Raw genomic sequence first — 57,671 nt, 5'->3', positions numbered from 1 at the left:
TGCGGCCAGGGGACGTATCCGGGTCCATCTCACAGCCCACCCCGACGCCCTGGTCAGCGGAGCATCCCTCGCTCCGCGGTCGGTCCAGGCCCTCATCACCACACTCGCCGCGGCCGGTGCCGCTGAGGTACGGGCACCGGCCTGTCTGCGGTGCGGCCGCGTCCGGCCGTTACGGCGGGCAGTGCCCGGAGGCAGGGTCTGCCTCGGCTGCGAGGGCATCCTGGCCGCACAGTCCGACATCGGGCACTGCAACGCCTGCGGAGAGATCCGCCCCCGCCCGAGCCACAAGACCTGCGCGGCCTGCCGCCGGGATCAGCTCTCAACCGGCCGGACCTGCTCTGCCTGCGGGAACCGATCGTTCATGGACCCGTGCGCCAACTGCCGGCCGCGGCCGACAGCGCCGTGCGCGCTGTGTGGGGCCAGCGCGCCGGTGTGTGCCCGCTGGCCACTCGGCCCGGTCTGCAAGCCCTGCTACCGCGACGCCCGCCGCCGACCCGCCTCATGCCCGGGATGCGACCGGCGCCGCGTGCTGATCGCTCGCGCGCAAGGCCGCCGGGTCTGCGGGCCCTGCGACGGGCATGCAGATCACTACGCCTGCCCGCGCTGTGCCGAGCCCCGTTCCTACCAGGTCAAGGGGGTCTGCGACCGGTGCGCGGTGCACGACCGCCTTGCCGCGCTGTTCTCCACCGTCCCGATCCACGGCTCGGGCCCGTACGCGCAGATGCGGGCAGCTCTGGCCGACTGCCCTGAACCCGGCACCGTCCTGAGCTGGCTGCGCAACTCCCACTCCGCCCGCCTGCTCGCCGACCTGGTGGCAACGGGCCGGCCGCTCACCCACATCGACCTCGACACCACCGCGGGAGACGGCCGGGCCGCCTCCCGAACCGTGGACTACCTGCGCGGCCTCCTCGTCGCCTACCAGGTGCTGCCCGAGCGGGACGAGGTGTCCGCCCGGATCGAACGCCACCTGGACCGGGTTGTAGCTCGGCACCCCGAGCACGCCCTTCTGCTCCGCTCCTACGTGCGCTGGTCACTTCTGCCGCGGGCCCGCCGCCATCACCGGCTGCGCGGTGGCGGATTCCTCTACCGGGTCCGCTCGGCCTATGCCCGGATCAACCGGGCCAGTGAGTTCCTGACCGCGATGACCGCGCGCGGGCGGCTCCTGCGGGAGGTGACCCAGCATGACGTGGATGCATGGCTCGCGGTCAACCCCGGCACCCGATTCATTGTTCGAGACTTCGTCGTCTGGGCTACCCGCCGGGGCCACACCCGTGCCCTCGACGTCCCCCACTGGCCCAAGAAGGACCCGGTCGGCCTGGACGGGGACTCGCAGTGGGAGCTCCTCCACCAGTGCCTCACTGACACCGACCTGCCCCTCGACGTACGCGGAGCCGGAGCGATCCTCCTCCTCTTCGGCCAGCACCTGACCCGGATCGCAGCCCTGACCACCTGCGCCGTTACCACTGTCGGCGAGGGCGCCTTCCTGACCCTCGACCGCACACCCATCCCCCTGCCCGCATCCCTGGCCGACCTGCTGACCGGCCTCTCGAACATGCCGGCGCCCACCAACTGGGCGGCGAACTCCTCCCACGACTGGCTGTTCCCCGGAGGCCGCCCCGGGCAGCACCTCTCCGCGACCGTGCTCGGCCGCCGCCTGGCCGCCCACCACATCCCCAACCGGCCCGCCCGCGCCACCGCCCTCGTCGCCCTCGCCCAGGACCTACCCCCAGCGGTTCTCGGCCCCATGCTCGGTCTCCACCCCGTCACAGCCGCCCACTGGCGACGACGTGCCGCAACCGACTGGACCGCCTATCTCGAAGCCCGCCTGACCCCGCCACCCTGACCACACCGGTCTTGATGCGCCTCAGCCGGCCGGTCCGCAGGACGGACCAACTGTCGCTTCGCCGACGATTCCGGCAGCGCAATCGGGTGCCCCGGGGTCCCAGTAGGAACGGAAGACCGGCGTGCCGGACCCGGACAGGGCTGCCGGACACCGGCGGCCCGATCCGCTGCCATGAGCACCGTCTGCGGGTCCGGTGTCTACCGCTGCAGAAAGGCAAGAGCCTTGGCTTCCTGCGACCGGATGGTGTCAGCGGCTGTGTGGCGCGACCAGGCCGGTTTCGTAGGCGAGGACCACGAGTTGGGCGCGGTCGCGGGCCTGGAGTTTGGTCATGGCCCGATTGATGTGGGTTTTCGCGGTCATGGGGCTGATCACCATGTGGTCCGCGATCTCGTCGTTGGACAGGCCTTGGGCGACCAGCACGACGGCCTCGCGCTCGCGGTTGGTCAGCTCCGTCAACATGGTGTCGGCACCGGTATGGAGGGGCTGGGTGACGTACCGGTCGATCAGCTTGCGGGTGATCGAAGGGGCGAGCAGGGCGTCGCCGCGCGCGGCGACGCGCACGGCGTGGAGGAAGTCTTCCGGAACGATGTCCTTGACGAGGAATCCGGCGGCGCCGGCGCGCAGGGCGTTGAAGACGTATTCGTCGAAGCCGTAGTTGGTCAGGATGACGACGTGCATCCCGGCCAGGGCCGGGTCGGCGGCGATGCGCCTGGTCGCCTCGATGCCGTCGAGGACCGGCATCTGGATGTCGATGAGCGCGATGTCGGGTACGTGTTCCTTGGCGAGCGCCAGGCCTTCCTGGCCGTCGCCGGCTTCGGCCACCACCTCGATGTCATCTTCGAGGTCGAGGAGGGCGCGGAATCCGCTGCGGATGAGTGGCTGGTCGTCGACCAGCAGGACACGAATCATGACATCTGCTCCACGGGGAGTTCAGCCTGGACGGTGAAGCCGCCCTCGCTGCGCGGCTCCGCGAGCAGGCGGCCGCCGAGAGCGGTGACCCGTTCGCGCATCCCGAGGAGTCCAACGCCCGGCAGCGGGACGTTGTCCGGTGTGGCCTTGCCGTCGTCGTCGATGCGTACCGCGAGGGCATCCGGGCGGTAGTCGATCCGGGCTGACGCGGTGGCGGCGTCGGCGTGCCGGGCGATGTTGGTCAGGGACTCCTGGACGATGCGGTAGACGGTCCGTTCCACCGCGGCTGGCACACCGCGTGGTTGTCCTTCGATCGTCAGTGTCGCGTCCAGGCCGATCGCCCGAGCACGTTCGACCAGTTCCGGGACGTCGTGGAGCCCGCGCGGTGGCGTCGTGCTGTCGTCACGCAGTGCCTCCAAGGTGGCCCGTAGCTCCCGGTTCGCCTCGCGACCGGCCTCGCGGATCGCCAAGAGGGCTTCCGGCACCGGTTCGCCGCGCTTGTGGGCCACATGGACGGCGACTTCGGCCTGCACCTTGATGACCGAGATCTGGTGAGTGAGCGAATCGTGCAGCTCCCGCGCGATGTGCAGCCGCTCCTCGTCGGCACGACGCCGCGCCGTCTCCTCCCGAGTGCGCTCGGCCTCGTCCGCCCGCTGCTCGGCCTGCCGCACCGCCTCCCCTGCGGCGAAGGCTGCGATAAGCCAAGCGAGTTCCAGGGTGCCGCGGGCCTGCACCGATACCTCGCCCGCGGGCCCGTCGCGCAGGGCCAGCGCCGTGAGCTGGAGAGTCACCAGCAGGGTCACCGACGCCGTCACCGCGAGGGTGCGGTGCCCGGCCCGCACCGCGCCGTACACCGCGACCAGGTACGCGACGGAGAGGACGTCGAACCCAGCCGCCTGGTAACCGATCGCGCACAGCCCGGTGACGGCCAGGACGACGACCGGAGCCCGGCGGCGCGCGGCCAGCGCAAGGCCGCCGACCGCCAGCAGCGCGCGGCCGAGCAGATCGGTTGCTGTGCCCGGGTGCTCCCCGGACCATCCGGTGCCCAGCATGAGCGCCGCCACGCCCACGGCGATCGCCCAGTCCCCGACAGCAGCCGGCACTTCGAACCGTCGTTTCCCCATGGGCGCACCTTAGCCAGAGGGCTGTGCGGGCGAGTCCCACTCGCGGAGGAACGGCCCTCTACCGCGCCCGCGGTACATACGCGGCTCCTGCCGCGTTCGCGGTAGCCGTGTACGCCGTCGGCGGCAGCGCAAAATGCATCCGTCTGCGGGACGACCGGCGGGGGGACCGGCGGACAGGATTCGGACGGCTTCCAGCAACAGAAGTCGTACGAGAAGTACGAGGAGAAGGAGCACTTCATGTCCGTCCGTTACGTGCTTGCCGCACCGGTGGCCGCGCACGCCTCGGTCCAGCCGATCGCCGCCGATGCCTATGAGCTGACCGCCGGGCGGCTCGTAGGCACCGTGGCGGCGCTGGTGGCGCTGGCTGGCGTGGTTATCGGCGCATTGGCCCTGGCCCGTTCCGCCGGCCGAATCGGCAACGGCAACGGGAAGAGGGGGGCCTTCGTGGCTTTGGTGACGGGGCTGTTCGGCGTGGTCATCGGCGCGGTGAATCTGGGCGTCGCCGACGGCGGTCCCGGCACCGGCAACGGGGTGATCGGTGGCGCCCTGGCCCTGGCGCTGGGGCTGATCGCCGTGGTCCTCAGCCGACTGGCCCTGGTCCGCTCTCGCCGCGCGGGACGACCGGCTGACCGCCCTGTCCACTTGCGCGCGGCCGAGTGAGGAAGGGACAGGGACTCGAGGAGACGATGATGGCAACTGAAACCGCACGCGTGGGCGGGGCTCTGGCGGGGCTGGGCCGTTTCTGTTTCCGGCGCCGCCGCCTGGTCCTGATGGCCTGGATCGTCGGTGTGATCGCCGTGGCGTTCGTCGGCTTCGGCTACGGCGCCGCCCCCGACAACGACTTCTCCGGAGGAGACTCGCAGTCGGCCAGGGCGCAGAAGCTGATGGCGAAACACTTCCCCAAGGAGCAAGGGGACAGGCTGACCCTTGCGATCAAGGCTGACAAGGGAATCGACGATCCTGCCGCCCGGCAGAAGATCGAGAAGACCATCGCCGATCTCGCCGACTCACCTGTCACCGGACCGGTGATCTCGCCCTACCAGGACAAGAACCTGGTGACGCAGGATCGCCGTATCGCCCGCGTGACCATCCCGCTGAGCCACAAGGAGGTGGACAAGACCGAGGTCAAACCCTTGGTGGACACCGTCAAAGACGCCTCCGACGACAGCGTCACGCTTGCGCTGGGCGGATACATGGCGGAAAAGGCCGAGACACCCCCGCAGGGTCCGGCCGAAAGCGTGGGCCTCCTGGCCGCAGCAGTGATCCTGTTCATCGCCTTCGGGTCACTGGTGGCCATGGGCTTGCCGATCGTGACCGCCCTCCTGGCCATCGTGGCCGGCCTCGCGCTGATGAAGCTGGTGGGCCACCTGGTTCCCGCGCCGAATTTCGCTCTGACCTTCGGCGCGATGATCGGGCTCGGCGTCGGCATCGACTACGCACTGTTCATCGTCACCCGCTACAAGGACAGCCTCCGGGACGGCGATGACCCCGAGAGCGCCACGGTCAACGCCATCACCACCGCTGGCCACGCGGTGCTGTTCGCTGGCACGACCGTGGTGATCGCGCTGATGGGCCTGGCCGTCATGGGACAGCGGCTGATGACCGGGGTGGCCGTCGCCACATCGATCACCGTGCTGGTCACGATGATCGCCGCGGTGACGCTACTGCCCGCGTTCCTGGGCTTCACCGGATACAAGATCGACTCGCTGCGCCTGCCCCGGCGCGCATCCCGCCGCAGCCAGGAGGCCGGTGCGCCGTCCCGGGAGCGCCGCACCCTCGCCGAGCGCTGGGCCGGCGTGGTGCAACACAGGCCGCTGGTCTCCGCGCTCCTCGCCGGCGGGATCCTGCTGCTGCTGGCCGCCCCCACCCTGTCGATGCGGCTGAGCCAGCCCGACGCCAGCGTCCAGCCCCGCGACCGCAGCAGCTACATCTCGTACAAGATCCTCTCCGAGGGCTTCGGCCCGGGCTACGGGGCACCCCTGGTCTTCGCCGCCGAGGTCGGCTCCAAGAACGCCGATCTCCGCCCCGTCGTCGAAGCGGTCGCCAGAACCGAAGGCATCGCCCACGCCACGCCACCCCGGGTCAGCCAGGACGGGCAGGCCGTCACCTTCACCGCCTTCCCCACGACCGGGTTCCAGGACGAGGCAACCGCGAACCTGGTGCACAAGCTCCGCGACGACGTGCTGCCCCGGACAGCCGGCGGCGAACAGGTCCTCGTCGGCGGACCGAACGCCAGCACCATCGACGTCGCCGAGGAATCCGGCTCGCGCCTGCCCCTGATGATCGCGGTCGTCATCGCGACGTCCATGGTGCTGCTGATCGCGCTGGTCCGGTCGGTCACGATCGCCCTGCAGGCCGCCGTGATGAACCTGCTGTCGATCGGCGCCGCCTACGGAGTGCTGGTGGCCGTCGTGCAGTGGGGATGGCTCGGCACGGCCCTCGGGTTCCCCGCCGCCATGCCGGTCACGACCTGGGTCCCCATGATGATGTTCCCGGTCCTGTTCGGCCTGTCGATGGACTACCAGGTATTCCTGATCTCGCGGGTCCGCGAGGAGTACGAACGAACCGGCGACACCCGAGAGGCCGTCGCGCGAGGGCTGGCGCGGACCGCCAAGGTAATCACAGCCGCGGCCGCCATCATGATCGCCGTCTTCACCACCTCCCTCCTCGGCCCCGACGTCGCCGTCAAGCAAGGAGGCCTGGGCATGGCCGTCGCCGTACTCATCGACGCCACCATCGTCCGGATGATCTTCGTCCCCGCAGTGATGGAACTGTGCGGCAAGGCCAACTGGTGGATGCCCGGACGCCGCACACCGAAGGCGGTCTCGACCACACCGGCCGAAGTCGGCCAAGAGGCGAGGGTCTGATCAGAAAGCCGACACACGAAGGCCGTAGTGACCGGTGGAACTGGCCTGACCGGCTGCTCCCGCCGCACCCGTTGACCACAGCGGATCCGTGTTCTGCCGTGGTCACGTCCTGTGGGTGGTCACGGCGCGACGTGCCGCGTACGCGGCGGCGCCGGCGGCCAGTACCGCGGCGCCGGAGATCACCGACGAGGCCGGGAGGGCGAAGGCGAGGACGAGGCAGCCGGCCAGCCCGACGATGGGGATGATCCGCGCCGGTCGGCCCTCGTCCGGGGCGAGGGTCCAGGCGGAGGCGTTGGCGATGGCGTAGTAGGCGAGCACCCCGAAGGAGGAGAAACCGATCGCCCCACGCACGTCTGCGGTCGCGGCGAGCACGGCCACGACGGCGCCGACCACGAGTTCGGCGCGGTGCGGCACCTGGAACTTCGGGTGGACGGCGGCCAAAGCGTGCGGGAGGTGGTGGTCGCGGGCCATCGCCAGGGTCGTGCGCGAGACCCCGAGGATCAAGGCGAGGAGCGAGCCGAGCGCCGCCACCGCGGCGCCCACCCGCACGACCGGCGCCAGCCAGTCCGCACCTGCGGCCCGTACCGCATCCGACAGCGGGGCGGTGGCGTCCGCCAGCCCCTGCGGGCCCAGCACGAGCAGGACGGCGACAGCCACGGCCGCGTAGACGGCGAGTGCGATGCCGAGGGCGAGCGGGATGGCCCGAGGGATGGTGCGGGCGGGGTCGCGGACCTCCTCCCCGAGCGTGGCGATGCGGGCATAGCCGGCGAAGGCGAAGAACAGCAGGCCCGCCGCTTGGAGCACCCCGCCGAAGGTCGCGTCGTCACCGATGTTCAGCCGGGCCGTGTCCGCGTCGCCGGAGGTGGCCGCGGCGACCACCACCGCGGCCAGCACGGCCAGGACCACGGCAACGATGACGCGGGTGAGCCAGGCGGACTTCTGCACCCCGGCGTAGTTGACGGCGGTCAGCGCCACCACGGCGGCGACCGCGACGGCGTGCGCCTGACCGGGCCACACGTACGAGCCGACGGTCAGCGCCATGGCCGCACAGGAGGCGGTCTTGCCGACCACGAACGCCCATCCGGCGAGGTAGCCCCAGAACTCGCCCAGCCGCTCCCGCCCGTAGACGTACGTACCGCCGGAGGCGGGGTACCGGGCGGCCAGCCGCGCCGAGGACATCGCGTTGCAGTACGCCACCACCGCCGCCAGCGCCAGGCCGAGCATCAGCCCCGACCCGGCCGCACCGGCCGCCGGAGCCAGCGCCGCGAAGATCCCCGCCCCGATCATCGACCCCAGGCCGATCACCACGGCGTCGAACACACCCAGGTGCCGCATCAATTCGCCTGTTCCCGAAGACCCCGCCACCGCGCCCATCACTTGCTCCCCAACCACACTCCGGCAGACGTACCGGCGCACCGTATAGGAACAAGGTGACCGGACGGGGACCGCATCCGGATGGGAAGACGCGGCAAGTGCTACCCGGCTCTTGAGGAGTAGCGCAGCCTGCAATCTCCAACCGGCGCGCCCGCGCCACCGCCCTCGTCGCCCTCGCCCGGGACCTACCCCCAGCGGTCCTCGGTCTGCTTGGCCTCCACCCCCTGACAGCCGCCCACTGGCGACGGCATGCCGCCACCAACTGGCCAACCTTTCTCGAAGCCCGCCGCGCTCCCACCCTGACCACACCGGTCTTAAGCCGGCTCAGACGGCACCGCATCGGCGCCGCGGGAGGCATAAGGCGGCACTCCTGCCGGTCTGTGACCCACGCCACACAAAGTTCCTGTCAGGAATCGGGGTGCTGTTCCGCTCAGGTCATCGAGAGCCAAGCGAACTGACAGGAGCATCACATGAAGCACAGCATCGTCGTCCTCGGCGCCGGCTATGCCGGGGCCTACGTGGCCGGGACCCTGGCCCGCCGGCTGACCCCTGCGGACGCCGAGATCACGGTGGTCAACGCCGAGCCGGACTTCGTCCAGAGGCTGCGGCTGCACCAGCTCGCGGCCGGCCAGGAGATCGAGGCCCCGAGGCTCGCCGACGTCTTCGGGGGCACGGGGATACGGCTGCGCGTGGCCCGTGTCACCGCTGTCGACCCCGAGCGCCAGGTCGTCGCCGTGGCCGACGCCGACGGCGGCGACGACCTCGGCTACGACACGCTTCTCTACGCGCTCGGCAGCCACGTCGCCGACCTCGGCGTCCCCGGCGTCGCCGAGCACGCCTTCCACGTCACCAGCCGTCCGGCGGCACTTCGCCTGCGCGACCGTCTGGACAGCCTGAGCAGCCGGGACGAAGGCGGGAGCGTCCTGGTCGTCGGCGACGGGCTGACCGGCATCGAGACCGCCACCGAGATCGCCGAGTCCCGGCCCGGCCTTTCGGTGACGCTGGTCGCCCGCGGCGAGCTGGGCGCCCCGCTCTCCGCAGGGGCCCGCGGCCACCTGCGCCGGGCCTGCGACCGGCTGGGCATCACCGTCCTGGAGCACACCAGCGTCGAAGCCGTGGAAGCCGAGCGGGTGCTGTGCGCCGACGGCACCGTCCTGGCGTCCGACGCGACCGTGTGGACGGCCGGGTTCGCGGTCAACCCCATCGCCGCCGCAGCCGGGCTGCAGGTCACCGACGACGGCCGGATCGTCGTCGACCGCACCATGCGCTCGCTCTCGCACCCGAACGTCTACGCCGCCGGCGACAGCGTCTACACCATCGGCGACAACGGCCGGCCGCTGCCGATGTCCTGTGCTTCGGCAGGCTTCACCGGCATGCAGGCCATGAAGGCCATGAAGGCCATCGTGGGGAGCCTGACCGGTGGCAAGACAGCGAACGTCAAGCTGAGCTACCCGGGCAACCACATCAGCCTCGGCCGACGGGACGGGATCCTGCAGATAGTCGACGAACAAGCGCAGGCCAAGCCGAAGTACGTGGGTGGCCGGAAGGCGGCGCGGATCAAGGCGGGCATCGTCAGGATGTCGCTGTGGACCACCTCGCACCCGACCTTCGGCCTGCCCAAGCGCAAGCTCCACCTGGCCGCCGCGCCGAACGGGGTCCCCGCAAAGGTGGCAGCGTAGCCCGCATAGGGTAATCCCCGTGGACAGCACCGCCATTGACCGCTTCGACACCAGTCGGTTCGAGGCCAGCCGCAACCGGCTGGCCTCGCTGGCGTACCGGCTGCTGGGCTCCGCCGCCGACGCCGAAGACGCCGTACAGGACACGTTCTTGCACTGGCAGGCCGCCGACCGGCAGCGGATCAAGGTCCCGGAAGCATGGCTGACCAAGGTCGCCACCAACCTGTGCCTCGACAAGCTCCGCTCGGCACAGGCCCGCCGCGAACGCACCGCAGGCGCCTGGCTGCCCGAACCCCTCCTCGACGGCGACCCGATGCTCGGCCCGGCCGACACCTACGAGCAGCGCGAAACCGTCTCCCTGGCCGTGCTCACTCTCATGGAACGCCTGTCACCCGCCGAGCGGGCCGTCTACGTCCTGCGCGAAGCCTTCTCCTACAGCCATGCCGAGATCGCCGAAATCCTCGACGTCACCGAGTCCGCGAGCCAGCAGCACCTCCACCGGGCCCGGCACCGCATCACCACAGCGCGCCGCGGAGGCGGCGAACTCGACCCGCAATCCGCCCGCAAGATCGTCGAAGAGTTCCTCGCCGCCGCCTCCTCGGGACGCACCGAACGGCTGGTGGCGCTGCTCACCGACGGCGCGACCGCGATCTCCGACGGCGCCGGCCTGACCCAGAAGCTGCTGCGGTACGACACTCCGGAGCGCATCGCCGCCATCGCACGGGCCGGCTTCAAGTCCACGCCCGCGAAGCAGCGACTCGCCGGAGGGGTCTCCGAGGTCCACTTCGCGCTCGTCAACGGCGCCCCCGCCATCCTCTTCGTGCCCGACGGCAAGGTCGTCGGCGCCGTCACGTTCGACGTCACAGACGGCAAGATCGCCACCGTACGCGGCATCGCCGCCCCCACCCGCCTCGTCCGCCTCACCGAAGCCTGGCGGCAGCACGAACCGGGAGCCCCGCTCATCACCGAGTGGTGACGCGAGGCCTGGGCCACTTCATCACGCGCACCGGGTTCGAGCGGCTTGCCAACGAGTGTGGGCGGAATAGCGCACGGTGTGAATGACGCTCCCCGCCAGCTGAGCAGACGCCCTGGACAGCGGCCCGGCGGGAGGCGTACGCGAACGACCAGAACAGCCCAGACACCCTGATCGCGGTCTCCGCCGCCTCCAACAGGTCCAAGGCCGACAAGGACCCGGCGGAATGGCTGCCCTCGGACGGCTCGTACCACTGCACGTACGCCGCCACTTGGGTCGGTACGAAGCTGCGCTGGGACCTGGCCGTCGACGAGAACGAGCGCCAGGCACTTCTCGGACTCGCCGAGGACTGCCCAACCACCACCGTGGTCTACGAACCTGCCCCGTAACCTCCCTCGCCCGGCCCGCAGTCCAACTGGCCGTTGCGGCACTACAAGCTCGCTCGCCGCCGCGTCAACGTCCTCTGGGCCCTCCTGCGCGACGGACGGAGCTACGAGCCAGCTCCGCCGGCAAGGGCTGCCGCATAGGAAGGGGCACGACACGCTGCGCGCGGCCAGGTGGTCTGACCGACCCCGTCAAACCAGGCAAAACTCGTTACCTTCCGGGTCTGCCATCACCACGTGATCCGGCCTGCCCTGCAACTCCTCCTCGCGGACCACGGTCGCGCCCGCAGCGGTCAACCGCTCCACCGCCTCGACCACGCGGGGCCAGCGCACCTCCCACGGGGTTTCACGGCCGCCACCAACTTGCACGTCGATATGCAGCCGGTTCTTCGCCACCTTCGGCTCCGGCACCTTCAGGAAGGACAAGGTGGGGCCCACTCCGTCCGGATCTGAGAGGTACGCCCCGTCATCCCACTCGTCCTCCGGAACCTCATGATGCGAGAACCACTCCTCCCAGCTCGCGAACCCTGCGGGCGCGGGTTTCTCCTCGTAGCCCAACGTCAGCGCCCAGAACGCGGCCAGCTTCGCCGGGTACGCGCAGTCGATCGTCAAGCTCCACTTGGTCCCCATGAGCCCTCCCCAGTCGGATGAACGGACTGTACCGCGCACCTCCGACACCTCCTGCCCGCTGCCTCAAGCGTGCGCCGCGGCTTGACGAACGGCATTAGGAATCGATGACACGGGACAGCCAGGTGCACCCGGACGGAGGACGGTCTGCAGCTCGCCAAGAAATTCGAACAGCTGCTCTAATTAGTGGATGACGTCCCTCCACTTCCCCGACGACCTGCTCGATCTCCAGGCCGCATGGCTGCGCACCTACGCCGACCTGTCCCGCCAGCCCGCAAATGCCAGCACCACCGCACTTCGCCGCCGGATCATCACCCTCTCCTGCAGCATCGCCGCGCACCCTTTCTGGGCCGTTCCGGATCGCTCCGCGGCCGCCCGCGTCGAGCTCCGACGCCGCGCCCGAACCCGTACCTGGGTGACAGCGGCGTGAGCACCGAACCGGGCGGGCCGCCATCGGCCGTCGGGTTCCCGGACGACCTGGTCGCCCTCCAGCAGCAGTGGACGCGCATCTTCAACCAGCTGGCCAGCGGCCCCGCAGCCGGCAGCCATGAGATGCGCATGCAGCTGCTCCGCCTCAGCCTCCGCCTGGACTCCCACCCGCACTGGGCGAGCACCGAGGCCGGGTGGAGCCGGAGGGCCCGCAGCAAGCTCCAGCGCCATGCGAGTTCGGCCCCGGGCGGTGAGGAGCAGCTGGTCACGCTGTGCGTCGACGGCCGCATCATTGCCGTGCCACCGGGCGAAGCCGCATCCCGGCGGCGACGCAGATGAACAGCCCGGCACCGGCTGCACCGGCCCATCACCCTCGTCCGCCGGACGGCCAGCGCCTTCAGGTACGGCTCTATGAACGCCAGGAACTCGCCGACCACCGGATCTTCAAGATCGGCATGCCTGTCTCTGCCCCCACCCCGGTGGCACGAGGACCGGCCTGACGACGCGGTTCAGGTGTGGATTCGGCCGTTGATGCCGTCGTGCAGGTCGGCCTGCTCGTCGTCGAACCAGTAGTCGCCCGCGGCGAGGTAGCGGAAGGAATGACTGCTGTGGGAAGGCAGGGAGACATGAGCGGCCCGGGTGCCGTCCCCGCGGGGCTTCAGAGGGTGAGCTGCGGGGTTCCACTGGTTGAAGTCCCCGACCACACTCACCGGCCCGGCCGGGGTCTCCTCCGGGAGGACGAAGGTGACCTGAGTGCGGCTCTTAAGCTGGTTGCGTTCGAGCATGGGGGTCTCCAACTGTTCGGACGGGGCCCGGGCATCGTGGCCTGTGCGGGGGCCGGCTGTGCGTGACGCGCTCGAGGGCGGTATGCCGGTCACCCGCCCGGAGCGTCTGCATGCGCAGGCCTGACCGGTGCCGGGCCACGGCGTACGTGGCGGGGCCCGGCCGGGTGGCTACTTCGACCGGCCGGGCCCCGCACGCGTGGACCTCTCGCCCTGTCACCGTGACACGGGCCTGCCCGTACCGCCGGATGGTGTAGGCCGGTCGGGGGAAAACGTGCTCACGGTGGGACGAGCCGCAGATGCTGCGTGCTCGCCGGCCGCCTCCCGGCTAGGGCCTGTTGTGAAAGTGCTGGTCACAGCCATTCGTTGATGGCTGCGACCAGCACGGTCGCTTCGTAGCGGACGGCGAGTTTGTCGTATCGAGTCGCCACGGCTCGGTGGCGCTTGAGGCGGTTGATCCCGCACTCGACCGCGTGCCGCTGTTTGTAGTCGTCCCGGTCGAACTTCGGCGGCCGCCCGCCTCCTGAACCACGCCCCAGCCGGTTGCGGACCCGGTCTGCGGGCACGGGGATCGTGGCCTTGATTCCGCGTCTGCGCAGGTAGGCGCGGTTGCTGCGAGAGTCGTAGGCCTTGTCGGCCCGCACACGGTCCGGACGTTTGCGCGGCCTGCCGAGCCCGAGCCTGGGCACCCGAATCGCTTCCAGGACCGGCTCGAACTGCGGAGAGTCGCCCCGCTGCCCGGCGGTGATCACCACCGACAAGGGCTTCTGCCCTTGCTCGACGGCGAGGTGGATTTTGCTGGTCAGGCCACCCCGGGACCGTCCGAGGCCGTGGTCGGCCGGCTCGACGAAGACGCCGCCGGGCGGTTCCTTTTGGAGATCCCCCTTTTCGCCGCCCCGGCGGCGTGCTGGTGGGCCCGGCAGACGGTGGAGTCGACGTTGACCTCCCAGCTGATCAGGCCCTTGGCGTCCGCCTCGGCCTGGAGCCGGGTGAGGATCTGGGCCCAGGTGCCGTCCCGCTGCCAGCGCCGGGACAGGTCGTAGACCCGGTCCCAGGGCCCGTAGCGTTCCGGCACATCACGCCACGGGGCGCCGGTCCGGGTCCGCCACCGTATGCCGTCTATCAGCTGACGGCGCGTCCACACCTGCGGCCGACCCGGCTTGATGCCCTGCGGCAGCAACGGCTCAAGCCGGGCCCACTGGCCGTTCGTCAGATCTCCACGTCCCACAAGACGTGATCATGAACAAACAAGATCCACTTTCGCAACAGACCCTAGACGTCTGCGCTGGCCAGGCCCCGGAGAGGGGTACGGGAGCCATCACGCCGGCCGGGGCTGTTACGGCTTCGCGGATCCGCTCGGCGGCCCGGCGTGCCCGGTACGCCTTCTGTCGGCAGGCGGCCGGTCGTAGACGGCGTCCCGGCGGTGACCGTGGCCCAGGGCAAACCGGACCGGCTTCTCGTCGTTGGTCAGGTTCCCGTTCATCGGGGTGAGCGCCCGACGGCGAGCCGACCCGGTGCGTGGGCGCGGGGCCGGCTCCTGGTATCAGTGCGGCGTGACCTTGCCTGCTGGCTGATCACTTCGCCTGGGAGAGCGAGACCGCGTCGGGGCCGGCGGGGAATCGCAGCTGGCCGGTCGTGTCGTGCACGGCTCGCCACACTGTCTCGGCGACGTCGCTCTCCTTGGTGAACAGCTCCTGGCCCGTGAACTCGCCCATGGCCTTCTTCGCCCATGGTGCGTAGGGCGCCGGGACCAGCTCGTCCAGCGGGGCGCCCTTCGTCGCGTTGGCCGCGAAGTTCGTCGTCAGGCAGGCGCCCGGCTCGACCGTCTTCGCCCGCACACCGAACGGCGCGAGCTCGAGCGCGAGGGATGCGGTGAACCCCTCGATGGCCATCTTGCTCGCCTTGTAGACGGCCGAGAGCGGCATGTGCCCCAGCACCACGCTCGAGGTCACGTTGACCACCACGCCGGAGCCACGCTCGCGGAACTGGGGCAGCACCGCCTGCGTCATCGCCATCACGCCGAACGTGTTGGTCTCGAAGACCTCCCGTACTCGGGCCATGGGGGTGCCCTCGAACACGCTGATCGAGGGCACGCCCGCGTTGTTGACCAGGACATCGATGGGGCCCTCGGCCTCGAACGCGGCGGTGATGCTCTCGGGCCTGGTCACGTCGAGCTCGATGACGCGGAGCCGGTCCGACTCAGGAAGGACGCCTGGACGCGGCGTCCGCATCGTGGCGATGACGTTCCACCCCTGCGAGTGGAAGTAGAGGGCGGTCTCCCGCCCGTACCCGGATGAGGTACCAGTGATCAGAACTGTCTTCATGTTGTGCCCCTTTGCGATGTGGTGGGATCCATACGGGTGGGCAGGCATTTTCCTGCTCCACGGGAGAACCGGTGATCCCATTGAATCGTTCTGACCTGCGGAGATAGTAGAACTATCCTCGCTACTCCTTGCACGATCCTCCAGTAAAGCCCACCCACCTCAGGGCAGGAGACCTGCCGGCGCACGCACGGCCTGACGCAGGCGGGCGGCGTCCTGGCTGGGGGGCGCGCCGAACTGGCGGCGGTACTCCCGGCTGAACTGCGACGGGTTGTCGTAGCCGACGCGGTGGCCGACTCCGGTGACGTCTCCGGGGTGGGTGGCGAGCAGCAGCCGGGCCTCCTGGAGCCGGATCTGCTTCTGGAACTGGATGGGGCTCATCGCGGTCACCGCTTGGAAGTTGCGGTAGAAGGCGGAGACGCCCATGCCGGACTGCCGCGCCACGTCCTCGACCCGGAAGGGCTGCGCGTAGTGCTCGCGGATCCAGCGCACGGCCCGCGAGATGTGGCTGAGGCTGCTGTCGGCCAGGCCGAGCTGGCGAACCGTCGCACCCTGCTCACCGGTGATCAGACGCCACAGGATCTCGCGCTTGACCAGCGGGGCCAGTACGGCCCGGTCGCGGGGCTCGTCGAGCAGGCGCAGCAGCCGGACCACCGCGTCCAGCAGCGCGGCCGGAGCGTCACTGACGGCGATCCCCGACGGCGCGCCCCCGCTGCTCCGGGGGGCGTCTCCGGGCCCGGCCTCAAGCAGCAGCTCGGCAACGGCGGACGGTTCCAGGACGAGACCGAACCCCAGCGCCGGCTGCTCGGGGTCGGCCTGGGTGAACTGCCCTGTGACAGGCAGATCGACGGATGCAACCAGGTACTGCCCGGGCCCGTACTCGAACACCCTCTCACCCAGGGCGAGGCGTTTGGCGCCCTGCGCGATGACCGCCAGGAGCGTGCCGGACATCGAAGGCGCCGGCGGATCAGGGCGGTCGACCTTCGAGATGAGGACGCCGTCGACGGCGGTGGTCCAGTCGGGCCGCGCATGGCGGGCCAGCAGGGTGCGGAGTTCTTCGAGGTACATACGTCCATTGCAGCACCATTCCGCGGCGCGGTTCCCAAAGTCGCGAGGATCGTGCAAGTTCAAACGAGTATCGGTCTAACATTTTCGCAGGTCAGCCCGCTTGAATGGAATCATCACACTCCATCACCGAAGAGGATGAGAGAGAATCCATGATTGCCAACTACGGCTTCAGCGCCACCCTGACCGCCAGGCCCGGTATGGGCGACCAACTCGTCGACCTGCTGCTGACCGGACTGAACGAGGGCAGCCCCGGCGCGAGCGAATACTGCCTCGTCTACCTCGTCTCCCGCTCCGCGTCCGACCCCGACGTCGTCCACGTCGCCGAAGGCTGGACCAGCCAGGAGGACCACCACCGCGTCTTCGCCGGCAGGACCGCCCAGGCCGTCGTGGCGCAGATCGGCCCGCTGCTCGCCAAGGACTCCGAGTACACCGACTTCGTTCCGGTCCGCGGCAAATCCGCCCTCTGACCCGCCGAACCCCACACCCCACACCCCACACCCCAGCCTCTGCCGCCTCAGTGCCCGCCGAGGTGGCCCCCGTCCTCGCCCGACCGTCCCGCCACCACCCACGAGAGGCAACGACCATGACCACAGCACGCCCCTCCCTCGACCCCGAACTGCATGAACTCCTGGCCGACATGACGCTGATGTCCCAGCTCAGCCCGGAAGTGCTGGCGCAGGTACGCCCCTTCTCCTCGATGCCCGTCGAACTCCTCCTCGAAGGTCGTGCTATCGACCGGCGCGAGGTCACCGTTGCGAGTCCGGACGGCACCCCGATCCCCTTGTCCGTCTTCAGCCCCGCGAACAGCGGTCGCACCGCTGCCGCACCCTGCGTCTACTGGATGCACGGCGGCGGGATGGTCATGGGCGACCGCTTCTCACAGATCGACATCCCGCTGGAGTGGCTCGACGAGTTCGGCGCTGTCGTGGTCTCCGTCGACTACCGGCTCGCGCCCGAGTCCACCGGCACCATCCCGGTCGACGACTGCTACCAGGGACTGCTCTGGATCGCCGACCACGCCGCCGAACTGGGCATCGACCCCGCCCGGATCATCGTCGCAGGCGCCAGCGCGGGCGGCGGCCTCGCCGCCGGCGTCACCCTGCTGGCCCGCGACCTCGGCACCCCGCCGATCGCCGCCCAAGTCCTGATCGGCCCCATGCTCGACCACCGCAACACCACCACCTCCAGCTTCCAGTACTCGAACGGGCCCGGCGTCTGGACCCGCGAGATGAACGGATTCGGATGGCGCTGCCTCCTCGGCGACCTCACCGACGACGAGGTACCCGCATACGTCTCACCCGCCCTGGCCGACGACCTCGCGGGCCTGCCGACCACCTACATCGACACCGGCTCCGCCGAAGTCTTCCGCGACGAGGACACCAACTACGCCACCCGCATCTGGGCGGCCGGCGGCCAGGCCGAACTCCACGTCTGGGCAGGCGGCTTCCACGGATTCGACGCCCTGTACCCGCAGGCACACATCTCGGCCACAGCCCGCCGAACCCGCACCGACTGGCTCGCCCGGCTCCCGTCCACGAACCCCGCCGCATAGGTGAAGTCGACGAGTTTCGGTCGTACGCTTCAGCCTTGGCCAAGACCTCAGCGTCTGCTGTTTCCGGGCGCGAGCAGGCTGGTGACCTCGGCGATCGCCTCCGCCGAGGGGTGGAAGTAGCGCCGTACGTTCTCCGGCTGCTTGTGCCGGGACTTCGACATCAGCATGGGCAGGCTGGCCCCGGCCTCGCCGAGGTGGGTGAGACCAGAATGGCGGTATTCGTGCAGGTCCCAGCCTGTGCCCGGCACCCCGCCGACTGCGGTGTGGGCGTCGAGCAGGGCGCGGGCCCGGCCGAACGACAGCCGGACCAGCCCGGTGTCCGGGCACACGTCACGCGGCGCGAGGAGCTTGCTGGGACCCGGCTTGCGGTGGGTGACGAACACCGGCCCGCGCGTGCGGCCCTTGATCAGCCGGGGCACCGCGGCGGCGGGTACGCGGCTTCGAGCCCTTGGCTTTCAGCGGGGCCCTGCGGGCGGAAAGGTCCAGCTCCTCGATGTTGACGCCGAGGATCTCCTCCGCCCGCGCGACGGTCTCGTACAGCATCCGCCACAGCGTCTTCTCCCGCAGGTGGACCTCGCGCCGGGCGATCAGCCGGTCCACGGCCGTCTTCGAGCGGGCCGGGGTCTCCGAGTCCGGCGGGGGCATCCGCTTCACCCAGGCCGGGACTGCCGGGCCGTCGTATCCGCGCTCGACACACCAGCCCAGCCACGACAGCACCGCCGCCCGCCGGGCGTTCCACGTGTTGACCGCGGCCTCGCCCCACAGTTGTTCGAGGGCGCCGACGACCCGTCAGCCGCTCACCAGCAGCGATCCGGGCTTAGTACTGCAACGGTCTTTGCCGTCACGGTTGGGCAGGTGGGTCGTTGGGCTGGTCATGCACCGCTTCTCCAGGTCGGAGCCGCGTGAGACGGCCCTTGCCTATATGCGGGGCCTGATCGCTCCGCTGGAGCGGAAGAACGGCTGGACGCTGGCGGAGGAGGCCGGGCCGGCAGGTCCGGACAGGGTCCAGCGGCTGCTGAACCGGATCGATTGGGACGCGGACGAGGTTCTCAACGACGTGCGGGAGTACGTCGTTGAGAACCTCGGCGATCCGGATGCGGTGCTGATCGTGGATGACACCGGGTTCCTGAAGAAGGGCGACCGGTCGGCCGGTGTCCAGCGGCAGTACTCCGGCACGGCCGGCCGGACGGAGAACTGCCAGGTCGGAGTCTTTCTGGCCTATGCGGCCGGTCGCGGTCGCACCCTGATCGACCGGCGTCTCTACGTGCCGGCGTCCTGGACCGAGGACCGGGACCGGTGCCGGCGGGCCGGCATCGACGACACGGTCGTCTTCGAGACCAAGGTCGCAACAGCCAGGGCGATGGTCCGACGGGCCATCGCGGAGAAGATCCCGTTCGGGTGGGTGACCGCGGACGCCGGCTACGGCTTCTCCAAGAGCTGGCGCTCGGAGCTGGAGCGGGCAGACGTCTTCCACGTCACGGCCACCACCCGGCACGACACCGTCGTCACCCGCTGGGCCATGGACCATCCCGTCCATGACCTGTTTCCCGGGCTGCCGCGGCAGAAGTGGAAGCGCCGTTCCTGCGGCGACGGCGCCCACGGACCCCGCGTCTTCGACTGGGCCCGAGCCGAGGTCCGCCCCTGGCACCGCGACGACCGCCGTCACTGGGTGATCGCCCGCCACAGCGTCCGCAGGCCTGAGGAGATCTCCTACTACATCGCCTACTGCCCCGCGGAAACCACCCTCGACCAGCTGATCCACGTCGCCGGCAGCCGGTGGGCAGTCGAAGAGTGCTTCCAGACCGCGAAGCAGGAGTGCGGCCTGGACGACTACCAGGTCCGCCGCTACCCCGGCTGGCACCGACACATGACTCTCGCCCTGGCCGCCCACGCCTGCCTCACCGTTCTGCGGGCCCGCGAACCGGACGCCGGCAAAGCAGAAACGGATCCTCCGGCCTCGTCCCCCTCAGCCTGCCCGAGCTCCGACGTCTGATCACCCGACTCACACACCGGCAGGCCACCCCCGTCGAGCATGTCCTGCACTGGTCCCACTGGCGACGCCGCCGACAGTTTCAGGCCCGACTCAGCCACTACAAACAACGCGGCCACCTGCCACCCGAAACTGCCCAACCATCACAGCAAAGACCGTTGCAGTACTAGGCAGTGTCTGACAGCTCTTGCCCGGGGTGGTGGATCTGTTGCCGTTTCGGGCATGAGCCGGTCATGGTGCGTCGCCATGAACTGACGAATGCTCAGTGGGATCGCATAGCCGGGCTGCTGCCGGAGACCGGTCCGGTGGTCGGTGGGCCGACCACCGCACCGTGGTCAAAAGAACGGTGTGCTGTACCGGACGCGGACCGGGATTCCCTGGCGTGACCTGCCCGAACGCTACGGATACTGGCAGACCGTCTACGAACGCCACCGTCGCTGGTCGGCGGATGGCACCTGGTCGAAGATCCTGCGGGCGTTGCAGGCCGGTGCCGACTAAACTGCCCGGGACGCGGACGGTTCGTGGGCGGTCAACGTCGATTCCACCACCTGCCGGGCCCAACAGCATGCGGCCGGGGCCCGGCATTGCGCCCCGGCCGACCACCCCGAAAAAGGGGTGGGACCCGTGTGGATGCAGAGGGCCGTGAGGCCCTGGGACGTTCCCGGGGCGGGCTGACCAGCGAGATTCACCTCCTGGCGGACGACCGCTGCCGCCCTCTGGTCTGGCTGACCTCGCCTGGCCAGCGCGGTGACAGCCCGATGTTCATCCCTCTCATGAAGGTCCTGAACGTGGCCCGCACCAGGGCCGGGCGACCCCGTACCCGACCGGACCGCGCCCGTGGCGACAAGGCGTACTCCAGTCGCGCCAACCGCGTCTACCTGCGCAAACGCGGGATCAAGGCAACGATCGCCCAGCCGGACGACCAGCGCGCGAACTGCCGCCGGCTCGGCCGGGCCGGCGGCCGCCCGCCGGCATCCGCCGACGGAACCAGGCCAGAGCCGACCGCCCACCGCCAGGCCGTAAGCGGCACCCGCAGCCGGCCCGCAGCCTGGTTCTCGTCGTACTGCTCCCGTACCGAACGCGCGACTCCTCGACTACAGCGGCGAGCGGCCCGTACTCGCGTTGAAACTGCAGGAGTTGTTCGGCTGGTCTGCCGCCTTCGCGCTTCCGGACGGGCGGGCCCCGCCACCGTCCACCTGCTCTCCCCGGCTGGGCACCCGGCCGCCGCCACCGGCGGCCTCGCGTCGTTCTGGCGCGAGGGCCACCGCGCCGTGCGGGCGGGCGCCGCGGCCGCTACCCCCGCCACCCGTGGCCGGAGGACCCGGCTGCGGCCGAGCCGGCCCGGCGGCTCAACACGCCCAACCGGGAAGCGCCACGGACAGCTTTCGGGGTCAGCCGCCACCCGAGCCGGCCGAGGCCGAACCGCCGGAAGTCCAGCCGGAGTTGTGCGGCGTCGGCCGATCGCGCGTGCTGCGCTCGGTGCGCAGCGCCACCACGACCCCAGCCGGGCCGAGCAGGGCCTTCAGCGCGTCGGCGAGCGGCTGCGGGTCGCCGTCGAGCGGGAGCGCGAGCTGCTCCCGGACGCCCAGCAGGACGAGTTCCAGCTCGAGCGTGGAGACGGCCGGCTTGTAGTCCCCCTGGTACGGCTCCACCACCTTGTGCGTCAGCCGCACCTGGCGCAGGGTCTTGACGGGCAGCCAGTCGTCCGGCCCGGCGCCCCGGACCAACCGCAGGGACGCGGGCACCCCGGCCGGCGCGAACTCCACCCGCAGGATGTCCCGGGCCCGGGAAGAGGCGTGCGCCAGCCAGCCGATCAGGTACTCCAGCCCGGCGATCACCCCCACCACCACGAACACGGTCGACGCCCGCGCCCCGGCCATCGCCATACCGAACGCGACGAGCAGGGTCAGCACGCCCAGAGCGAGCGGAGTCAACAGCGCCGGCCCCGCCGAGGCCAGCACGTTCCACACCGGCCCGGCCGGGCCGACGCGCAGGACCAGATCCGTCGAGTCGGGGCCTTGTCTCAGCAAGGGATCGGTGGCCATGCCTCCAGCGTAGGACCGGTCCGCAAGAGCGCCTCGACCATATCCGACCAATGGAGCACGACTTCTGACGGCCCGTAGCCCACAGCCGGCGGGCGCGGCGGGCTCCCAGGACTCGAACCACGGGTCGGGCCACTGCTCGGCGGCGGCCACTGGCAGGGTAGAGGGTGGCGCCGTCCAGGCTCTCGCGGATGGTGTCGGCGTGGCGGCCGTGGCGTGCGGTCTCCTCGATCAGGTGCAGCAGCACCCACCGCACCGACCACTCCTCGACATCGGCGGGGAACCACGGCACAGCCCCCGCGTCCCTCCATCCAGGCCGGACAGGAAATGAGCGCACAGACCTCGTCCCCCTCGGCATCGGTCATGTCCGTGTGAAAGAAAGACCCACTCGTGCACCGGTGCCCCCGATGGCGCGTTCCCGAACCGACAGAGCAGACACCTGCACGCGTGAGCAGCGAATTGTCGGCGGACACGGCAAGTTGGTACACCTGCGGCACGGGGTCCTCCGGGGTTGTTCATGGCAACGAAACTCTCTCCAAAGGGCCCCTGTCCTCATGCCTGCCGAGCCCCAGAAACAACCCCTCGAACTCCAGAGCCCGTGATCACCAGGCCCTTACGTCACCACCATGTCCCGGTCCTGTAAGGGAACCGGGCTCGGGGTACCCGCCCGCCCAGTCGGCCACTAGCGTGCGGGCATTGGGCCCAGCAGCCCAGCGGACCACCACACCCCGGGAGACTCACCCGTGCCCATCTTTGGTCCCCGCACCCTACTCGCCACGATCGCCCTCGCCACCATGCTGACGCTGACCGCCTGCGACCCCGCAGCCGAAGCCGAAGCCCCTCCCGCCGCTCCCGCCGCCTCCGCCTCTGTCTCCTCGCCCGCAAGGTCCGCCATCTCCACCTCGCCCACCGGTTCGGGCAAGCACACGCTGGCCGAGGCCGCCACCGCCGGCGGGCTCACCAAGGCCACCGGTGCCAGCGCAGTCTCCGACGTCCCGGTCGACCCGGGCGAAATGCGTGACGACATGCACCTGGTGGTCGCCGACTACAACCGTGCCGGGCAGACCTCCGGCCGCCGCATCCTTTTCGTTGGCGTCGACGGCGTTCCCGAGGACCCGAACAAGCGTCGCGAGCACCTTTGGCGCGGCCTGATCGACTACGCCCTGCAGAACGGCTCCACCGGCACCCCCACCACCGCCAAGCCGTACCAGCCGGGTCCGTTCGGCGGATCCCTCGAGTGCCTCAGCCTGCCCGAGTCCGCCAACGCCACCGACGTCATCTGCGGCTGGTCCGACACCACCACAGCCGCCGTCGCACTCTTCCCCCACACCACCCCGGCCGATGCAGCCAGCCTCTTCGCGGCCATGCGCGCCGACCTCGAACACTGACCGCCCCCTCTACCACACCCCTATGGCCGAGGCGTCGCGCAGGCAGCGGCACTACCGGGTGATCCACGCCGTGTGTCTCGCTGTGTGCGGGCTGCGGCGAGCAGCCGCTGGTGCGCGCTCCCCGACCTGGTGTTGGACGGCTCTATGCGTGCCCACGAGAAGGGGTGACGGCGACACTTCCGTTGGACACGGGCTGTCATCGTGTATGGGTCCTATGTATAAAACTGCCGGGCGCCGAAGGTCCACACGGCGCGGGTGCCCGGGCCGGCCGTGAGCGTCGAGCGGCCGAGCCGTTCCTCGTGGCACCCGACCACGGGGCGGTTTGGGGCCATCTCCACCCGGCGCAGCGTTTCGTCCGTACCGCTCTCGATGGATTGCGGGGCGCCAACGCCTGAGCCCGGGCAGTCTGAAGGTCGCGGGCCGGCCCACTCGGCAGGCCAGGTCGTGCAACGCGGGAAGGGGTTGGTCGTCGTGGACAGGATGCTGGAGGCGTCGGGTGCCGCGCACGAAGGGCCGGCGGGGGGGTGCTGCTAGCCGACGGCACCGAGCCTGGCCCGGTCTGCTTCGACGTGGGCAGCGGTCCGCACCTGCCGTCGAGCGTCCCGACGGCGACCTGAAGACGTACGCCTCTACCCCAACGCCAAGGTGACCGTCCTCGGCAAGAAGGGCCCCGAGACCCGCCCCGGCGACCAATACCGACAAGACCCTGTCCGGTATCGGCCACGTCAAGGAATCGCGGACCCGGAGCACAAGCAGTTCAACAGAGTCGAAGCAGAAAAGCACCGAGTACTGCGCGGGCCAGAACCTCTACGACGTGGTCGTGGGCCCGGAAAGCAAGATCACCGAAATGACCGGGCCCTCCTCAGCGCATCACGCGCGGCAGGCGCAGGCTGAGGAGGACCGTCAGCGCGACCAGGCCCAACTGGACCAACAGAGTTACGGCGAAGGCGTCGCGCATCCCCATCGACGGGTTCAGCGCGAGGAAGAGGCTGCCGAGGGTCGCCACGCCCAGGGCGAGCGCCGACTGCTGGGTGGTGACCATGACTCCGCTGCCCACCCCGGCCCGGTCGGCCGGGACGTCCGAGAGCATCAGGCGCATCAGGACCGGAAGTTGGAACCCCTGCCCGAGGCCCGCGACAGCGACGCCGGGAGCGAGGGCGGCAAGCCCCAGTTCCGGCCAGTCGCGCATGACCGCCAGCAGGAGCAGCAGGATGCCCAGGGCCTGCAGGACGCCGCCCACGGTGACGACCCGGGTGCCGAAGCGGCCGACCAGCCGCGGTCCGGCAAGTGAGGCCGCGAAGAAGGCCGTGGCCATCGGCACCAGGGCGAGGCCCGCGGCCACCGGCCCCATGCGCAGGCCCTGCTGCAGCGCCACCGCGACCACGAACATGAAGCCGCTGAAGCCGATCGAGAACGGCGCGACCATCACCAGGCCGCGCCGCAGCGCCTCCAGGCGCAGCAGGCTCGGCGGCACCAGCGGGGTGCGGCCGGCACGGTCGGCACGGCGTTCGACCCGCCAGAAGGCCGTGGCCGCACAGGGGAAGACCCCGAGCGACACCCACGTCCACAGCGGCCAGCCCGCCGCCCGGCCCTCGGTCAGCGGCAGCAGCAGCGACACCAGCGACAGGGTCAGCAGCAGCGTCCCCAGTACGTCGACCGAGGCCGGGCGCTCCGAGCGGGTCTCGGGGACGGCGCGGACGGCCAGCACCAGCCCGAGGACCACCACCGGCACGTTCACCAGGAACACCGAACGCCACCCGGAGCCGGCCACGTCGGCGGCGACCAGTACCCCGCCCAGGATCTGCCCGGCGACCATGGACAGCCCGGCGGTCGCACCGTACAGGCTCATGGCCCGAGCGCGGCGCGGTCCCTGCGTGGTGGCCTGGATGGTGGCGAGCACCTGCGGCAGCATCAGGGCCGCCGCGGCCCCCTGGGCGACCCGCGCGCCGACCAGGGTCCAGGCGGTGGGGGCCAGCCCGCAGGCGAGCGACGTGACGCCGAAGGCGGCCATGCCGATCAGGAAGAGCCGGCGCCGTCCGGCCGTGTCGCCGAGGCGGCCGCCGAGGACGAGGATCACGGCGTAGGCGACGCCGTAGCCGCCGACGATCAGTTCGAGCACTGCGGGACCGGCGGCGAGATCACCGTCGATGGTGGGCAGTGCGACATTGACGATGAAGAAGTCGATCAGCGGGAGTGCCGCGCCCAGCAGCACGGTGAACAGTCCGAGTGGACCCAGTACCGCTCCGTGACGGATGACGGGGACGGGGGCCGGGGCGGCGCCCGTAGGGGCCGGGGAGGACGACGGGGTACGTACGGTTGCTTCGCTCACGGAGGAGACGATCCTCCCGCGCTCAGCCTGGTACCAGAGTCTCCTTATCCTGGTACCAGCAGTACCTGGCAACCGGCTGAGTGGTGCGGCACCCTGGAACCATGACCACTGTGGCCCCGGAGAGCGACGTACGACGGCACGAGCTGGCCGACTTCCTGCGCAGCCGGCGTGAGCGCATCACTCCCGAGCAGGTCGGACTCGTACCCGGCCGCCGCCGGCGCACCCCCGGGCTGCGCCGTGAGGAGGTCGCGCAGCTCTCCGCTGTCGGTGTCACCTGGTACACCTGGCTGGAGCAGGCCCGCGAGATCCAGGTGTCCCCGCAGGTGCTGGACGCCTTGGCCCGCGCCCTGCTGCTGGACGCCAGCGAGCGCGCCCATCTGTTCGCGCTGGCAGGCAGCCTCGACCCGGCGCCGCACACCCTCTGCCCGACCGTGACCCCGGCCGTGCGGGCGATGCTCGACCAGCTGGACCCGATTCCGGCCAGCGTGCAGAACAGCCGGTACGACATCCTCGCCTACAACACGACGTTCGGGCGCCTGCTGAACGACCTGGACCGCCTGCCGCCCGAGAACCGCAACGCCCTGTGGCTGGCGTTCACCGACGCGGACTGGCAGGCGGCCGTCGTCGACCTGCCCGAGGCGCAGCGGACGATGGCGGCCAAGTTCCGGGCCTCGATGGCCGAGCACCTGGCCGAGCCCGCCTGGAAGGCGCTGGTGGCCCGGCTGGAATCCGCGTCCCCCGAGTTCCGGGAGGTGTGGGCGCGGCACGAGGTGGTCGGCCAGGGCGGGAAGACCAAGTACATCCGCAACGCCCACGTGGGCCTGCTGTACCTGGAGCACGTCAACCTGTGGCTGGGACCGGCGGCGGGCCCGCGTCTGGTGACCTACGTCCCGGTGGACGAGGAGACCCGCAGCCGCCTCGTACAGCTCCACGCCCTGTCGCCCGCCGCGGTGTGACCGCAGCACCGGGGCGCTGTTGCGTGGCGGCGCCGGGCGCCGCCGCCTAGCGTGTGACTCGTCCAGGTGCGAAGGCGAAACCTACTTCCGCTCCATGGGGCGGCCGCGGGTTCGAGTCCCGTTACTGGCTTCGGGCCGGTGTAGCTCAGTTGGCAGAGCACCACGTGGTTTCGCCGAACTCGACCTCTGGACACCTACGTGACACACCTCCCGGTGCGCGGGCTGCGGCTCCTTCCTCCAAAGAAGCACGCCGCCGCCACCTTGATCTCGGTAGGCACACGTGCGGAATGCCCGGTGCGCAGGCAACGGTTACTTCCTGATCAACGGGTCGCGGGTTCAAATCCCGCCCGACCACGGCCGGTAGCTCAGCTTGGCAGAACAGTCGACACAGTCCGTCGCCGACTTTGATCTCGGGCACTCCGCACGTCACGCCTCCCCCTGTTTCAATTCCAACTGAATTCGGGGGGATTCACACGGCTCGATTCAACCTACTCCGCTCCGAGACGGCGCCACCCACCGCGCCCACCTCGCCCGTCCGCTCCACGGACCACCGCGCCGCCAACCACCACGGCAGCGCCGGATACGTCCGCGACCCTCGCTCCGAGCTGTTCCCGCTCGCCGTCGCCGACTTCGTGACGCAGCGCACCGCGTACGAGAGCGGCGAGGCACGCGACGACCGCTTCGCCGCGCTCGTCCACCGTCCCGGTCTACGCGTGGAACCTGGCCGGCTACGGGTGGCCACGCGGCCTCCGGTGCCGCGAACCGGCACGCGTTCGGCGGGCTCACCGACGCGGCCTTCCGCATGGTGTCCCTGATCGAGGGCGGCCAGGACGCCGACTGGCCGTGGGCGGCGGCCACCTGGCCTGGTGGTCCCGCAGCCAGTACCCGGGTGATTCCGGCTATTGGACCGCACCCTGCCACGCGTCCGTTCCGGTAGCCGTGAGATTCTCGCTCCCCGACACGTAGCCACGGACACGCACCGCCAGGCAGGAGCACGGCATGACCACCGGACGGATACTGGTCGCGGACGACGACGCCGCGATCCGCCGCTCGCTGGAGCGCGGGCTGCGGCTCAGCGGCTTCACCGTACTGCTCGCCGAGGACGGGCTCCGGGCGCTGGAGCAGCTCACCGGGTTGGGGGCGGACATGATGGTGCTGGACGTGTCCATGCCCGGCCTGAGCGGCATCGAGGTCTGCCGCACCCTGCGTGCCCGGGGCGACGAGACGCCCGTACTCATGCTGTCGGCGCTGGACGAGGTCGCCGACCGGGTCGCCGGGCTGCAGGCCGGCGCGGACGACTACCTGGTCAAACCGTTCGCCCTGGAGGAGCTGGTCCTGCGGATCCAGGCCCTGCTGCGCCGCCGTCCCGCCGCGCCGCCGCCCCGTGACCAGCTGCGGGCCGGGCCGCTGGTGATCGACGAGGCCGTCCACCAGGTGTTCCACGACGGTGTGGAGCTCCACCTGACCAGACGGGAGTTCGATCTGCTGGCACAGCTGGTACGGAACACCGGGATCGTGCTCAGCCGGGATCAGCTGCTCGACCGCGTCTGGGGCTACGACTTCGACGTCCGTTCCGACGTCGTCGACACCTTCGTCAGCTACCTGCGGCGCAAGCTGGAGGACGGCGGCCGGCCCCGCATGATCCACACCGTCCGCGGTGTGGGTTTCGTCCTGCGCCTCCCGGAAGGAGGCGGCGGCAAGTGAGGCTGTCCACCCGCATCGCGCTCTCGGTCACCGTGGTGGTGCCGCTGCTGGTGGTCGCCGCCGGACTGCTGCTGCTCGGGCTGGTCAACCGGGACCTGCGCCACCAGCAGGACGCCCGGCTGCACGAGCGGGCGACGGCCGTCCTGCCGGACGTACGGACGCTGCTGAACGCCGAGCGCAACGGCCGGCCGAAGGTCGAGCAGAACCAGCACCGCAAAGTGCTCGGCGACGCGCTGGACGCCGGCGTCCGGGTGGTCGCGGCGGACGGCACGCTGGTCCTGACCGGCGGTCCGCAGCCGGCCGAACCCCCGATCGCCACCGCCCCGGGCGGCCCGGTGACCGTACGGGCCAAGGGCCGCACCTGGCGGGTCCTGAGCGTACGGGTTGAGGGCGCCTCGCCGGGGACGCTCTGGCTGTTCTCGCCGACCTCGGCGTCCGACCCGCAGATCAGCGCCGTACGGCGCCGGATGCTGCTGGTGGCCCTGCTCGCCGCGCCGGTCTCCGGACTGCTCGCGTACGCCCTGGCCGACCGGACGACGGCCTCCCTGCGCCGGCTCAGCCGCCGGGCCGCCGAGCTCGATCCGCGCGCGGGAGCGGCGGGCTTCACGGCCGAACGCTCGCGCATCACCGAGGTGGACGAGCTCACCTCCTCCATCGGGCAGCTGCTGGCCCGGTACGAGGAGCAGGCGGGGCGCACGGCGCAGGCGCTGGACACAGCCCGCTCGTTCTCTTCCGCGGCCTCGCACGAGCTGCGCACACCGCTGATGAGCATGCGGACCAACTTGGACGTCCTGTCCGCCCACCCCGACCTGTCCGCCGCCGAACGCGCCGAGGTGGTGCAGGACCTGCACGACGACCACGCGCGGCTGCTCGAGCTCCTGACCGCGCTCCGGATGCTCGCCCAGGGCGACCTGGTGGAGGTGTCCGCGTTCGGCCCGCTCGACCTGGCGGAGCTGGTCGACTCGGCCGTCGCGGAGACCGGGCGCCGGCACCCCGAGGTGAGGGTGAGCACCGCTCTCCCCGCCGAACTGCGGATCTTCGGCTGGGATGCGGGTCTGCGGATCCTGCTCGCCAACCTGCTGGGCAACGCGGTGGCCCACGGGAACCTGCCCGGCGAGCCCGCCCGGATCTCCGTACGGCTGCGTGCGGAAGGCGGATCCGCGGTACTCACCGTGGACGACGCCGGGCCCGGTATCGCGCCCGCCGACCGGGAAGCGGTCTTCCGCCGCTTCCACCGCGGGGCCGACAGCCAGGGTTCGGGGCTCGGTCTGACGCTGGTCGCCCAGCAGGTGGCGCTGCACCGCGGCACGGTCGCCGCCGCGACACCGCCGGGCGGTACGGGCAGCAGGTTCGAGGTACACCTGCCGCTGCTGGTCGCGGACGCGAGGGCCCCGCAGCTGCCGGTCCGGCGGGACTGGATCTCCCGGAACGGCTGATCGCCGATTCACAAAGAAGCCACAAAGACGCGCGCTACGTTCCTGCCCGGTTGAACCACCACGGTTCGAACCCTCGAACCCTCCAACCCTCGAACGCTCTTGGCCTCGAAGGAGACATGAACATGCGCGCGAACCGTACGACAGTCGCCGCCATCGGCGCACTCGCCCTGGCAGGCGCCCTGCTCGCCGCCACCCCGGCGCTGGCGGTGACCGCCAAGGCCGCCCCGAAGGGCGACGGGGCGAAGGCGATCTGCAAGCGCCTGCCGGAGACGGAGAAGAAGGTCGCCAACTCGATCACCCGGCTGAACGGCGACGCCACCGTGCCCGGCTCGATCGCCCGTCTGGAGAAGCGGGTGGCCGACGCCAAGGCAGCCGGTCACACCGAGATCTACACCTACCTCAACAACCGGCTCACCTTCCGCAAGAGCCTGCTGCCCACGCTCCAGGGCCGCCAGAACGACCTGAAGTCCGTCAGCACCTGGTGCGCGGCCCAGGGCGCCCCGGCGGCAAAGAAGTGATCAACCGCGCCGCCACCGGACTCGCGGTTCTGGTGGCGACGGCCGCCCTGCTCCTCACCGGCTGCGGCAAGAACGAAGCCGCCGCACCGGACAGCGCGACGCAGACGCAGACGCAGGACATGCAGCAGAAGCTCGACAACGCCGACCAAGCCGCCGCCCAGGCGGACTCGGACGCCACGCAGAACAACTGACACACATCACGCAGCCTGCCCCATCTCCTCCGGGGCAGGCCGCGGAGACTCGACGCGCCAACGGCATGACCGCCGCCGCCCTCGCTCTCGCCTCAGCAGCTCGCCGACGCACAGTTCAGCGACGCCAACGTCCGATGGGGCCGCCTCCGGCCCCCCGAGGGCGGGACGGGCTGAATTCCAGATGAGAGCTGCACCCAACCCACGAAGGGGCCGTGGGATCCGCTCGCCGCGCCACGGTTGCGCGTCACCCAGACCCACCCGCGCGCGTCCCTGAATACGGCTTCGGTTTCACTAGCGTGGGTACATGGCGCGCACCCAGGAGCACACCCCGAGACGTCAGACTCCCGGCTGGGCCCCCTGGCTTTGCTGGGGCGGTCTGATCACCGGCCTCGCCTTGATGCTGGTGTACTCACTGGCTCCGCCCATGGACAAACCCGGCAGGAGGGCGGAGGTGCGGCTGCAGTTCGCCTCAGGCCAGGACCTCCCGACCCTTCGGTCAGTGCTGGACATCATCGGTGGCAACGGCAGCGACAGAATCGAGCTGTTCAAGGACGGGCTCCTCCTCGACTGGCTCATGTTCATCCCGGGGTACACCCTGGCGCTGGCCGCCGTGTTCGGCTTCGGGGCCCTCTTCCTCTACCGGAGGGCCTCGCGTTCGGGGGCCCTCCGCGCGCTGGCCCTCACCTCCGTACCGCTGGTGGTGGACTGCGCGGAGAACCTCTTTCTGCGACTGGGCCTGGACCGCCTCGACAGCGACCCGGAATGGGCCTTCACCTGGGCCGCCTACTGCGCCCAGGTGAAGTGGACGGTCGTCGTTCCGCTGATCGCCGCGGCTCTGTGGATGGGCGCCATCCTGGCCTTCCGCTGGATCCTGCGCCCCGGGGCCCAGGTGCACGGACCGCAGCCCCCACATCCGCGCGCCGTCGTACGCAGCGCCCACAGGCTGGCCGACGGGTCCGAAAGCTGGTCGGACGACCCCGACGTGATCGCCCCGCCCGCAGCACCGGACGCCACCACTCCATTGGCGGACTGGACGGCCCCGTACACGCCGCCCGTGCCGAACCGCGAAGAGCAGCCCGTACTCAAGGACACGGCGAAGGCCCGCTGGCACACCAGGGCGCTCCAACTGCCCGGCCGGGAGCCTGCAGAGGTCGGCATCTGCGCATCCGGCGGCGGGATCCGCTCCGCCTCGGTCGTCCTCGGCGCCCTCCAGGCACTCCGGGACGCGGGCGTGGTCCGCACGGCACGCTACCTGGTGTCCGTATCGGGCGGCGGATTCACTGCGGGAGCGTTCCAGCTGGCACTCACCCCGGAACAACCCAAGGACGAGAACGGGAAGCCCTTCGTGCGGGCCGATCTCGCCACGCCCGAGGACGTGTTCGCACCCGGCAGCCCCGAAGAGGACCACGTCCGCCGGCACGCGAAGTACCTCGCGGACAGTCCCAGGGAGAAGTTGCTGGCTGCGGGGACGGTGCTGCGCGGCATGGTCGTCTCCCTCGGCATGCTGGCGCTGATGTTCACCGTGGCGGGCATGTACCTCCACGCCTTCTACTCGTACCTCCCGCTGACCGACCTGGACGCCCTCCGACACCCCGATGACCAGGTCTCTCACCTGGAGTTGTACGCGCACGTCCGGAACCCGATTCTCGCTCTCCTCGCGCTGGCCGGTGGGGTGACCCTGGTGGCCTCCCTCGTCCGGGCCTTCAGCGGACAAGCCCGCCCGGCCTGGGTGCGGAGCACCATCAAGGCGATCGTGGCACTGGCTCTGGCGGTCGCCGCGTACACCGTGATCATTCCTGCCGTGATCTGGTTCTTCGCATGGCTGTCCGAGACTCAGACCCTGCTCCCCAAGGGCGGCCGGGGCGTGTCCCTCCTCGCTGCGCTCACGGCCGCGGCGACGTGGCTCGGTGCCCTGTACACCGCGGCGCACAAGTCGGTGAAGAAGCTCAAGCCGGACGGCGACACGGCGAGCATGTTCTCCAAGAGCAACAAGTCGATCACCGTCCAGAGCAGCACCGGATGGCTGAAGGCAATCGTCTGCTGGCTGGTGCTGCTCCTGCTCGGCTTCTTCGGTCTCGCGCTGCTCTCCTGGGTCGCCGTCTACGCGGGCGACTGGGACTGGCGCTGGAAGGTGGGCCTGCCGGTCGCCCTGCTCGTCCTGCCGTTCCTCATCGACCAGACCACCTTCAGCCTGCACCCCTTCTACCGGCAGCGACTGGCCGGGGCGTTCGCCGTGCGACGCGCGGTGCTGAACGACGGCTCGGTCGGAGGACTTCCGTACGACTACAACGCCGAACCGACCAATCTCAGCACCCATGCCCGGAAGGTGGACCGCTTCCCCCAGGTCATCTTCGCCGCCTCCGCCGCCGTCTCGCTGCGCAACCGCACCGCCCCCGGCCGGCCTGCGGTCCCCTTCACCTTCGCCTCCGACTATGTGGGCGGTCCCGACACCGGCTGGGTGCGAACCTCCACGATGGAGGCGACGGCCCGGCCGCTGATCAGGCGCGACATCACGGTGCAGTCCGCCGTCGCAGTGTCCGGAGCCGCCTTCGCCTCCGCGATGGGCACGCAGACGATGTTCTTCGAGCGGCTGCTCGCGCTGTCCAACCTGCGTCTGGGCACCTGGGTGCCCAACCCCGCCTATCTCGCCGAGCTGGCGAAGTACGGTCCCGACTGGACCATGCCCCGGCTGCCCCGGATGCGGCGACTGCGCTACCAGTTGCAGGAGCTCGTGGGCCGGTACTCGGACACCAGCCCCATGTTGCTGTGCACCGACGGCGGTCACTTCGACAATCTCGGGCTGGTCGAGATGCTCCGGCTCCGCTGCCGAACGATCTACATCATCGACTCCAGCGGGGATACTCCGCCCCTGGCCACCACCCTCGCCCAAGCCGTGACCCTCGCCTACGAGGACCTCGGGGTGGTCATCGAGTTCCCGAAGGACGAGGTCCTCAAGCTGGTGCCGGGCAGCGCCGTGCCGCTGGGGCCGGCCGAAGCGATGGCGGCCCTCAACGCCCGGTTCTCCGCGAGCTGCGTGGTGACCGGCACGATCAGGTACCCCGAACCGGTGCTCTTCGCCCCGGGTACTCCCCCCTCCGACGAGGGCACGATCATCTTCGCCAAGGCGAACCTGACCTCGGACATGTCCTACGAGCTGCTGAGTTACGCCCTCAAGGAGAAGGCCTTCCCCCGGCAGGCCACATTCGACCAGTGGTTCGACCATGCCCAGTTCGACGCCTACCGAGCGCTCGGCCACTACCTCGGCACGGCGGCCGGGAAGGCGGGCGGGAAGGGCGAAGCCGACTAGCCAGACCTGCGGCCGTGTGGGGGACGGTCCGGACCCCGGCGGGGGAACGGGCGGGCGGGCCAGGACCGCGAGTTCCTTCGCCCGTCTGCCTCGCTCCACAGGACACCACCACAGAGGTGGGGCAACCTCGTGCGAAGTGCACAGACACCCCCTTCGCGAAGAGGCACGCATGGACGAGGCCGAGCGGTACGAGCGCTACGCCGGCGGCAGCCCGGAGGCCGAACGACTGGTCTTCGAGCAGCTCGCAGCCGACCTTCTCCGGGTACAGCTCAGGATGAAGAAACGCAGCGGATCCCCGGCTCTCGAACGGACCTTCCATGCGAAAGCGGTCCTCGGCGTGGAGAATGCCCGTCTGAGGTTCCACGACGATCTCCCCCGAGCCCTGCAGACGGGCTTCGCCAGGCCCGGAGCCGAGTACCCGGTCACGGTCCGGCTTTCCAATGCCAGTGGTGTCCGTCAACCGGACTTCGCGCCCGATCTGCGCGGGGCGGCACTGCGGGTCGAGGTGGGCCCCGATGAGACCCACGATCTGTTGATGACGAGCTTCCCAGTCTCCCATGCCCGCAACGCCCGGGAGTTCGTCGCTTTCGCGCAGGCCATGGCGGGAGCCGGCTCACGGCTCGGGAAAGCCTTCGCTCTGTACGTCAAGCTGCCCCTGGCGGTCGGCTGGTCCACGGCTGTCCGCATGCGGCGCAACGTCATCGCGGGAACCGGGCGCACGGTGTCCAGCCTGGCATTGGAGACGTACTGGAGCCGCGGCGCGATCCTGTGGGGCGGCTGCGGGCCGGTGCGCTATCAGCTGCGGCCCACCGCGGACGCCCCACCGGCCCCGGACCTGCCCCGCACCGATCCCGATCACCTGCGGCGTGAGCTTGCACAGCGGCTGCGCGACACGGACGTCGTCTTCGAGCTCTGCGTGCAGCGCTACGTGGACAGCCGGCGCACCTCCATCGAGGACGGCGCGGCCGAGTGGCGGGAGGAGGACGCGCCCATCCTGCCGGTGGCCACGCTGACCATCCCGCGCCAGGACATCGACACCGCCGATGCACGCGCCTGCGCGAAGCAGGTCGACCTGCTGGCGTTCAACCCGTGGCACACCACGGAGGCCTTCCGCCCCCTGGGCAACCTCAACCGTGCCCGCAAGGTCGCATACGAGGCGAGCAGCGCTCACCGCCTGGGCCACCGCTTCGTGACCGTCGAGCCGCGGCGCAACGCGCTGCTCGGAGCGCCGCTGCGGGCCGCGTTCCGCACCGTGAACCATTTCGTCCCCTGGCACCGGCTGCCCACCCCGCTCGGCCTGCTCAACCTCATGGCCTTCCGTCAGACATTGCGTCGGCACAACCTCATCGACACCGAAGTCCACGAGGCTCCGCCCGAGGCCGGGCAGGTGGACGGTCCGCTCGATGAGGAACTGCTGGTCAGGCGCAGTTACGACGGCACGTACAACGATCTGTCGGCGCCAGGGATGGGTGCTGTCGGCGCCACGTTCGGCCGCATGATGCCACCCGTCTACCGTCCGGACCGGTTCGACACGCCCAATCCGGTCACCGTCAGCAGGGAACTGCTCCGTCGTGAGTCGTTCATTCCCGCGACGTCGCTGAACGTCATCGCCGCCGCCTGGATCCAGTTCCAGGTGCACGACTGGGTCAAGCACAGGAGGCTTCCGGTCGGCACCAAGAGCGTGGAGGTGCCGTTGCCGCCCGGTGAGAGCTGGCAGAACACCCCGGGCGGACCGCGGGAGAAGGTGATGCGCTTCGGTGCGGACGAGGCGGTGAAGGTACCCGGCAGCGAGCGGTCGCCGATCCTGTTCGCCGGCGACGTCTCGCACTGGTGGGACGGTTCGGAGGTCTACGGCGGTGAACAGGTCGCCGCGCAGTCGCTTCGCGAGCCCGGTGGCGGCGCCGGGCTCCGGCTGGAGGACGGGTACCTGCCGAACGGCTCGAGCAGCGGTCCGCTCACCGGATTCACCGACAACTGGTGGCTCGGCCTCAGTGCGATGCACACCCTCTTCGCCCGTGAGCACAACGCGGTGTGCGACGCGCTGCGGCGCGAGTATCCGCACATGGACGAGGACCGGATCTACCACACGGCGCGGCTGGTCGTCTCCGCCCTGATCGCGAAGATCCACACTGTCGAGTGGACTCCGGCGATCCTCGCCACCAAGACGCTCGACATCGGGATGAAGACCAACTGGCAGGGGCCGCCCAAGAACTGGCTTGATCAGCTGGGCGTCTGGCTGCTGGAGGCGAACGGGCGCAGCGGCATCCCCAAGACCCTGCCCGACCACCACGGTGCCCCGTACTCCCTCACGGAGGAGTTTGTCACCGTCTACCGGATGCACCCGCTGATTCCCGACGACTACGAACTCGTCGACCACCGGTTCGGCCGCAGGCTCGACACCCTGGGCTTCACCGACCTCCAGGGCGCCGCCGCGGAGCCCCTCATCCGGAAGACCGGCCTGGTGAACACCCTGTACTCACTGGGCATCGCCCATCCCGGGGCGATCACCCTGCACAACTTCCCGCGCGCCCTTCAGGCGTTCGAGCGGGACGGGGAGGTGATCGACCTCTCCGTGGTCGACCTCGTCCGCACCCGGCGCCGCGGCGTCCCGCGCTACAACGACTTCCGCGCCGGCCTGCACAAGCCGCGGATCCGGCGGTTCGAGGACCTCTCCTCCGATCCGCAGACGGTCGCCCGGCTTCGGGACGTGTACCGCTCGGTGGACGACGTCGACACCGTGGTGGGTCTCTTCGCCGAGAATCCGCCCACGGGCTTCGGTTTCAGCGACACCGCCTTCCGGGTCTTCATCCTGATGGCCAGCAGACGGCTGCAGAGCGACCGTTTCCTCACGGTCGACTTCCGGCCCGAGATCTACACGCCCCTCGGCATGGACTGGATCGAACGGGGCGGCATGACCAGCGTCATCCTGCGCCACTGCCCCGACCTGGCGGGGGTACTCCCGCGTGCGGCCAGCGCGTTCGCGCCCTGGCGCCCGGTGCAGCCCGTGCGCAACAACAGCGGCCTCGGCTGAGCAGGAGGAGGCGCCATGTCCCCGCCCAACGCCGCAGGTCACCCGGGCCTGGAGGCCCTCCTCTCGCGTCCGCTGTGGGAGTCGGTCTTCAAGCGGCGCACCCACCGTGTCAGCCGGGGCGCGTCCGTGCCGGCCGGGTCGATGAGCCACCGCTCCACTCACCGGCCGGAGCCACTGGGCGAGTTGGAGGAGGCGGTACTCATCGCCCTCACGGGCTCGTCGGGACTCACCATGCCCGACCGTCCCTTCGAGGACCCGCGTGATCACAAGCCCATCATGGCCAAGCCGAATCTGAACATGACGGGCCGGACGGCGGGCAGCCCCGACAACGCGCAGGCCACCCACTTCTTCATGATCAACGACAGTGGCACGTACTACCTGAGGAAGCTGCCTCCGTCGCGGGACCACGCCTTCGACCCCGACACCCTGATCGAGCGCGCCCGCCAGTCGAAGGTCCGCGTACTGGAACACCGTCTGGACGTCGGCGACGGAATGCGCGACTTCCCGGCGTACCTCGACTCGAACCGGTTCCTGTCCAATCTTCCGGGCACCACCCTGTTCCTGCCGGTGGTCGACCTCTCCCACCAGTACATCAACGCACTGATGTACCTGCTCACCCAGCCCGAGGGAGCCCGGCCCACGGTCGTCGACGACCGCAATTTCTACCGCCCGGCCGGGGTGCGGAAATGGGTGAAGAACGGCTTTCTCAACCCCGACATCAAACTGCCGCTCGGTTCGATGGGGCCGATGCGCACCCAGGTCGAAGCCGACCTGCTGCTGCAGAACATGATGCTGGTCTCGGACGCCATGGGACTCGGCGCCTGGATCCACGCGACGATCGGTCCCCAGATCATGTTGGGCGACCCGAAGTTCTCGCGCACCTACGGCCGCATGCTGGGCTTCGACTTCGTCACGCCGACGTTCCGTCCCGCCGACATCCTGCGCTGGCAGGTGCCGCTGCCGAAGTACGCCGAGTTGCGCGCCCACCCAGTGGGGCTGCGAGCCGACGGTGAACACCTCATCAAGGGCGCCTGCCCACCCAACTACCCGTCGATGCACGACGCCGTCGACTCCGTCGTCCGCTCCAAGTTCGGGGACAACGGCATCTACGCGGACAAGGATCTCTTCACCCGCATCTACAAGGACGACTACGCTCAGCGGTATCTCGCCGAGGCCAGTGAGTACGGCAGGCAAGTGATCGAATGCGCGCGGGACATCTGCGTGTACATCCACGAGACCCACGGGCGCTTTCCGGCGCACACCGACGCCATCCACGTGCCCGGCATCTGGCTGCAGGCGCACCACGTCGAATCCGAATACTACGACCGGTTCTTCCAAGGCGGCCTGACCGAAGCCCACCGTCGGCACGCCTCACGCTGGGACGGATGAGGGAGACCCGATGAGAGTCTACGAGGCCATCGTCAAGGGGCTGGAAGGCATCGGGGTACGAGCGGCCTTCGGCGGTGCAGGGGAGAACGCGGCCGGTCTGATGCTGGCACTGAAGCACTCACACCAGATCCGGCCCATCATCACGCGACACGAACAGGCCGCCTCCTTCATGGCCTGCGGCTACGCCATGTACACCAATCGGCTGGGCTTCTGCTTCGCGACGGCCGGGCCGGGCGCGTTCAATCTCTTCTCCGGGCTCGCCGTGGCCATGTCCGACTCCTATCCCGTCCTCGCCGTCTCGGGGTACGCGAGCATGAAATGGCGCGGATGGGGCTCGCTCAACGAGACGTCGGGGCTGAACCGCACGCCCGACTCCCAGGCCATGTTCGCGGCCACGACCAAGAAGTCCTTCCTGCTCACCGACATCGCCGACACGTGCGACGTCCTCGAGGAAGCGGTCAACACCGCGTTCGAGGGGAGACCCGGGCCCGTGCACATCCATGTGCCCGAGGACCTGACACACCGCGGCGTCGAGGTCACGAACTTCCGGCCGCCCAGGCTCGACGTAAAGCCGGTCCTGCCCGACCCGGACCGGGTGGCGGAGATCGCATCGGTCCTGGCGGACGCCCTTGCACGGGGGAAGCGGATCGTGGCGCTCGTCGGCTTCGGTGCGGTGCGCAGCGGGGCGGGACCGGAGATCGAGCGGTTGATCGAGCGGTTCCAGATCCCCCTGCTCACCACCCTGGACGGCAAGGGCATCGTCTCCGAAGGACACCCGCTCTCGGTCGGTGTCTTCGCCGACAGCGGCCACGCCAGTGCGTGGAAGGCCTTCCGCGAGGCCGACGTCGTGCTGTGCATCGGCAACTCCCTCAACCAGCACGCCACGTTCAACTACCGCGAGGACCTCTTCGAGGACAAGCTGCTCATCCATGTGAACATCTCCGAGGGCGAGTTCCGCAAGGCCTACCGGCCCGATCACACCCTGCTGTCCGACGCGCGGCCCGCGGTGGCCGCCCTGGCCGACGCACTGGAGCGGACGGTCGGCGAAGTCCCGCCGGTCGAGGTCGACGGCCGCGACTACGAAGCGCGGAAGATCATTCACCTGGCGGGAAAGATCCATCCCGGAGAACTCGCGCAGTCGATCGGGCGCATGCTGCCGCCGCAGGGTGTCCTGCTCGCGGACGCGGGCGCCCATCTGGCTTGGCTCGGGTACTACGTGGAGCTGGAACAGGGGCAGAACTTCCGCAAGGCCGGCTCCTTCGGGCCGATGGCCGGACACGTCAACGGAGCCATCGGCCTGAAGGTGGCCCACCCGGACCGGACCGTCGTCGTGGGCTGCGGCGACGGATGCTACTCGCTGTCCGGCTTCGAGCTGATGACCGCCGTGGAGCACGACATCCCCGTCATCTGGGTCATCTTCAACGACGGGCAGTTCAAGCTGATCAAACTCTTCCAGCTGGTCACGTACGCCGAATCCGGCCTCGTCGAGTTCCAGAACCCGGACTTCGCCGCCTACGCCCGGGCATGCGGCGCCGACGGCTACCAGGTGGAGACGCTCGAGGAGTTCGAGGAGGCGTTCCGCGCGGCACTGGACTCGGGCCGGCCCACGGTCATCGACGCCAAGATCACGCGATGGGCGGTGCCGCACTACAGCACGTCGCCGGACGGCGTGATCGACGGTCTCGTCGAGACCCTCGAAGCGCGCTTCCGAGACTGAACGCCCGTCGGCACGCACCAGAACCCGGCCCCTGCGCCGGCCCGGTGATCAGCCGTCCAGGGGGCGTTGTCGATCGAGGCTGCTGACGATGCGTCCGGTCGGAAAGGACAACCGGCCTACCGGAACGACCCAAGGACTCCAAGAGGACAACGGTTCAGGCAGATGGAGACGGTGCTCGGCTGCGGCTTGTTCCGCTGCGTCCAAGCCGTCCAGGAGGGCCTGCCATTGCTGAGCCTGGACGGGCGTCATGTTCGGGTCTGCCGCGCTCCACCAGCGTTCCTCCCGGCGCCGGGGCCTGAGGGATTCGCGGAAGCTCGCCCAGGTGCCGTCAGGACGCGCGGCAGCCGTGTGGTGAAGATGCAGGAAGAGGGCGGGCCGAGGGAAGGATAGGCCACGAGTGCGGCAAGGAGGACCATGGCTGCCCGGTAGGGCCGGTAGCGGACCTCACGGGAATCGTTGGTGCCCGCGTCCACGACCGCGGCTCGCTGTTCGTTGAGGTCGGCTTCGCGGTGGTCCCGGCGGATCGCGGTGAGCAGACCGTAGCTGTTGGCCAGTCGCTTGACCGCGCGCGGAGTGGTCACCAGGAGCGGTGGACCGAGCAGATTCAGCAGGGCGATCTCGTCGGGCTCGAGCGTGAGCGGGTCGACCTGCTCGATCACACGGGCCGCAGGCAGGCCGAGGCCGTGCATGCTGCCCTCGCCGGCGGAAACCTCGTCGCTCTCATGCTCGTCGTCCGCGACCTCGGTCCCGACGGCTTCGCTCCCGTCCGGCGCATGCGAGGCACCGGTAGTGGATGGGACATCGGGTGCATCCCGGTCCTGGTCGGGCGATGGACCGGGTGCCGGCGCGGGCAGATCATCACGGGCACCGACCAGAGTGTGGAGCATCCGCCGGTACCCGTTGGTGTCAAGTGGCGGCAGGGTGAGCACCACCTGGAAGATCTTCTCCAGATACTGCGCGGGCGTAGAGCGCCACAGTTCCTCGTCATCGGGGTCGACAGTGCCCTGCCCGCCGCCTTCGGTGCTGCTGGAATCCGGTTCCTGGTCGAGCAGCTCCCGGTAATGCGCGCCGATGGCCCGCAACAGCCACCGCGGATCCACGGCGACCACCACGACGAACAAGTCGACGGCGAGCAGCAGATGGACGGCCTCCAGCATCTCCACCACACGCTGGGGCGGGCAGCGGTCCAGGTCGTCGATGTAGAGGATGATCCGGTCGATTCGCGGCAGCTCATCGCCTGCCTCATCGGCAGCTGACCCGGGCGTGCCGCTCGAGTCGTCCGCGGCACGGGCCAGCAGATCCGCCATGCGCTGGAAGTCCTCGCGGATCCGGGTCATCACCCCGAGCTGACTGCGGTAGTCGCCGGTGGTGGCCCGGTCGGCGACGAGGCCGGCCAGTTGTCCGGCTGCGGTGATGTTCTGCACTTGCCTGGTGAGTTCGGCGACCTCGGCATCAGCAACGCCGGCGGCGTCCTGCAGCCGGCGCCGCTGCTGCTCGCCGAACTGCACGGCCTTTTGCCATGCGGCATTCGCGCGGGCCCGCGACGTACGGGCGAAGCCGACTGCCGCACGCGCGGCCAGCGCCGTGCAGGCGATCCCCGGAAGGGTCGCCGCCCAACCCCACAGCGCAGGAAGGGCCCAGGCCATTGCGACCGTCGCGCCGGCGAGCAGGAGGAGGACGGCCAAGGCTGCGGCCGCGACGTGCGGAGCGCCTCGGACCACTCGCCAGGACGCCCGGCCGGTTCCCCGCAACGCAGCCACGGTGCGTGCTGCCTCCGCGTAGACCCGTTCAGGGCCGTCGCCCGCGAGGAGCCGCACTTCCGCCCGCTGTTCCTCGGGGAGCCGGTCCCACAACCCCTCGGGTTCATCGAGTGCCCTGTGGAGCTCGTCGCGGCGTGCCGTCGCGGCATTCAGCCTCTCGCGCAGCCCACGCCCCGTGACCAGCTCGGCGGTGAGACGGGACTGCCTGCGCTGCTCCTCGTCGACGTCGCCGTGCAGCGGCGCGGCGAGCTGCGCGAACAGCTCGGCGACCAGGCTGGCCCACAGTCCTGTCTCCGCGTAGTGCCAGGCATTGAACTTGACCTGCCGCACCGCGCTGTGTGCAAGCGGATTGTCCGGCTGGGCAGTCGCGTCCACTTGCTTCTGGAGCAACCCCAGAAAGTGGCTCTTGCCCTGCCCCCAGTCGCCGAACAGTCCCACCGCCATGGGCGGCTTCGCTGTTCGCGCGGTGATCAGCTCTGCGACCGCCGCCGCCTCCCCTGCCCGGGCAAGTTCGTCAGTGGAAGCCGTGACATCCGAACGGTAGGTGGGGAGCCGTGGAACGGGCCGGTGCTCCACCACTTCCCACAGCAGCACACGACCGTCGTCATCCCCGGTAGCCAGCGTCGCCCGGCCGCCGGCATCCCCCCACGCACCCCAGACCACACTGCCGGAATGGCCGATCAGGGGCTCACCCAACGCAGTGCCTTCCGTGGGGTCCCACAGCCGCACCTCCCCTTCGCCGTCCCCGGTGGCCAGGACCGGCCGGCCCCCGACACTGCTCCACGCCCCCCACACCAGGCCGTCCCGGTGGCCGGTCAAGGGCTCCGTCCGCAGGCTGCCGGCCGCGGGATCCCACAAACGCACCGTCCCGTCGAAGCCACCGGTGGCAAGCACCGACTGTCCCCCCACCTGTCCCCAGACACCCCACTCCACGCTGTGCTCATGACCGTGCAGCGGCAGCGCGTTGCCCACCACGGGATCCCACACCCACACCTCGCCGCCGCGATCTCCCGTGGCCAGGACCGGCCGGCCGGCGACGTGGCCCCACGCACCCCACAGAACGGGCTGGGAGTGCCTGGCCATCACCCCCGGCGGCAGGTCCGGTTCCACGAGGTTCCACCACAGGCGTACCTCACCCGCGCGGTCACCTGTGGCCAGGACCGGCCGGCCGTCGATACCGCCCCACGCCCCCCACTCCACGATGTCGTTGTGGCCGGTCAGCCGCCGTACCTCGGCGCGTTCCACCGGATCCCATAGATGCACCTGCCCGGTATGGCTGCCGGTTGCCAACACGGCAGCGCCTCCGATCTTGCCCCATGCCCCCCACACCCCAGCCGCATCGGCTGGGCCGGGCATCGGTTCACCAAGTGCCGTTGCCGACGTTTCCCACGTTCGTACCGACCACCTGCCGTCCGGGGAGCGGGGGTCCCACAGGCGCACCGTGCCGTCCCCGCCCCCCGTGGCGAGCAACGGCTGACCTGCCGGTTCCCCCCACGCCCCCCAGAGCACCGCGCCGTCATGGCCACCCCAGGGCACGGTGACCGGCTCACCGTCCACCGGATCGCACAGCCGTACCCTGCCGCGGGCGTCCCCCGTGACCAGAACCGGCCGGTCAGGCAGCCGACCCCACACCCCCCAGAGCGCACCGCCATCGTGTCTCGGCAGGGGCTCCCCCACCGCCGTGCCACGCAGTACAGGGGCCCCGATGCTGCCGCTCATGACAGGAATGTACGAGCTCGGGGCCCTGCGCTCAGGCAGGCGCCGCCGGACGGCGACGGCACCCGCCCATTCGAGGGGGCTCCGTCGGCCTTACACTTGACGGTCACCTTCATATGGGCATTGGCGCCTGTTCCCTGCCTGCCGTTCAGATACGAGACGGCGCACACGGGCGGCCTCGGGCCGCAGTTCTCCTACTCGACCGGACCCCCGCTGCGCGGCGTCGCTTCCAACTGGCGGCGGTGGTATCGCGCACACAGACTGCCTACAGGGGGTGATCTCCAGCGAGTCCGACCGGGAGGAGACTCGAGTGTTCGGGCAAGTACGAGCAGTTTCTGACAACAGTCCGATTTTCATGATCAAGGTGAGCGTCTACCGCAGCGATCTGACTGAGATCGATCACGTCTTCACCGACGAAGCGGGTCTGTACAGCGTGCCGATAGCCGAAGCCGAAACGGTCACCGTTCGGTTCGATACGCATCACTCCCTCACCAATGCCGAGGACTGGCAGCCTTCGGTGGTCGCGAACGCGATCACCAGCGACTCTGCTTCCCTGGACCGGCTGATGCTTCCGACGGGTCAGGATTTCGGCGCAGCGTCGAACATGGACGCCCTGAACGGGTACGTGATCGCAGCGGCAGTGGGTGAGGGCGCAGAATACGCCGCTACAGCGGTGACGCGTCTTGCGATGCTCAAACAGCCGAGCCTCGTGCTCCAAGGGCTTCAGCAAAGACTCCTGGACCACTTCAGCCACGCGACGTAGGGAACTCATCGAGCCGGACACCGTTTGCTCCGGATGCAGTATCCCGCCCGCCCCGGGAGAATGGGAGTACCGGAAGCCTGAGCGACGAGTGCCCCCTGCGGAGCTTTGCGGCAACGCGTGAGCACGACACGGCTGGGCGGTCCGCCACGGGGGCTTGGGGGTCCGGCGGATGCCCTTGCGCTGGTGCGCGAGGGCATCATTTCCAGTCCCGGGCCCGGCGATGCCGCGCAGGCCCGTGCGGAGGCAGCACTCGACGCGGCCTTCGAAGACCGGTTCCCCGATGCGGGGCTCAGGCACTGGGGGGCGAAGACCAACCGCGGGATCTTAGATGACGCGGTGGAGAGTGCCGGTGAGGCGGCTGACAGCTGTGTCTTCGTGGGCGAGGACCCCGCGGAGCGTGCGATGGCACGCACGGCGGGCCTACGTACCGCAGCCCACCCGGTCTTCGCGCGGGCCGCGATCGAGGGCGGCACCGTCTCTTGGACGAGGTTCGGTCTGCCCGACGGGCGGAGCCTGGCCGAACTCGATGCAGCCGCGAACACCTCCGAGGTCGTCCCGGTGCACGTCGCCTCCGACCGGCTCGTTCTCGCGATGGCGACCGGGCAGGGCGTCAGCAGGCTGGAACAGGGCCAGGGTCCGGTGGAGGAGACGGTGGCATTTCTGCTGCGGGACGACCGTGTGGTGGTCGCCCCGGCGGAGTGCGCGGCCGGTCCCGCCGAGGACCGGGCCGCGGCGGAGGCGGGCATGCGTGCCTCTGCTGCGTTCGCCCTCGTGGCGGACGAGATCGCCCCTTCGGGTACCACCGTCGTGTCACTCGGTCCGGCTCCCGGAGGTGTGTATCTCGCGGCGGCCGCCGACGCCCCGGTCGAAGGGATCCACCTCCCCGGCGCCCTGCCCGGGCACATCGAACGGCTGCTGCCCGACCCCGCCCTCCTGTCACGCCCGGGCGGGGCGCAGGCCGCGGGGTTCGCCGCCGGGTTCGCACCCGCGCTGCCGTCCGCACAGACCGTGCAGGCGGCGCGCGCGGCGGTCACCCCGGCGCTGATGCGCGAGTACGTCGCCCGTTTCTCGGGCGCCGAACCGCTCGCCGAAGGAGCCCCGCTGACGGTGCGCAGCCGCGACGCGGCGAGCGGGGACAACCCGCTCGTGGTCGTCGCGCTGGCCCGGCGACTGCGCGAGCTCGGGCTGACGGTCCGGCTCGGCAAGTTCACCTGGCGGGGCCACCAGCTCGCGAACGTCGAGGCCGAGCACCGTATCGAGGGGTCCGACGGGGCCGTCCTGATCACGGCCAGCGCGAACGTCCTCGAAAATCTGCCGCACATGCGGTTCAAACTGGTCGTGGGCCTCCCTCTGGAGGACCAGGTGGTCGCCGACGTTCCCCATCATGCCTGCCAGCGCGGCGTCCGCATCGCGGTGCCGTGTGATCCGGTCGAAGGCTTGTGCCCAGCTGCCCGCGTCGATGCCCTGGCTGAGCTGGGCGAACACGCCCTCGTCGGCCCATTTCGCGAAGTAGCCGTAGACGCTCTGGTGCGGCGGGAAGTCATGGGGGAGGTAACCCACTGGCAGCCGGTGCGGTCCACATAGAGAATCGCGTTCATGATCTCACGCAGGTCATCCCGCGGAGCCGGCCGAAGTCCAGAGCCCGGCCGCGGCGCTCGAAGCGCCACGCCGACAGTTCGATCAACTCCCAGCGCTCATCGCGCAGATCACTCGGATACGGGCGTCGCGTCGTCATGATTCCGGCGTACCGCCACACACCGAGTGCGCCCAGGCGTACAGCCGCGGCACCGGAAGCACTCGCGCCAACACGGCCGGACATCCTGGGTTGAGACAGGAACAAGAGCCAGCCCGCCTCACCCGCCACCCCACAGCACCCATGGGCACTACTGCATCGCGACCAGCCAGCTCGAGAACGGCATCAAACTGCCGCAATCCAGTTTGAACCGACCTCTAAGGCCGAGGTCAACAGGCCCAGTTGTCGTGTCCTGGCGGGAGCTGTGGACGCTGAAGGCTCGTGAACGCGCGACCACACGTCAGCATGGGTTCGACAGGCAGGTCCACGTCGAAGCCTCCGTCATGGCCGCCTGTGCCGTAGAGGCTCATCGCGGGCACGGCCCGAGCGGGTTCCGTCCCGGCATCTCCCAGTCGTCACGGGCACCGGCCAACCACTCCGGAGCGTCAGCGAGGCTCACCGGCCAGATGGAGCGGCCCCGGGGGACTCCGACGTAGGTGTCGGCGGAGCGGCGGGAGGCGCCGCAGTTCATCTGGACGAGGCGGATCGGCGCGTCCCGCCGCCGTTGCCGACTGGGTGCGTCGAGTTCGTCCAGCCGGGCGGTCCAGTGCTCAGGCAAGACAACGGGGATGGTGCGGGGGTCAAGCCTGCCTGGGTGGGTTGCATGCTCCTTGCGGACTGTCCGTCTGCTGGTCGGCGACCGGGTGGACATGGTCTTTCCAGTGCTGGGTAGCAGCTGCTGAGATCGAACACGCCCCACTCGGTGAACGGGCTCGGCCTGGAGGTAGATTGCGGGCGCCGTCTGGTGTCCAGGCGAGCCGGCCCGCGGCGCTCCAGCGGCGGATTCCGGCCGGGTTCTCGTCGAAGTGCCCGACCCGGACATGGCCGGCCTCGTGGCCCCCGAAACTGTTGGGCCATCCGGCCTCCCAGCGGGAGGTGTGCGAGACATGTGGCCGCAAGCCGCCCTGCGTCTCCGGAACCTGCCCGCTCACCTGCGGGCTAGCGGCAAGCAGGCCCGGCGAGCCGGACCGGATCCTCCGGCTGGACATACGCAGGCGCGATCGGCCCGGACGGACTCATCCATGGGCATTGTTGCCACTTGACCTGCTGCGATGACCTTCTGGGCTTCCCTGACGCCGACAGCCCGTCACGTTTCGTTGCGCTTCAGGTCGGCCTCGATCGCGTAGGCGTCACCACCTACGACTGGAGGTCTTCAGGTGCTCGTGCGACTCGGCGGCAGGGTCGCACGGCCATGGGTAACGGCACCAGCGCAAGAGAGACATAAGCATCAAGCAGACATGGAATGGGGCATTATCCCGTAATGTCAGAGTTACGGATCGTCAAGAGTCGGCGCCTTTGGGAGGCAGCCCGTGTCCCTTCACGCCAATGGGTCCGAGCCCGAAGCCGGATCCCGGACTGGAGTGTGGTTCGTCGGGGCCCGGGGGTCCGTCGCCGTTACGGCGGTTGCGGGGTGCGCCGCCGTTAGCGCCGGGCTGCTTCCACCGACCGGTATGGTCACCGAGACCCCGCCGTTCGCGGGGAGCGGGCTGCCCTCCCTGTCCTCGTTCGTCTTCGGAGGGCACGACACGGCGGGCTACCCGCTCCTCAAGAAGGCGGAATCACTGGCCGCTGCGGGAGTGCTGCCACACGGGCTGCCGTCAGCAGTGCGCGCTGAACTCGACGCCGCTGACGCGGAGATGCGGATCGGCGGACCGCTGCCCGCAGACCCCCGAGGCGACGAGGAACTGATCGCGGACTTCGCGGCCGACATCGCCGGCTTCACGAGCCGATGCGGTGCGGCTCGCACGGTCGTGGTCAACGTCGCTACCACGGAGCCCGCGCCCGCTGTGGGCGACGCCGCTCTGCCCCCCAGTTCGCTGTACGCGGCGGCCGCGCTGCGCGCCGGATGCCCCTATGTCAACTTCACGCCGTCCCTGGGCCTGCGTCACACGGCGCTGAGCACGGCGGCCCGCGACGCGGCGGTGCCCCACGCGGGCCGGGACGGGAAGACCGGGCAGAGCCTGCTCCGGGCCGTGCTCGCGCCCATGTTCCGGCAGCGCGCACTGGAGGTGCGCGCCTGGTCCGGAACGAACCTGCTCGGCGGAGGGGACGGCGCCGCGCTGGCGGACCCCGGGGCTGCTGCCGCCAAGAACGCCGGCAAGAACCGGACGCTGCACGACACCCTCGGTTTTCTGCCGGAAGGAAAGGTGCACATCGACGACGTGCCGGTGTTGGGGGACTGGAAGACTGCCTGGGACCACATCGCCTTTGACGGCTTCCTCGGTGCGCGTATGGTCCTGCAGACGATCTGGCAGGGCTGTGACTCGGCGCTGGCCGCACCCCTGGTCCTCGATCTGGTGCGGCTGCTTGCCCGCGCCCACGAGGCGGGGATCACGGGCCCACGCCCGGAGCTGGGATTGTACTTCAAGGACCCCGACGGCGGCTCCTCGGCGCTGGCCGACCAGTACACGGCTCTGCTGGGCTTCGCCGAGCGCCTGCGGGAGCCACGGTGATGCCGGCCGCCGGCCGGCGAACCGCCGCGCGGCCTGCTTCCCGGCTGCGTGCCTGGGCAGAACTCCTGAGAGTCTCCGCCCTGGTCACGGTTCCGGGTGATGCGCTCGCCGGGGCGGCGGCCACCGGGGAGCGGCCGACCCGCAGAACCGGGCTCGCGATGGGCGCCTCACTGTGCCTGTACGCGGCAGGGATGGCCCTCAACGACTGGGCGGACCAGAACGAGGACGCGACCTGCCGACCGCACCGCCCGATCCCCTCCGGTCGGATCAGGCCGGGCACTGCACTCGCGGCCTCGGCCGGCCTGACAGCGGCCGGCCTGGCGCTGGCTCGCCAGGCGGGCCGCGAAGCCGCGCGGACCGCGGCGGTCCTCGCGGCCACGGTGTGGGCGTATGACCTGGGCCTGAAGCGGACCAAGGCAGGCCCGGCAGTCATGACGGCGGCCCGTTGCCTGGACCTGCTCCTGGGCGCCGCGGCCACGTCCCGCTCAGGAACGCGGGCGGCACTGGGCCCGGCGGCCGTCCTGGGAGCGCACACCTTCGCCGTCACGATGGTCTCCCGCCACGAGGCGCTGGGCGGATCGCGGACCGCCCCCCTTGCCGCGCTCGGCACGACGGCAGCGGTGGGGATCGCGACGTGCCGTCGGCGCCGACTCGGCCGGCGTCGGAGCCGTTCCCCCGAGGGCCCCACCCGGGCCGGGCTCGCGGCCGGGCTTGCGGCCGGGTTCGCGGCCACGGTCGCGGGGCCGTTGATCCGTACAGTGCTCGACCCCTCGCCCGCCTGCACCCAGCGGGCCGTCGGTGGCGGGATCCGGGCGATGATCCCGCTGCAGGCCGCACTGGCGGCGCGGGGCGGCTCGGTCGGCGCTGCGGCGGCCATCATCGCCCTGGCGCCGGCCGCGCGGAGGCTCTCACGGAGGGTCAGTCCGACATGAGCCTGCGATTCGGCTACGGCACCAACGGCCTGACCGACCTCAGGCTCGACGACGCCCTTGTACTCCTCGCCGACCTGGGCTACGACGGGGTCGGGCTGACCCTCGACCACATGCACCTCGACCCGGCAGCCCCCGATGCGCTCGCCCGTGCCCGGCAGGTGGCGCGGCGCCTGGCGCGGCTCGGCCTCGGCGTGACCGTCGAGACCGGCGCACGCTACATCCTCAACCCTCGGTGCAAGCACGGACCCTCTCTGATCGACCCCGACCCCGAAGCGCGCGCCACCAGGACCCGGCTGCTGGTGACTGCCGTGCACATCGCTGCCGAACTCGGGGCGCACGCCGTGCACTGCTTCAGCGGCACCATGCCGGACGGAGCGGATGACGGCACCTCGTGGAAGCGGCTCGGCCAAGCGCTCGAACCGGTACTCGCTGCGGCGGAACGCGAAGGGCTGTCCCTCGCCATCGAGCCCGAGCCCGGCCACCTCCTCGCCACCCTCGCCGACTTCCACCGCCTGCGCGCGGACCTCGGCGACCCGAATGTCCTTGGCCTCACCCTGGACATCGGGCACTGCCAGTGCCTCGAGCCGGAGCCGCCCGCCGACTGCGTGCGGGCCGCCGCACCCTGGCTGCGGCACGTTCAAATCGAGGACATGCGCCGCGCGGTCCACGAGCATCTTCCCTTCGGCGAAGGCGAGATCGACTTCCCGCCCGTCCTCGACGCCCTGAGCACCGTGGGCTACCGGGGCTTGACCGTCGTCGAACTGCCCCGGCACTCGCACATGGGCCCGGACCTCGCCGAGAGCTCTCTGCGTTTCCTGCGGAACGGAGGCACATCGTGACCACCCCACCGGCCATCACAAGAGCGGCAGCGGACGAGCCGTTCACAGCCCTCGGCGAGCGGCTCCCGCCCGCCGCCCGGGTCTGGCTCGAAGCGTCCCTTGCCGAGGCGGCCGCACCCGCGGCCCCGGCGGCCGGACATCGGCGGAGCCTGCCGGCATGGGAGTTGCGCTTCGCCGAGGCCGGCCGCCGCTGCGGTTCCGAGGCCGCAGCCGACACGGCGCGCGTCCTGCTGCTGCACACCGCAGGCGCCGGCGCCGCCACCGTGGCGCGGCTCTACCGTCGGGGCACCGCCGACGAACGCCGCGCCGTGCTGCTCGCGCTGCCCGGCTTGGAGCTCGCCCCTGCCGAAGGGCTGCCGCTCGTGGAGGACGCGTTGCGAACCAGCGACACCCGCCTGATCGCCGCTGCAGTCGGCCCGTACGCCGCCGAACACCTCGCCCCGCACACCTGGCGGCACGCGGTCCTCAAGTGCCTGTGCACCGGGGTCCCCGTGGCCGCGGTCGCCGGCCTGGCCAGGCGGGCTCGCGGCGACGCCGAACTCGCGCGCATGCTCGCCGACCACACCGGCGAACGCACAGCCGCCGGCCGCCCCGTACCCGTCGACCTGTACGTCGTCCAAGCCCTGACCACAGAGGCGGAGGAGCCCTGATGCGCATCTTCGACCCGCATATCCATATGACCTCCCGCACCACCGACGACTACGAGGCCATGCGCGCGGCGGGCGTGCGGGCCGTCGTCGAGCCCTCGTTCTGGCTGGGCCAGCCGCGCACCTCGCCCGCCTGCTTCCTCGACTACTTCGACTCACTGCTCGGCTGGGAACCCTACCGCGCCGCCCAGTACGGCATCACCCACCACTGCGCGATCGCCCTCAACCCCAAGGAGGCCAACGACCCACGGTGCGTGCCCGTCATCGACGAACTGTCGCACTACCTCGCCAAAGACCACGTCGTCGCCGTCGGCGAGATCGGCTACGACTCCCAGACCCCCGCCGAGGACACCGCGTTCGCCACCCAGCTCCAGCTCGCCCACGACCACGGGCTTCCCGCCCTCGTCCACACCCCACACCGGGACAAGCTCAACGGCCTGCGCCGCACCATCGACGTCGTGCGCGAGTCCGCCCTCCCTCCGGAGCGGGTGCTGCTCGACCACCTCAACGAGACCACGGCCAAGGAGGCCAAGGACAGCGGCGCCTGGCTCGGTTTCTCCGTCTACCCGGACACCAAGATGGATGTGGACCGCATGGTCGCCGTCCTCAAGGACTTCGGGACCGAACGCATCGTGGTCAACTCCGCCGCGGACTGGGGTAGAAGCGACCCCCTCACGACCCGCAAGGTCGGCGATGCCATGCTGAGGGCAGGGTTCGGCGAGGACGATGCCGACCAGGTGCTGTGGCGCAACCCCGTGGCATTCTACGGACTGAGCGGACGGCTGAGCCTCGACCGCGGCAGACCGGACGCCCCCTACGAGGGCAACTCCATCCAGCGCGGCGAGGAGTAGGCCCCCGTGCGCTTCCGCCACCCCAACGGCGACGTCGTCCACCTCGCTTACTGCACGAATGTCCACCCGGCCGAGACCTTCGACGGGGTGTTGGCCCAACTCCGCGACCACTGCGAGCCGGTGCGACGGCTGCTCGGGCGGGACCGGCTCGGCATCGGCCTGTGGCTCTCCAGGGACGCAGTGCGCACCCTGACCGCGGACCCCTCCGCCCTGCGCCGACTGCGCTCCGAACTCAACCGGCGCGGCCTCGAGGTCGTCACCCTCAACGGCTTCCCCTATGAAGGATTCGGCGCCGCCGAGGTCAAGTACCGCGTCTACCGGCCCGACTGGACCGACCCCAGGCGTCTGGCTCACACCGCCGACCTGGCCAGGCTCCTCACCACACTGATGCCGGACGACGTCGCAGAAGGCACCGTCTCGACTCTCCCCGTCGCCTGGCGCACCCCCTTCGACGCGGCCCAGGCGCGTGCCGCCCGGGCCGCCCTGGCCGCGCTCGCGGAACGGCTCGCCACCCTCGAGGCGGAGACCGGCCGCCGCGTCCGCGTGGGCCTGGAGCCGGAGCCTGGCTGCGTGGTCGAGACCACTGCCGAAGCCATCGCACAGCTCACCACCGTCCCCGGCGACCGCATCGGCGTCTGCCTGGACACATGCCACCTCGCCACGTGCTTCGAGGACCCGCGCACCGCGCTCAACGCTCTTCAAGCCGCCCGGATCCCCGTGCCCAAGGTCCAGCTCTCCGCCGCGCTGCACGCCGAGCACCCCTGTCTGCCCGAAGTACGCGAGGCCCTCCTGGCATTCGCCGAACCCCGCTTCCTGCACCAGACTCGCACCCGGACCGCCGCCGGCCTGCTCGGCACCGACGACCTCGCGGAGGCGCTGGTCAGCGGCGTCCTGCCGGACGAGTCGCCATGGCGCGCGCACGTCCATGTTCCCCTGCACGCGCCGCCCTCCCCTCCGCTCACCTCCACCACCGACGTGCTCCGGGACACCCTGGAACATCTCATCGGCGGCCCGGCGCCGCTGAGCCGCCACCTCGAGGTCGAGACCTACACCTGGCAGGTCCTCCCCCCGGAGCTGCGCCCCGTCGGCCCCGGCTGGCTCGCCGACGGCATCGCCGCCGAACTGGCCTTCGCCCGCGACCTCCTTGTCGACCTGGGCCTCAAGGAACTGCCATGACAAGTCACCGCCCGCCACGGCCCCTCCTCGTCCTCGACGTCGCGGCCCTGACCCCGCGCCTGCTCAACTACATGCCCCGCCTCGCAACGCTGGCCCGGTCCGGTTCGTGGGCGCACCTGGGGACGGTGCTGCCCGCCGTGACCTGTGCGGCACAGTCCACCTTCCTCACCGGCACGCTCCCAGCGGAACACGGCGCCGTGGGCAACGGCTGGTACTTCCGCGAACTCGGCGAGGTGCTCCTGTGGCGTCAGCACAACAAACTGGTCCGCGGCGACAAACTGTGGGACGCGGCCCGGCGCGCCTACCCCGGCTACACCGTCGCCAACGTCTGCTGGTGGTACGCGATGGGCGCAGAGACCGACATCACCGTCACCCCCCGTCCCGTCTACCGCGCCGACGGCCGCAAGGAGCCCGACTGCTACACCCGCCCGCCCCGGCTCCACGACGAGCTCACCCAGGCGCTCGGCACCTTCCCCTTGTTCCGCTTCTGGGGACCGGGCGCGGGCATCGAATCAAGTCGCTGGATCGCCGAGGCCACCCGCCACATCATGCGCTGCAGCGCTCCGGACCTTGTTCTGTCCTACCTGCCGCACCTCGACTATGACCTGCAACGGTATGGCCCCGACGACTCGCGCTCCCAGCGGGCCGCCACCGAACTCGACTCCGTGATCGCCCCGCTCGTTGACGACGCCGAGGCCGAGGGCCGCACCGTCGTCGTCCTGTCCGAGTACGGCATCACCCGTGTGAGCCGCCCGGTCGACATCAACCGGGCCCTGCGCCGTGCCGGACTGCTCGAGGTCCACGCCCAGGAGGGCATGGAGTATCTCGACCCTGCGGCCTCACGCGCCTTTGCGGTGGCCGACCACCAGGTAGCGCACGTCTACGTGCGCCGTCCGGAGGACTTGGAGGCTGCCCGCGGGGCGCTCCTGGCCCTCGACGGCGTGGAACGACTCCTCGACGACCAGGGCAAGAAGGACCACGGCCTGGACCACCCACGCTCGGGTGAACTGGTCGCCGTGGCCGAGCCCGGCGCCTGGTTCACGTACTACTACTGGCTGGACGACGCGGCCGCCCCGGACTTCGCCCGGACGGTAGAGATCCACCGTAAGCCCGGCTACGACCCCGCCGAGCTGTTTCTGGACCCCCTCGATCCCTGGGTGAGGGCCAGGGCGATGTGGGCACTCACCCGCAAAAGACTCGGCATGCGCTACCACATGGCAGTCGTACCACTCGACCCGTCGCCCGTCCGCGGCAGCCACGGCCGCCTGCCTGAGGACCCCGATGACGGGCCGGTCATCGTGTGCTCAGCTTCCGGTGCCGTCTGCGGTCGGGTCGAAGCCACCGATGTGAAGCCACTGCTCCTGCGGCTGGCGGGCCTCGGGTAGCGCGTGCCCGGCCCACCGGGCACCGTTGCCGAGACGGCGGGCCTGCAGGCTTCCTCGCTCCAGGGCAAAGACACGTGAGGATTCGTCTCCGGCCTGCGCGACGACGCACTACCCACAGCGGGCCCGGCGCAAGGTACCTGGCCGGCGGCGCCACCACAGCGGCCGGGGACCACTCGGACGAGACCGACCGGCGCATGCCGCTGTTCGCTGCATCGTGGTCGGCCTCGCCGTTCTCCTGCTGACCGCGGTATCCGATCGGTGCCGGTGGTTGGCGCGGCTGCTGTCGGCGGTGGCGCCGGAGGGGCACGGGCCTGCGGGCACCGGACGCCGCACCAGGCGTCCGGGCCTGGCCGGGCAATGCTCCGGCCAGGCCATGGAGGCACATGCGCGAGCGGCGGTCGTGGAGGTGGTGGCCGCCTGGCCTCGCGTCAGACCTGGAAGCTCGGTCCCAGGACGGTACCGGCGCCGGGAGCGGACGGGTGCTGGAACAGCTCCTTGGCGCGGACCTCGACGGAGTACATCAGCGAGACTGCCTCCTGCAGGTGCTCGGGGTGCCCGTTGAAGACCCGGTCCAGGGCCCCGAGGAGATCACCGTACGCCCGGTCGCACAGCTCGGACGCGAGCCGGCCGGGCGAGTCCTGCGGAATCGCGGACGTATCGGGGTCGTCCATCACCGGGTACACACCGTCCGGGTCGAAGGGGATCTCCTCGCCCTCGAACACCCATGCGCCGTCCTGCTGGATCAAGCGTCTGCCTCTGACGACCTGCTGGAACCGGTAGTAGTGGGAGGGCTGCCCTTGATACTCGGGGTTGCCGATGGTGCCTTCGCCCTGATGGATGATCTCGTAGATCGCGGAGTGGGCGGTGGCGACGTCGTACACCCTGTGGAGGTTCCCCGGCGCCTCGCCGGGCCAGTTCAGCACCTGGGGCTTGTCGCTTCCTGTGAAGATGCCGTCCCCCATCTCGCTGATCTTTCTGGCCACCTGTGTGTAGAGCCACCCGATGGTGAACTCCTCGAACTCCGCCTCCTCGAAGAAGGTCCTCAGCGGGGAGAACAGATGGGTGTTCAGATCCTGCGCCGAAATGGCCTGAGCCATTTTGACGGTGTTGTTCTGGGGCAACTCGTAGTGGTAGGACGTGACCTCGCCCAGCTCATTGAGCTCGATCCGCTCGGGGACGACTGGCTCTGGATAGGGCGTCCTCGCCTTGGTGAGAGGTCGCTCGGGCTTCTCGATCCCCATGAACACGTCGCGGATCTGCTGGATCGAACACCGGCGCAGCGAGACGACGAGGTCGGGGAGTACCCCGGCGGGCAAGTGGTTCGGGTACGTCGGCACGAATCCCGGCCGACCGATCCGGGGCTTCCCGCCCAACGCGGTCAGGATGTTGGCGACCAGGGTCATGTGCAGCATCTCCTGCATCACCACGCCCCGGATGATTTCGGCCACCTCGCGGTTATTGCCGGGCTTGAGGGAGAACAGCGCGTACAGGTACGGCGGAATGGTGGAGTGCTCAAGCTCGAGCGCGAGCTGGAGTGCGTGGCGCAGGTCATCGACGTTCCGGAGCGCCAGGAAGGGGGGCCGCTCCTGGCGCAGCCACCTCACGATCGCGTCCCGCTTGCCCGGCGACAGGTCGCGGGTGACCGGCATGTGGCCCGGTGAATCCATGGGCTCGGTAAGGACGTGCTGGAGGCGGTGCTTGTACTTGACGACGTCGTGGTAGTTCGCCAGGTCGAGTACGTCCCGCATCACCGGGTACAGGTTGGCGTACTGCTGGAGGATGGGCTTGACGTCAGGGATCCAGGCGATGTCGGCCGGCTCCTTGTACTCGTCCCAGACCAGCACGTTGAGCTGGTCTTCCTTGTGCATCACGGTCCCGCTGCCGCTCGAGTACTCCGGGCCGTAATCGACGTTGTAGACCTGTCCGTCGATATAGCCGCGCGGGTTGCCCGGGTCGGTCGCCGCCAGTCGGACCGTGGCCTGCCCTCGCTGATCGGTGGTTACGGGCTGGATCGGCTGGAGCCCACCTCGCTCGCCCATCGGGACCGGGGGTGCGACCAGCGAGTTGTCGTCGGAATGCCGCTTGGCGTCTTCCAAGGCGGCGTTACCGAAAACGATCTTGACGTTGGCGGCCGGCTCACCGAACCGGGTGGCGTGGACGGTGGTGGTCGGCCCCTCCCCCGCCTGCGCCGACGGGTAGACACGGAAGACGACGTCGTCGGCCCGGGCGAAACTGGCGTCGCTGTTCTCCGCCAGCAGCACGGCGCCGTCGAGGGTCCTCAGGGCGAGCCGACGGTCCGAGAACGTCGACTTTCCCTGCTGGAGTTGGATGGTGGCGATGCCCGCGCGCTCTGTGAGGAACCTGTCGTCGAGGGGGCCGAGCTGAGCCAGCACATCCGGCTCGCCGCCGCCCTTCGGCAGGGCCACCACCTGAAGGAGGCCGATGCTGTCGAGGGGAGGGCCGCCGGGGGTACTGGTGGGGACGCTGTTGCCCAGATCGATGTGCAGCCGGTCCTGCCCGTCGATGCGGCACGGCGCGTCCATGAAGGGTCCGCTCACGGCCGGGCTGCGAAGTCGGCGCGCCGCCGTGAAGTGCCGGGGCTCTCCGGACGTGGTCGGCCCGATGGAGCCCACGATGCGGCCCGTACCGAACCGCGGCGAGTCCCAGTCGGCTTCGTAGCCGTCGAGCATGAACTTGATGGACAACCCGTCATCGGCCGTGCTCTCCACCAGTTCCTTCAGGAACGGCGACGACCCCGTGTCCGTCTGGTCAGGGCTGAGCCTGATGACGGACTGGTAGGCGGCGGAGAACCCGTCCAGGCCTGTGGCCTGGGAGCAGCGCGCCCACAGGTCGACGAACGAGGCGTGGCGGAAGTCCCCGTACAGCACCTGCCGCCGCCCGCTGTCGAACAGCCGAAGCCCCAGGCCCCAGATCTGGGAGACGCCCTGCTGCACCGGGTCCAGATCCTGGATCTTTGCGCTGACGCGATCGCCGTCGTCCATCAGGGAGCCCTCGACGACGGGATCGATCGCACCGGACGTCACCAGACGGCCATCCGCCCCCACGACGCTGGTCACCCTGCAGTCGCGCAGGCGGAACGAGGCACTTCCCCGTGGATTCCACCAGCCGTCCTCTCCGAACCGACTGCGTCTGTGAAAACGAGGTTGGAACGTGTCGTTGTTGAAGTGCTCTGGGTCGTTGTTGACGGTGGAAGGGTCGAAAACGAACCTGCCTGAGAAGTGGAGGCGAGGGAACTGAAGGTAACTCAACGGAAACTCCGTTCGGACGCGGGAGGCCTACCGGACACGTATCCGGTGTTGGCCAGGATGGGCGGTGCGGAGACCCGGCGGTGGCAGGCACCCCGTTCATGCCTCGCCTGGCGGTCAAGGAATCAAGCCGAACGGGTAAGGCTTTCGTGGAATTCCCCGACA

40 protein-coding genes and 8 pseudogenes are annotated in these 57,671 nt (G+C 70.2%); 32 read left to right on the top strand and 16 right to left on the bottom strand.

Annotated elements, in window-relative coordinates; genetic code table 11:
- Nucleotides 1-526 precede the first annotated feature (526 nt).
- Nucleotides 527-1,843 (top strand): hypothetical protein, encoded by a 1,317-nt coding sequence (locus ACIGFK_RS04820; protein WP_400050562.1) that lies wholly within the window; start codon nucleotides 527-529, stop codon nucleotides 1,841-1,843.
- A gap of 246 nt (nucleotides 1,844-2,089) precedes the next feature.
- Here ACIGFK_RS04820 and ACIGFK_RS04815 read toward each other — a convergent pair whose 3' ends face one another.
- Nucleotides 2,090-2,752, bottom strand: coding sequence for a response regulator (locus tag ACIGFK_RS04815; protein WP_400050560.1), 663 nt, complete (start codon nucleotides 2,750-2,752; stop codon nucleotides 2,090-2,092).
- Nucleotides 2,749-3,876 carry a sensor histidine kinase gene (locus ACIGFK_RS04810; RefSeq protein ID WP_400050558.1) on the bottom strand — a complete coding sequence of 376 codons (1,128 nt, stop codon included), beginning with the start codon at nucleotides 3,874-3,876 and terminating at the stop codon, nucleotides 2,749-2,751. Before ACIGFK_RS04810 ends, ACIGFK_RS04815 begins: the two co-directional genes overlap by 4 nt.
- 237 nt (nucleotides 3,877-4,113) lie before the next feature.
- On the opposite strand from ACIGFK_RS04810, the gene ACIGFK_RS04805 reads away from it, so the two are divergent.
- Complete coding sequence (locus ACIGFK_RS04805; RefSeq protein WP_400050556.1) at nucleotides 4,114-4,536, top strand: DUF6223 family protein; 423 nt, start codon at nucleotides 4,114-4,116, stop codon at nucleotides 4,534-4,536.
- 29 nt (nucleotides 4,537-4,565) lie between these two features.
- Nucleotides 4,566-6,743, top strand: a complete 2,178-nt coding sequence (locus ACIGFK_RS04800) for an MMPL family transporter (RefSeq protein WP_400050555.1) — start codon at nucleotides 4,566-4,568, stop codon at nucleotides 6,741-6,743.
- A gap of 102 nt (nucleotides 6,744-6,845) precedes the next feature.
- On the opposite strand, the gene ACIGFK_RS04795 is transcribed toward ACIGFK_RS04800, so the two are convergent.
- The gene (locus ACIGFK_RS04795) at nucleotides 6,846-8,078 is read right to left on the bottom strand and encodes an APC family permease (RefSeq protein WP_400050553.1); all 1,233 of its coding nucleotides are present in this window, start codon (nucleotides 8,076-8,078) and stop codon (nucleotides 6,846-6,848) included.
- Nucleotides 8,079-8,587: 509 nt separating this feature from the next.
- On the opposite strand from ACIGFK_RS04795, the gene ACIGFK_RS04790 reads away from it, so the two are divergent.
- The 3 genes and pseudogenes from ACIGFK_RS04790 to ACIGFK_RS04780 all read left to right on the top strand — a co-directional run.
- Nucleotides 8,588-9,796, top strand: coding sequence for an NAD(P)/FAD-dependent oxidoreductase (locus ACIGFK_RS04790; protein WP_400050552.1), 1,209 nt, complete (start codon nucleotides 8,588-8,590; stop codon nucleotides 9,794-9,796).
- 19 nt (nucleotides 9,797-9,815) lie between these two features.
- Nucleotides 9,816-10,769 (top strand): sigma-70 family RNA polymerase sigma factor, encoded by a 954-nt coding sequence (locus ACIGFK_RS04785; protein ID WP_400050550.1) that lies wholly within the window; start codon nucleotides 9,816-9,818, stop codon nucleotides 10,767-10,769.
- A gap of 113 nt (nucleotides 10,770-10,882) precedes the next feature.
- A pseudogene (locus ACIGFK_RS04780) lies at nucleotides 10,883-11,155 on the top strand (HNH endonuclease); the annotation flags it as partial.
- Between the two features lie 186 nt (nucleotides 11,156-11,341).
- Here ACIGFK_RS04780 and ACIGFK_RS04775 read toward each other — a convergent pair.
- Nucleotides 11,342-11,779 carry a VOC family protein gene (locus ACIGFK_RS04775; protein ID WP_400050548.1) on the bottom strand — a complete coding sequence of 146 codons (438 nt, stop codon included), beginning with the start codon at nucleotides 11,777-11,779 and terminating at the stop codon, nucleotides 11,342-11,344.
- A gap of 187 nt (nucleotides 11,780-11,966) precedes the next feature.
- Between ACIGFK_RS04775 and ACIGFK_RS04770 the strand changes: the two genes are divergently transcribed.
- Nucleotides 11,967-12,206: a hypothetical protein gene (locus tag ACIGFK_RS04770; protein ID WP_400050547.1), complete on the top strand. Its 240-nt coding sequence runs from the start codon at nucleotides 11,967-11,969 to the stop codon at nucleotides 12,204-12,206.
- Entirely contained in the window at nucleotides 12,203-12,544 is a 342-nt protein-coding gene (locus tag ACIGFK_RS04765; RefSeq protein WP_400050545.1) for a hypothetical protein, read from the top strand. The genes ACIGFK_RS04770 and ACIGFK_RS04765 overlap by 4 nt, the downstream gene beginning before the upstream one ends.
- Nucleotides 12,545-12,714: 170 nt before the next feature.
- Here the strand turns inward: ACIGFK_RS04765 and ACIGFK_RS04760 are convergent, their stop codons facing one another.
- The 4 genes from ACIGFK_RS04760 to ACIGFK_RS04745 form a co-directional block, all read right to left on the bottom strand.
- Nucleotides 12,715-12,990, bottom strand: a complete 276-nt coding sequence (locus tag ACIGFK_RS04760; protein ID WP_400050543.1) for an isoamylase early set domain-containing protein — start codon at nucleotides 12,988-12,990, stop codon at nucleotides 12,715-12,717.
- Nucleotides 12,991-13,340: 350 nt separating this feature from the next.
- A protein-coding gene (locus tag ACIGFK_RS04755; RefSeq protein ID WP_400050541.1) for an IS5 family transposase occupies nucleotides 13,341-14,215 on the bottom strand; the annotation gives its coding sequence in 2 pieces (ribosomal slippage) (nucleotides 13,341-13,822 and nucleotides 13,822-14,215; 876 coding nt in all).
- 346 nt (nucleotides 14,216-14,561) lie between these two features.
- Nucleotides 14,562-15,311 carry an SDR family oxidoreductase gene (locus ACIGFK_RS04750; RefSeq protein ID WP_400050539.1) on the bottom strand — a complete coding sequence of 250 codons (750 nt, stop codon included), beginning with the start codon at nucleotides 15,309-15,311 and terminating at the stop codon, nucleotides 14,562-14,564.
- A gap of 159 nt (nucleotides 15,312-15,470) precedes the next feature.
- A complete protein-coding gene (locus ACIGFK_RS04745) occupies nucleotides 15,471-16,376 on the bottom strand; it encodes an AraC family transcriptional regulator (protein WP_131557673.1) in 906 nt (301 codons plus the stop codon).
- A gap of 149 nt (nucleotides 16,377-16,525) precedes the next feature.
- Here ACIGFK_RS04745 and ACIGFK_RS04740 point away from each other — a divergent pair, with 149 nt between their 5' ends.
- Both ACIGFK_RS04740 and ACIGFK_RS04735 read left to right on the top strand, forming a co-directional pair.
- Nucleotides 16,526-16,843 (top strand): putative quinol monooxygenase, encoded by a 318-nt coding sequence (locus tag ACIGFK_RS04740; protein ID WP_400050537.1) that lies wholly within the window; start codon nucleotides 16,526-16,528, stop codon nucleotides 16,841-16,843.
- A 116-nt stretch (nucleotides 16,844-16,959) separates the two neighbouring features.
- A complete protein-coding gene (locus ACIGFK_RS04735; RefSeq protein ID WP_400050535.1) occupies nucleotides 16,960-17,928 on the top strand; it encodes an alpha/beta hydrolase in 969 nt (322 codons plus the stop codon).
- A gap of 47 nt (nucleotides 17,929-17,975) precedes the next feature.
- Here the strand turns inward: ACIGFK_RS04735 and ACIGFK_RS04730 are convergent.
- Nucleotides 17,976-18,705, bottom strand: a pseudogene (locus tag ACIGFK_RS04730) (site-specific integrase); the annotation flags it as partial.
- Between the two features lie 97 nt (nucleotides 18,706-18,802).
- On the opposite strand from ACIGFK_RS04730, the gene ACIGFK_RS04725 reads away from it, so the two are divergent.
- The 3 genes and pseudogenes from ACIGFK_RS04725 to ACIGFK_RS04715 all read left to right on the top strand — a co-directional run.
- The gene (locus tag ACIGFK_RS04725) at nucleotides 18,803-19,921 is read left to right on the top strand and encodes an IS701 family transposase (RefSeq protein ID WP_400050533.1); all 1,119 of its coding nucleotides are present in this window, start codon (nucleotides 18,803-18,805) and stop codon (nucleotides 19,919-19,921) included.
- 233 nt (nucleotides 19,922-20,154) lie between these two features.
- Nucleotides 20,155-20,886 (top strand): annotated as a pseudogene (locus tag ACIGFK_RS04720) (IS5 family transposase); the annotation flags it as partial.
- 121 nt (nucleotides 20,887-21,007) lie between these two features.
- Nucleotides 21,008-21,272 (top strand): annotated as a pseudogene (locus ACIGFK_RS04715) (ATP-dependent helicase C-terminal domain-containing protein); the annotation flags it as partial.
- A gap of 37 nt (nucleotides 21,273-21,309) precedes the next feature.
- Here ACIGFK_RS04715 and ACIGFK_RS04710 read toward each other — a convergent pair.
- Together ACIGFK_RS04710 and ACIGFK_RS04705 are read right to left on the bottom strand one after the other, a co-directional pair.
- Nucleotides 21,310-21,963, bottom strand: coding sequence for a hypothetical protein (locus tag ACIGFK_RS04710; protein ID WP_400050531.1), 654 nt, complete (start codon nucleotides 21,961-21,963; stop codon nucleotides 21,310-21,312).
- Nucleotides 21,964-22,192: 229 nt separating this feature from the next.
- Nucleotides 22,193-22,318 (bottom strand): annotated as a pseudogene (locus ACIGFK_RS04705) (hypothetical protein); the annotation flags it as partial.
- A 385-nt stretch (nucleotides 22,319-22,703) separates the two neighbouring features.
- On the opposite strand from ACIGFK_RS04705, the gene ACIGFK_RS04700 reads away from it, so the two are divergent.
- Nucleotides 22,704-23,348, top strand: coding sequence for a hypothetical protein (locus ACIGFK_RS04700; protein WP_400050529.1), 645 nt, complete (start codon nucleotides 22,704-22,706; stop codon nucleotides 23,346-23,348).
- Between the two features lie 862 nt (nucleotides 23,349-24,210).
- On the opposite strand, the gene ACIGFK_RS04695 is transcribed toward ACIGFK_RS04700, so the two are convergent.
- Complete coding sequence (locus ACIGFK_RS04695) at nucleotides 24,211-25,677, bottom strand: MFS transporter (protein ID WP_400050527.1); 1,467 nt, start codon at nucleotides 25,675-25,677, stop codon at nucleotides 24,211-24,213.
- A 101-nt stretch (nucleotides 25,678-25,778) separates the two neighbouring features.
- Here ACIGFK_RS04695 and ACIGFK_RS04690 point away from each other — a divergent pair, with 101 nt between their 5' ends.
- The 10 genes and pseudogenes from ACIGFK_RS04690 to ACIGFK_RS04645 all read left to right on the top strand — a co-directional run bounded on the left by ACIGFK_RS04690 (nucleotide 25,779) and on the right by ACIGFK_RS04645 (nucleotide 39,926).
- Complete coding sequence (locus ACIGFK_RS04690) at nucleotides 25,779-26,633, top strand: helix-turn-helix domain-containing protein (RefSeq protein WP_386463903.1); 855 nt, start codon at nucleotides 25,779-25,781, stop codon at nucleotides 26,631-26,633.
- A 696-nt stretch (nucleotides 26,634-27,329) separates the two neighbouring features.
- A pseudogene (locus ACIGFK_RS04685) lies at nucleotides 27,330-27,570 on the top strand (hypothetical protein); the annotation flags it as partial.
- Between the two features lie 62 nt (nucleotides 27,571-27,632).
- On the top strand, nucleotides 27,633-28,337 hold the full coding sequence (locus ACIGFK_RS04680; protein WP_376655864.1) for a response regulator transcription factor: 705 nt from the start codon (nucleotides 27,633-27,635) through the stop codon (nucleotides 28,335-28,337).
- Nucleotides 28,334-29,773, top strand: coding sequence for an ATP-binding protein (locus ACIGFK_RS04675; RefSeq protein WP_400050525.1), 1,440 nt, complete (start codon nucleotides 28,334-28,336; stop codon nucleotides 29,771-29,773). The genes ACIGFK_RS04680 and ACIGFK_RS04675 overlap by 4 nt, the downstream gene beginning before the upstream one ends.
- A 122-nt stretch (nucleotides 29,774-29,895) precedes the next feature.
- Complete coding sequence (locus tag ACIGFK_RS04670) at nucleotides 29,896-30,291, top strand: hypothetical protein (protein ID WP_376655866.1); 396 nt, start codon at nucleotides 29,896-29,898, stop codon at nucleotides 30,289-30,291.
- Nucleotides 30,288-30,482, top strand: a complete 195-nt coding sequence (locus ACIGFK_RS04665) for a hypothetical protein (protein WP_400050523.1) — start codon at nucleotides 30,288-30,290, stop codon at nucleotides 30,480-30,482. The genes ACIGFK_RS04670 and ACIGFK_RS04665 overlap by 4 nt, the downstream gene beginning before the upstream one ends.
- Nucleotides 30,483-30,786: 304 nt before the next feature.
- Nucleotides 30,787-33,789 carry a hypothetical protein gene (locus ACIGFK_RS04660; protein WP_400050521.1) on the top strand — a complete coding sequence of 1,001 codons (3,003 nt, stop codon included), beginning with the start codon at nucleotides 30,787-30,789 and terminating at the stop codon, nucleotides 33,787-33,789.
- A gap of 169 nt (nucleotides 33,790-33,958) precedes the next feature.
- A complete protein-coding gene (locus tag ACIGFK_RS04655; RefSeq protein WP_400050519.1) occupies nucleotides 33,959-36,820 on the top strand; it encodes a peroxidase family protein in 2,862 nt (953 codons plus the stop codon).
- Nucleotides 36,821-36,835: 15 nt separating this feature from the next.
- Nucleotides 36,836-38,209, top strand: coding sequence for a hypothetical protein (locus tag ACIGFK_RS04650; RefSeq protein WP_400050517.1), 1,374 nt, complete (start codon nucleotides 36,836-36,838; stop codon nucleotides 38,207-38,209).
- 10 nt (nucleotides 38,210-38,219) lie between these two features.
- On the top strand, nucleotides 38,220-39,926 hold the full coding sequence (locus tag ACIGFK_RS04645) for a thiamine pyrophosphate-binding protein (RefSeq protein WP_386463881.1): 1,707 nt from the start codon (nucleotides 38,220-38,222) through the stop codon (nucleotides 39,924-39,926).
- 245 nt (nucleotides 39,927-40,171) lie between these two features.
- Here the strand turns inward: ACIGFK_RS04645 and ACIGFK_RS04640 are convergent, their stop codons facing one another.
- Together ACIGFK_RS04640 and ACIGFK_RS04635 are read right to left on the bottom strand one after the other, a co-directional pair.
- The gene (locus ACIGFK_RS04640; RefSeq protein WP_400050600.1) at nucleotides 40,172-42,979 is read right to left on the bottom strand and encodes a P-loop NTPase fold protein; all 2,808 of its coding nucleotides are present in this window, start codon (nucleotides 42,977-42,979) and stop codon (nucleotides 40,172-40,174) included.
- Nucleotides 42,980-43,111: 132 nt separating this feature from the next.
- Nucleotides 43,112-43,405, bottom strand: a pseudogene (locus ACIGFK_RS04635) (hypothetical protein); the annotation flags it as partial.
- Nucleotides 43,406-43,757: 352 nt separating this feature from the next.
- Here ACIGFK_RS04635 and ACIGFK_RS04630 point away from each other — a divergent pair.
- Nucleotides 43,758-44,165 (top strand): carboxypeptidase regulatory-like domain-containing protein, encoded by a 408-nt coding sequence (locus ACIGFK_RS04630; RefSeq protein ID WP_376655873.1) that lies wholly within the window; start codon nucleotides 43,758-43,760, stop codon nucleotides 44,163-44,165.
- Between the two features lie 1,467 nt (nucleotides 44,166-45,632).
- Here ACIGFK_RS04630 and ACIGFK_RS04625 read toward each other — a convergent pair.
- Nucleotides 45,633-45,900 (bottom strand): annotated as a pseudogene (locus tag ACIGFK_RS04625) (transposase); the annotation flags it as partial.
- A 1,367-nt stretch (nucleotides 45,901-47,267) separates the two neighbouring features.
- Here ACIGFK_RS04625 and ACIGFK_RS04620 point away from each other — a divergent pair.
- From ACIGFK_RS04620 to ACIGFK_RS04590, 7 genes are read left to right on the top strand one after another with little or no spacing between them, the layout of a single operon-like run.
- Complete coding sequence (locus tag ACIGFK_RS04620) at nucleotides 47,268-48,410, top strand: inositol-3-phosphate synthase (RefSeq protein WP_400050516.1); 1,143 nt, start codon at nucleotides 47,268-47,270, stop codon at nucleotides 48,408-48,410.
- Complete coding sequence (locus ACIGFK_RS04615) at nucleotides 48,410-49,342, top strand: SCO3242 family prenyltransferase (protein WP_400050514.1); 933 nt, start codon at nucleotides 48,410-48,412, stop codon at nucleotides 49,340-49,342. Before ACIGFK_RS04620 ends, ACIGFK_RS04615 begins: the two co-directional genes overlap by 1 nt.
- Nucleotides 49,339-50,181 (top strand): sugar phosphate isomerase/epimerase family protein, encoded by an 843-nt coding sequence (locus ACIGFK_RS04610; RefSeq protein WP_400050512.1) that lies wholly within the window; start codon nucleotides 49,339-49,341, stop codon nucleotides 50,179-50,181. Before ACIGFK_RS04615 ends, ACIGFK_RS04610 begins: the two co-directional genes overlap by 4 nt.
- Nucleotides 50,178-50,831, top strand: a complete 654-nt coding sequence (locus ACIGFK_RS04605; RefSeq protein ID WP_400050510.1) for an EboA domain-containing protein — start codon at nucleotides 50,178-50,180, stop codon at nucleotides 50,829-50,831. The genes ACIGFK_RS04610 and ACIGFK_RS04605 overlap by 4 nt, the downstream gene beginning before the upstream one ends.
- On the top strand, nucleotides 50,831-51,679 hold the full coding sequence (locus tag ACIGFK_RS04600; RefSeq protein ID WP_376655878.1) for a TatD family hydrolase: 849 nt from the start codon (nucleotides 50,831-50,833) through the stop codon (nucleotides 51,677-51,679). The genes ACIGFK_RS04605 and ACIGFK_RS04600 overlap by 1 nt, the downstream gene beginning before the upstream one ends.
- 6 nt (nucleotides 51,680-51,685) lie before the next feature.
- Nucleotides 51,686-52,855 carry a metabolite traffic protein EboE gene (eboE, locus tag ACIGFK_RS04595; protein WP_376655879.1) on the top strand — a complete coding sequence of 390 codons (1,170 nt, stop codon included), beginning with the start codon at nucleotides 51,686-51,688 and terminating at the stop codon, nucleotides 52,853-52,855.
- Entirely contained in the window at nucleotides 52,852-54,240 is a 1,389-nt protein-coding gene (locus ACIGFK_RS04590; protein WP_376655880.1) for a nucleotide pyrophosphatase/phosphodiesterase family protein, read from the top strand. The genes eboE and ACIGFK_RS04590 overlap by 4 nt, the downstream gene beginning before the upstream one ends.
- A gap of 428 nt (nucleotides 54,241-54,668) precedes the next feature.
- Here the strand turns inward: ACIGFK_RS04590 and ACIGFK_RS04585 are convergent, their stop codons facing one another.
- Entirely contained in the window at nucleotides 54,669-57,284 is a 2,616-nt protein-coding gene (locus ACIGFK_RS04585; protein WP_400050508.1) for a ferritin-like protein, read from the bottom strand.
- Nucleotides 57,285-57,671 lie beyond the last annotated feature (387 nt).

Origin of the sequence: Streptomyces sp. NPDC085524 (assembly GCF_044541755.1) — a bacterium.
In the GTDB taxonomy this organism is placed as follows: domain Bacteria; phylum Actinomycetota; class Actinomycetes; order Streptomycetales; family Streptomycetaceae; genus Streptomyces.
This window is presented reverse-complemented; position numbering and strand designations above follow the sequence as displayed.

Bases quoted from the DNA above. Each gene is read 5' to 3' on its own strand.
- ACIGFK_RS04815 (WP_400050560.1), bottom strand. From the start codon at position 2,752: ATGATTCGTGTCCTGCTGGTCGACGACCAGCCACTCATCCGCAGCGGA.
- ACIGFK_RS04810 (WP_400050558.1), bottom strand. From the start codon at position 3,876: ATGGGGAAACGACGGTTCGAAGTGCCGGCTGCTGTCGGGGACTGGGCG.
- ACIGFK_RS04805 (WP_400050556.1), top strand. From the start codon at position 4,114: ATGTCCGTCCGTTACGTGCTTGCCGCACCGGTGGCCGCGCACGCCTCG.
- ACIGFK_RS04800 (WP_400050555.1), top strand. From the start codon at position 4,566: ATGGCAACTGAAACCGCACGCGTGGGCGGGGCTCTGGCGGGGCTGGGC.
- ACIGFK_RS04795 (WP_400050553.1), bottom strand. From the start codon at position 8,078: ATGCGGCACCTGGGTGTGTTCGACGCCGTGGTGATCGGCCTGGGGTCG.
- ACIGFK_RS04790 (WP_400050552.1), top strand. From the start codon at position 8,588: ATGAAGCACAGCATCGTCGTCCTCGGCGCCGGCTATGCCGGGGCCTAC.
- ACIGFK_RS04775 (WP_400050548.1), bottom strand. From the start codon at position 11,779: ATGGGGACCAAGTGGAGCTTGACGATCGACTGCGCGTACCCGGCGAAG.
- ACIGFK_RS04770 (WP_400050547.1), top strand. From the start codon at position 11,967: ATGACGTCCCTCCACTTCCCCGACGACCTGCTCGATCTCCAGGCCGCA.
- ACIGFK_RS04760 (WP_400050543.1), bottom strand. From the start codon at position 12,990: ATGCTCGAACGCAACCAGCTTAAGAGCCGCACTCAGGTCACCTTCGTC.
- ACIGFK_RS04750 (WP_400050539.1), bottom strand. From the start codon at position 15,311: ATGAAGACAGTTCTGATCACTGGTACCTCATCCGGGTACGGGCGGGAG.
- ACIGFK_RS04745 (WP_131557673.1), bottom strand. From the start codon at position 16,376: ATGTACCTCGAAGAACTCCGCACCCTGCTGGCCCGCCATGCGCGGCCC.
- ACIGFK_RS04740 (WP_400050537.1), top strand. From the start codon at position 16,526: ATGATTGCCAACTACGGCTTCAGCGCCACCCTGACCGCCAGGCCCGGT.
- ACIGFK_RS04735 (WP_400050535.1), top strand. From the start codon at position 16,960: ATGACCACAGCACGCCCCTCCCTCGACCCCGAACTGCATGAACTCCTG.
- ACIGFK_RS04725 (WP_400050533.1), top strand. From the start codon at position 18,803: ATGCACCGCTTCTCCAGGTCGGAGCCGCGTGAGACGGCCCTTGCCTAT.
- ACIGFK_RS04710 (WP_400050531.1), bottom strand. From the start codon at position 21,963: ATGGCCACCGATCCCTTGCTGAGACAAGGCCCCGACTCGACGGATCTG.
- ACIGFK_RS04690 (WP_386463903.1), top strand. From the start codon at position 25,779: ATGACCACTGTGGCCCCGGAGAGCGACGTACGACGGCACGAGCTGGCC.
- ACIGFK_RS04680 (WP_376655864.1), top strand. From the start codon at position 27,633: ATGACCACCGGACGGATACTGGTCGCGGACGACGACGCCGCGATCCGC.
- ACIGFK_RS04670 (WP_376655866.1), top strand. From the start codon at position 29,896: ATGCGCGCGAACCGTACGACAGTCGCCGCCATCGGCGCACTCGCCCTG.
- ACIGFK_RS04660 (WP_400050521.1), top strand. From the start codon at position 30,787: ATGGCGCGCACCCAGGAGCACACCCCGAGACGTCAGACTCCCGGCTGG.
- ACIGFK_RS04655 (WP_400050519.1), top strand. From the start codon at position 33,959: ATGGACGAGGCCGAGCGGTACGAGCGCTACGCCGGCGGCAGCCCGGAG.
- ACIGFK_RS04650 (WP_400050517.1), top strand. From the start codon at position 36,836: ATGTCCCCGCCCAACGCCGCAGGTCACCCGGGCCTGGAGGCCCTCCTC.
- ACIGFK_RS04645 (WP_386463881.1), top strand. From the start codon at position 38,220: ATGAGAGTCTACGAGGCCATCGTCAAGGGGCTGGAAGGCATCGGGGTA.
- ACIGFK_RS04630 (WP_376655873.1), top strand. From the start codon at position 43,758: ATGATCAAGGTGAGCGTCTACCGCAGCGATCTGACTGAGATCGATCAC.
- ACIGFK_RS04615 (WP_400050514.1), top strand. From the start codon at position 48,410: ATGCCGGCCGCCGGCCGGCGAACCGCCGCGCGGCCTGCTTCCCGGCTG.
- ACIGFK_RS04610 (WP_400050512.1), top strand. From the start codon at position 49,339: ATGAGCCTGCGATTCGGCTACGGCACCAACGGCCTGACCGACCTCAGG.
- ACIGFK_RS04600 (WP_376655878.1), top strand. From the start codon at position 50,831: ATGCGCATCTTCGACCCGCATATCCATATGACCTCCCGCACCACCGAC.
- ACIGFK_RS04590 (WP_376655880.1), top strand. From the start codon at position 52,852: ATGACAAGTCACCGCCCGCCACGGCCCCTCCTCGTCCTCGACGTCGCG.